57 protein-coding genes and 1 pseudogene (2 of these 58 only partly in view) are annotated in these 56010 nt (G+C 61.9%); 34 read left to right on the top strand and 24 right to left on the bottom strand.

What is annotated here, in order from left to right:
* Positions 1 to 428, bottom strand: partial view of a sulfite exporter TauE/SafE family protein gene (locus PSH78_RS10155; protein ID WP_305500200.1) — the 5' portion only. The gene continues 358 nt to the left of window position 1, outside the view; 428 of the gene's 786 nt are visible here — the first part of the coding sequence; it begins with the start codon at positions 426 to 428; its stop codon lies off the left edge, out of view.
* A 109-nt stretch (positions 429 to 537) separates the two neighbouring features.
* On the bottom strand, positions 538 to 1287 hold the full coding sequence (locus tag PSH78_RS10150) for a hypothetical protein (RefSeq protein WP_305500198.1): 750 nt from the start codon (positions 1285 to 1287) through the stop codon (positions 538 to 540).
* A gap of 299 nt (positions 1288 to 1586) precedes the next feature.
* On the opposite strand from PSH78_RS10150, the gene PSH78_RS10145 reads away from it, so the two are divergent.
* Positions 1587 to 2735 carry an aldose epimerase family protein gene (locus PSH78_RS10145; protein ID WP_305500196.1) on the top strand — a complete coding sequence of 383 codons (1149 nt, stop codon included), beginning with the start codon at positions 1587 to 1589 and terminating at the stop codon, positions 2733 to 2735.
* A gap of 111 nt (positions 2736 to 2846) precedes the next feature.
* Positions 2847 to 3668 carry an aldo/keto reductase gene (locus PSH78_RS10140; protein ID WP_305500194.1) on the top strand — a complete coding sequence of 274 codons (822 nt, stop codon included), beginning with the start codon at positions 2847 to 2849 and terminating at the stop codon, positions 3666 to 3668.
* A gap of 140 nt (positions 3669 to 3808) precedes the next feature.
* On the opposite strand, the gene PSH78_RS10135 is transcribed toward PSH78_RS10140, so the two are convergent.
* Positions 3809 to 6172 carry a DNA polymerase II gene (locus PSH78_RS10135; protein ID WP_305500193.1) on the bottom strand — a complete coding sequence of 788 codons (2364 nt, stop codon included), beginning with the start codon at positions 6170 to 6172 and terminating at the stop codon, positions 3809 to 3811.
* 204 nt (positions 6173 to 6376) lie between these two features.
* Between PSH78_RS10135 and PSH78_RS10130 the strand changes: the two genes are divergently transcribed.
* From PSH78_RS10130 to PSH78_RS10110, 5 genes are all read left to right on the top strand, one after another.
* Positions 6377 to 6817, top strand: coding sequence for a CBS domain-containing protein (locus PSH78_RS10130; protein ID WP_305500192.1), 441 nt, complete (start codon positions 6377 to 6379; stop codon positions 6815 to 6817).
* Positions 6818 to 6887: 70 nt separating this feature from the next.
* Entirely contained in the window at positions 6888 to 7484 is a 597-nt protein-coding gene (locus PSH78_RS10125) for a paraquat-inducible protein A (protein WP_305500191.1), read from the top strand.
* Positions 7481 to 8140, top strand: coding sequence for a paraquat-inducible protein A (locus tag PSH78_RS10120; RefSeq protein ID WP_305500190.1), 660 nt, complete (start codon positions 7481 to 7483; stop codon positions 8138 to 8140). The genes PSH78_RS10125 and PSH78_RS10120 overlap by 4 nt, the downstream gene beginning before the upstream one ends.
* Entirely contained in the window at positions 8121 to 9776 is a 1656-nt protein-coding gene (locus PSH78_RS10115; RefSeq protein WP_305500189.1) for an intermembrane transport protein PqiB, read from the top strand. Before PSH78_RS10120 ends, PSH78_RS10115 begins: the two co-directional genes overlap by 20 nt.
* Positions 9777 to 9793: 17 nt before the next feature.
* Positions 9794 to 10330, top strand: a complete 537-nt coding sequence (locus PSH78_RS10110; protein WP_305500187.1) for a membrane integrity-associated transporter subunit PqiC — start codon at positions 9794 to 9796, stop codon at positions 10328 to 10330.
* 1 nt (position 10331) lies between these two features.
* On the opposite strand, the gene PSH78_RS10105 is transcribed toward PSH78_RS10110, so the two are convergent.
* The gene (locus PSH78_RS10105; protein ID WP_305500185.1) at positions 10332 to 10961 is read right to left on the bottom strand and encodes a glutathione S-transferase family protein; all 630 of its coding nucleotides are present in this window, start codon (positions 10959 to 10961) and stop codon (positions 10332 to 10334) included.
* A 196-nt stretch (positions 10962 to 11157) separates the two neighbouring features.
* Between PSH78_RS10105 and PSH78_RS10100 the strand changes: the two genes are divergently transcribed.
* Complete coding sequence (locus PSH78_RS10100; RefSeq protein WP_305500184.1) at positions 11158 to 11592, top strand: phage infection protein; 435 nt, start codon at positions 11158 to 11160, stop codon at positions 11590 to 11592.
* An 85-nt stretch (positions 11593 to 11677) separates the two neighbouring features.
* Here the strand turns inward: PSH78_RS10100 and PSH78_RS10095 are convergent, their stop codons facing one another.
* From PSH78_RS10095 to PSH78_RS10085, 3 genes are all read right to left on the bottom strand, one after another.
* Entirely contained in the window at positions 11678 to 12772 is a 1095-nt protein-coding gene (locus PSH78_RS10095; RefSeq protein WP_305500182.1) for a DUF1615 domain-containing protein, read from the bottom strand.
* Positions 12773 to 12960: 188 nt separating this feature from the next.
* The gene (gene hemB, locus PSH78_RS10090; RefSeq protein ID WP_305500180.1) at positions 12961 to 13935 is read right to left on the bottom strand and encodes a porphobilinogen synthase; all 975 of its coding nucleotides are present in this window, start codon (positions 13933 to 13935) and stop codon (positions 12961 to 12963) included.
* A gap of 157 nt (positions 13936 to 14092) precedes the next feature.
* Positions 14093 to 14791, bottom strand: a complete 699-nt coding sequence (locus PSH78_RS10085; protein WP_305500178.1) for a glutathione binding-like protein — start codon at positions 14789 to 14791, stop codon at positions 14093 to 14095.
* A 327-nt stretch (positions 14792 to 15118) separates the two neighbouring features.
* Between PSH78_RS10085 and PSH78_RS10080 the strand changes: the two genes are divergently transcribed.
* Positions 15119 to 15790 (top strand): histidine phosphatase family protein, encoded by a 672-nt coding sequence (locus PSH78_RS10080; protein ID WP_305500176.1) that lies wholly within the window; start codon positions 15119 to 15121, stop codon positions 15788 to 15790.
* Between the two features lie 180 nt (positions 15791 to 15970).
* Here the strand turns inward: PSH78_RS10080 and mnmH are convergent, their stop codons facing one another.
* Positions 15971 to 17074, bottom strand: coding sequence for a tRNA 2-selenouridine(34) synthase MnmH (gene mnmH, locus PSH78_RS10075; protein WP_305500175.1), 1104 nt, complete (start codon positions 17072 to 17074; stop codon positions 15971 to 15973).
* Positions 17074 to 18108: a selenide, water dikinase SelD gene (selD, locus tag PSH78_RS10070; RefSeq protein WP_305500173.1), complete on the bottom strand. Its 1035-nt coding sequence runs from the start codon at positions 18106 to 18108 to the stop codon at positions 17074 to 17076. The genes mnmH and selD overlap by 1 nt, the downstream gene beginning before the upstream one ends.
* A 154-nt stretch (positions 18109 to 18262) precedes the next feature.
* On the opposite strand from selD, the gene PSH78_RS10065 reads away from it, so the two are divergent.
* Positions 18263 to 18541, top strand: coding sequence for a hypothetical protein (locus PSH78_RS10065; protein ID WP_305500172.1), 279 nt, complete (start codon positions 18263 to 18265; stop codon positions 18539 to 18541).
* 5 nt (positions 18542 to 18546) lie between these two features.
* On the opposite strand, the gene PSH78_RS10060 is transcribed toward PSH78_RS10065, so the two are convergent.
* Positions 18547 to 18999, bottom strand: coding sequence for a DMT family transporter (locus tag PSH78_RS10060; protein WP_305500170.1), 453 nt, complete (start codon positions 18997 to 18999; stop codon positions 18547 to 18549).
* Between the two features lies 1 nt (position 19000).
* Positions 19001 to 19498, bottom strand: coding sequence for a DMT family transporter (locus tag PSH78_RS10055; RefSeq protein ID WP_305500169.1), 498 nt, complete (start codon positions 19496 to 19498; stop codon positions 19001 to 19003).
* Between the two features lie 111 nt (positions 19499 to 19609).
* Here PSH78_RS10055 and PSH78_RS10050 point away from each other — a divergent pair, with 111 nt between their 5' ends.
* Entirely contained in the window at positions 19610 to 20545 is a 936-nt protein-coding gene (locus tag PSH78_RS10050; RefSeq protein ID WP_305500167.1) for a LysR family transcriptional regulator, read from the top strand.
* An 11-nt stretch (positions 20546 to 20556) separates the two neighbouring features.
* Here PSH78_RS10050 and PSH78_RS10045 read toward each other — a convergent pair whose 3' ends face one another.
* Positions 20557 to 21159 carry an NADPH-dependent F420 reductase gene (locus tag PSH78_RS10045; RefSeq protein WP_305500165.1) on the bottom strand — a complete coding sequence of 201 codons (603 nt, stop codon included), beginning with the start codon at positions 21157 to 21159 and terminating at the stop codon, positions 20557 to 20559.
* A 133-nt stretch (positions 21160 to 21292) separates the two neighbouring features.
* Here PSH78_RS10045 and PSH78_RS10040 point away from each other — a divergent pair, with 133 nt between their 5' ends.
* Both PSH78_RS10040 and PSH78_RS10035 read left to right on the top strand, forming a co-directional pair.
* Positions 21293 to 22237 carry a LysR family transcriptional regulator gene (locus PSH78_RS10040; RefSeq protein WP_305500163.1) on the top strand — a complete coding sequence of 315 codons (945 nt, stop codon included), beginning with the start codon at positions 21293 to 21295 and terminating at the stop codon, positions 22235 to 22237.
* A 55-nt stretch (positions 22238 to 22292) separates the two neighbouring features.
* Complete coding sequence (locus PSH78_RS10035) at positions 22293 to 22883, top strand: hypothetical protein (RefSeq protein WP_305500162.1); 591 nt, start codon at positions 22293 to 22295, stop codon at positions 22881 to 22883.
* Positions 22884 to 23029: 146 nt separating this feature from the next.
* Here the strand turns inward: PSH78_RS10035 and PSH78_RS10030 are convergent, their stop codons facing one another.
* The 4 genes from PSH78_RS10030 to PSH78_RS10015 all read right to left on the bottom strand — a co-directional run bounded on the left by PSH78_RS10030 (position 23030) and on the right by PSH78_RS10015 (position 26467).
* Positions 23030 to 23746, bottom strand: coding sequence for an alpha/beta hydrolase (locus tag PSH78_RS10030; RefSeq protein ID WP_305500160.1), 717 nt, complete (start codon positions 23744 to 23746; stop codon positions 23030 to 23032).
* Positions 23747 to 23810: 64 nt separating this feature from the next.
* Positions 23811 to 24923 (bottom strand): succinylglutamate desuccinylase/aspartoacylase family protein, encoded by a 1113-nt coding sequence (locus PSH78_RS10025; protein ID WP_305500158.1) that lies wholly within the window; start codon positions 24921 to 24923, stop codon positions 23811 to 23813.
* Positions 24924 to 25026: 103 nt separating this feature from the next.
* Positions 25027 to 25806: an ABC transporter substrate-binding protein gene (locus tag PSH78_RS10020; protein WP_305500156.1), complete on the bottom strand. Its 780-nt coding sequence runs from the start codon at positions 25804 to 25806 to the stop codon at positions 25027 to 25029.
* A 226-nt stretch (positions 25807 to 26032) separates the two neighbouring features.
* Positions 26033 to 26467, bottom strand: a complete 435-nt coding sequence (locus PSH78_RS10015; RefSeq protein ID WP_305500154.1) for a rhodanese-like domain-containing protein — start codon at positions 26465 to 26467, stop codon at positions 26033 to 26035.
* Positions 26468 to 26569: 102 nt separating this feature from the next.
* On the opposite strand from PSH78_RS10015, the gene ftrA reads away from it, so the two are divergent.
* A complete protein-coding gene (ftrA, locus tag PSH78_RS10010; RefSeq protein ID WP_305500153.1) occupies positions 26570 to 27529 on the top strand; it encodes a transcriptional regulator FtrA in 960 nt (319 codons plus the stop codon).
* Between the two features lie 142 nt (positions 27530 to 27671).
* Here ftrA and cobF read toward each other — a convergent pair whose 3' ends face one another.
* Positions 27672 to 28427, bottom strand: a complete 756-nt coding sequence (cobF, locus tag PSH78_RS10005) for a precorrin-6A synthase (deacetylating) (protein WP_305500151.1) — start codon at positions 28425 to 28427, stop codon at positions 27672 to 27674.
* Positions 28424 to 29002: a histidine phosphatase family protein gene (locus tag PSH78_RS10000; RefSeq protein WP_305500149.1), complete on the bottom strand. Its 579-nt coding sequence runs from the start codon at positions 29000 to 29002 to the stop codon at positions 28424 to 28426. The genes cobF and PSH78_RS10000 overlap by 4 nt, the downstream gene beginning before the upstream one ends.
* A gap of 435 nt (positions 29003 to 29437) precedes the next feature.
* On the opposite strand from PSH78_RS10000, the gene PSH78_RS09995 reads away from it, so the two are divergent.
* The 4 genes and pseudogenes from PSH78_RS09995 to PSH78_RS09980 all read left to right on the top strand — a co-directional run bounded on the left by PSH78_RS09995 (position 29438) and on the right by PSH78_RS09980 (position 33431).
* Positions 29438 to 30190 (top strand): N-formylglutamate amidohydrolase, encoded by a 753-nt coding sequence (locus PSH78_RS09995; protein WP_305500147.1) that lies wholly within the window; start codon positions 29438 to 29440, stop codon positions 30188 to 30190.
* A 105-nt stretch (positions 30191 to 30295) separates the two neighbouring features.
* Entirely contained in the window at positions 30296 to 31312 is a 1017-nt protein-coding gene (locus PSH78_RS09990; protein ID WP_305500145.1) for an arginine N-succinyltransferase, read from the top strand.
* Between the two features lie 61 nt (positions 31313 to 31373).
* A complete protein-coding gene (gene astA, locus PSH78_RS09985; protein ID WP_305500143.1) occupies positions 31374 to 32408 on the top strand; it encodes an arginine N-succinyltransferase in 1035 nt (344 codons plus the stop codon).
* 152 nt (positions 32409 to 32560) lie between these two features.
* Positions 32561 to 33431, top strand: a pseudogene (locus PSH78_RS09980) (oxaloacetate decarboxylase).
* 108 nt (positions 33432 to 33539) lie between these two features.
* On the opposite strand, the gene PSH78_RS09975 reads toward PSH78_RS09980, so the two are convergent.
* Entirely contained in the window at positions 33540 to 34769 is a 1230-nt protein-coding gene (locus PSH78_RS09975) for an acyl-CoA dehydrogenase (protein WP_305500141.1), read from the bottom strand.
* Between the two features lie 178 nt (positions 34770 to 34947).
* Here PSH78_RS09975 and PSH78_RS09970 point away from each other — a divergent pair, with 178 nt between their 5' ends.
* The 3 genes from PSH78_RS09970 (at position 34948) to PSH78_RS09960 (ending at position 37518) form a co-directional block, all read left to right on the top strand.
* Positions 34948 to 35877 (top strand): LysR family transcriptional regulator, encoded by a 930-nt coding sequence (locus tag PSH78_RS09970; protein ID WP_305500140.1) that lies wholly within the window; start codon positions 34948 to 34950, stop codon positions 35875 to 35877.
* A 182-nt stretch (positions 35878 to 36059) separates the two neighbouring features.
* Positions 36060 to 36461 (top strand): MerR family DNA-binding transcriptional regulator, encoded by a 402-nt coding sequence (locus PSH78_RS09965; protein WP_305500139.1) that lies wholly within the window; start codon positions 36060 to 36062, stop codon positions 36459 to 36461.
* 157 nt (positions 36462 to 36618) lie between these two features.
* Complete coding sequence (locus tag PSH78_RS09960; protein WP_305500138.1) at positions 36619 to 37518, top strand: hydroxymethylglutaryl-CoA lyase; 900 nt, start codon at positions 36619 to 36621, stop codon at positions 37516 to 37518.
* A gap of 631 nt (positions 37519 to 38149) precedes the next feature.
* On the opposite strand, the gene PSH78_RS09955 is transcribed toward PSH78_RS09960, so the two are convergent.
* Positions 38150 to 39859, bottom strand: a complete 1710-nt coding sequence (locus tag PSH78_RS09955; protein ID WP_305500137.1) for an AMP-binding protein — start codon at positions 39857 to 39859, stop codon at positions 38150 to 38152.
* A 201-nt stretch (positions 39860 to 40060) separates the two neighbouring features.
* On the opposite strand from PSH78_RS09955, the gene PSH78_RS09950 reads away from it, so the two are divergent.
* Genes PSH78_RS09950 through PSH78_RS09935 form a run of 4 tightly spaced genes read left to right on the top strand, consistent with a single transcriptional unit; the run spans position 40061 to position 45621 of the window.
* Positions 40061 to 41224, top strand: a complete 1164-nt coding sequence (locus PSH78_RS09950; protein ID WP_305500136.1) for an isovaleryl-CoA dehydrogenase — start codon at positions 40061 to 40063, stop codon at positions 41222 to 41224.
* An 11-nt stretch (positions 41225 to 41235) separates the two neighbouring features.
* Positions 41236 to 42843, top strand: a complete 1608-nt coding sequence (locus tag PSH78_RS09945) for a carboxyl transferase domain-containing protein (RefSeq protein ID WP_305500134.1) — start codon at positions 41236 to 41238, stop codon at positions 42841 to 42843.
* Between the two features lie 13 nt (positions 42844 to 42856).
* Positions 42857 to 43675 (top strand): gamma-carboxygeranoyl-CoA hydratase, encoded by an 819-nt coding sequence (locus PSH78_RS09940; protein WP_305500132.1) that lies wholly within the window; start codon positions 42857 to 42859, stop codon positions 43673 to 43675.
* Positions 43672 to 45621, top strand: coding sequence for an acetyl/propionyl/methylcrotonyl-CoA carboxylase subunit alpha (locus PSH78_RS09935; protein WP_305500131.1), 1950 nt, complete (start codon positions 43672 to 43674; stop codon positions 45619 to 45621). Before PSH78_RS09940 ends, PSH78_RS09935 begins: the two co-directional genes overlap by 4 nt.
* A gap of 30 nt (positions 45622 to 45651) precedes the next feature.
* Here PSH78_RS09935 and PSH78_RS09930 read toward each other — a convergent pair whose 3' ends face one another.
* Positions 45652 to 46299 carry a LexA family transcriptional regulator gene (locus PSH78_RS09930; RefSeq protein WP_305500129.1) on the bottom strand — a complete coding sequence of 216 codons (648 nt, stop codon included), beginning with the start codon at positions 46297 to 46299 and terminating at the stop codon, positions 45652 to 45654.
* 129 nt (positions 46300 to 46428) lie between these two features.
* Between PSH78_RS09930 and PSH78_RS09925 the strand changes: the two genes are divergently transcribed.
* Complete coding sequence (locus tag PSH78_RS09925) at positions 46429 to 46770, top strand: DUF3077 domain-containing protein (protein WP_305500127.1); 342 nt, start codon at positions 46429 to 46431, stop codon at positions 46768 to 46770.
* Positions 46771 to 47258: 488 nt separating this feature from the next.
* On the top strand, positions 47259 to 48410 hold the full coding sequence (locus PSH78_RS09920; RefSeq protein ID WP_305500125.1) for a M14-type cytosolic carboxypeptidase: 1152 nt from the start codon (positions 47259 to 47261) through the stop codon (positions 48408 to 48410).
* Between the two features lie 42 nt (positions 48411 to 48452).
* Here PSH78_RS09920 and PSH78_RS09915 read toward each other — a convergent pair whose 3' ends face one another.
* Both PSH78_RS09915 and PSH78_RS09910 read right to left on the bottom strand, forming a co-directional pair.
* Entirely contained in the window at positions 48453 to 48989 is a 537-nt protein-coding gene (locus PSH78_RS09915; RefSeq protein ID WP_305500123.1) for a cytochrome b, read from the bottom strand.
* Entirely contained in the window at positions 48986 to 50068 is a 1083-nt protein-coding gene (locus PSH78_RS09910) for a catalase family peroxidase (RefSeq protein WP_305500121.1), read from the bottom strand. The genes PSH78_RS09915 and PSH78_RS09910 overlap by 4 nt, the downstream gene beginning before the upstream one ends.
* A gap of 167 nt (positions 50069 to 50235) precedes the next feature.
* Between PSH78_RS09910 and PSH78_RS09905 the strand changes: the two genes are divergently transcribed.
* Positions 50236 to 50742 (top strand): sigma-70 family RNA polymerase sigma factor, encoded by a 507-nt coding sequence (locus PSH78_RS09905; protein ID WP_305500119.1) that lies wholly within the window; start codon positions 50236 to 50238, stop codon positions 50740 to 50742.
* Positions 50739 to 51491 carry an anti-sigma factor gene (locus PSH78_RS09900; RefSeq protein ID WP_305500118.1) on the top strand — a complete coding sequence of 251 codons (753 nt, stop codon included), beginning with the start codon at positions 50739 to 50741 and terminating at the stop codon, positions 51489 to 51491. Before PSH78_RS09905 ends, PSH78_RS09900 begins: the two co-directional genes overlap by 4 nt.
* 152 nt (positions 51492 to 51643) lie before the next feature.
* Here the strand turns inward: PSH78_RS09900 and PSH78_RS09895 are convergent, their stop codons facing one another.
* Positions 51644 to 52480 (bottom strand): IclR family transcriptional regulator, encoded by an 837-nt coding sequence (locus PSH78_RS09895; RefSeq protein WP_305500116.1) that lies wholly within the window; start codon positions 52478 to 52480, stop codon positions 51644 to 51646.
* 245 nt (positions 52481 to 52725) lie between these two features.
* On the opposite strand from PSH78_RS09895, the gene PSH78_RS09890 reads away from it, so the two are divergent.
* The 5 genes from PSH78_RS09890 to PSH78_RS09870 form a co-directional block, all read left to right on the top strand.
* Positions 52726 to 53751: an ABC transporter ATP-binding protein gene (locus tag PSH78_RS09890; protein WP_305500114.1), complete on the top strand. Its 1026-nt coding sequence runs from the start codon at positions 52726 to 52728 to the stop codon at positions 53749 to 53751.
* Positions 53748 to 54617, top strand: coding sequence for an ABC transporter permease (locus PSH78_RS09885; RefSeq protein WP_305500112.1), 870 nt, complete (start codon positions 53748 to 53750; stop codon positions 54615 to 54617). The genes PSH78_RS09890 and PSH78_RS09885 overlap by 4 nt, the downstream gene beginning before the upstream one ends.
* A 6-nt stretch (positions 54618 to 54623) precedes the next feature.
* A complete protein-coding gene (locus PSH78_RS09880) occupies positions 54624 to 55418 on the top strand; it encodes an ABC transporter permease (protein WP_305500110.1) in 795 nt (264 codons plus the stop codon).
* A gap of 7 nt (positions 55419 to 55425) precedes the next feature.
* Entirely contained in the window at positions 55426 to 55716 is a 291-nt protein-coding gene (locus tag PSH78_RS09875; RefSeq protein WP_305500108.1) for a (2Fe-2S)-binding protein, read from the top strand.
* A gap of 148 nt (positions 55717 to 55864) precedes the next feature.
* On the top strand, positions 55865 to 56010 hold the beginning of the coding sequence (locus PSH78_RS09870) for an NAD(P)/FAD-dependent oxidoreductase (RefSeq protein ID WP_305500106.1). 1210 nt of this gene lie beyond the right edge of the window; the window shows 146 of its 1356 coding nt (coding positions 1–146); it begins with the start codon at positions 55865 to 55867; the stop codon falls past the right edge of the window.

The raw sequence follows: 56010 nt of genomic DNA, 5'->3' as shown, positions 1-56010 counted from the left end.
CCACTGGGGTTGTAGTGGCCGCCGGCGCGGTCATGGGCAAATTGCAGCAGGCGCTTCTTGAACAGGATTGCCAGGGCGGTGGCGAACAGCACGAAGCCCAGGGCTTGCTTGATGACCGCGTTCATCGCGTCGGGAGAACTGTTCAGGCTGCTGAGAAACCACAGGGTCAGCCCAACCGCCGGCACGCTGCCCAAAGTCAGCCAACCGGTGATGGCCCAGTCGATATTGCGGTTTTTCGCGTGGACCAGAACGCCGCCGGATTTGGTAATCGCCGCGTACAGCAGGTCAGTCCCCACCGCCGTCGCGGGGTTGATGCCGAACCACAATAAAATGGGCGTCATCAGCGATCCGCCGCCGACGCCGGTCATCCCGACGATGAAACCGACCACCAGTCCCGCTACGACTAAACCGACATTACCGAAATCCATCAAACCCGTCTCAGCGCGACCGCATGAAAAATCTGGCCGCGAGCATAGCGATTTTTCTTATAACTCCCTATATCGATGTGATCTATGTTTATTCCATTTGCACACGCAGCTACTGAACAGGCAAGAAATTGAGAAACAGCAGGCTCTGCGCATAATTCAAGCCGATTCGCCGATAGCGCTCGTCCAGCATCTGGGTCAGCAGGTCGAGGCGCGCGACGATCTTCCCGAACTCCACGGCAAAGCTCAGGTTGCTGCCCTCCTCTGAGATTTCATTGGAGAACAGCATCGGCGTGCCGTCCTTGTTCTGTCGCTGGCCCAACAGCCACGTGGCTTTCTCGATATTGCGCGCCGCGTTGCTGACGAAGCGCGGATCGATGGTGTCGGTCATGTAGAACTCGAGACGGTTGCCGTGAGCCGTCACCAGCATGCTGCCAATGGCATAGATGAACGCTCCGACCCGGTCACCGAGAAACTCGGGACTCATCGCATAGCTCAGCGCTGCCAGGTCCTTCCTGTTGCCCAGGGCCGGCAAGGGTTGCTGCTGTTCAATCGCCTCGCGCACTTGCTTGACGGCGATACGGGCGTCGAGAAAGCCGGATTTGCGCAGTTCTTCCGGGTTGCGCAGGTAGAGCTTGTGCATCAGCAGGTAAAGGCTCTGCAGGTTGTCATGCATCGACAGCGTGGCCATGCGGTCGACGCTGGTCTGCAAGAACTCCTGAGGCCTGGTATTGCTGAACTGGGTAACCATGTCCTGGCCTTGCTGATGGCTGCATCCGCCGCTGAGCATCAGCAACAGGCACGCCAGCAGCAAGCCGCAGCGACGTGGCAAGACCCTCACGGAATGTAAGACAGCGGCCATCGAATCTCGGTCTGGGCATGGGGGAAGCGGTGGGGAATCGCCGTTTCCTGGCCATGGATAGAGCGGCAAAAACCGTAAAAGTGCGGTAGCGGCCGTGAAAGTGCACGTTTGGCCAAGGCTCGCCTCGCTCAATTAGTCTTACTTTTTAATTGATAAATCTCGATTTATAGCTATAAATCCCTTCTCCACCCTCAAATAGAAAGACTACTGAACAGCAAAACCTTCATCGCTGTCCGACAGGTAACGGACTCGACCACGTTAAAAACAACAACAAAACAACAGGAAAGGAAGGTCACACCATGCTTGAATCCAGACATCTGCTCACGGCCCTCGGAGTCTCTCTGATGATTGCCACCTCTGCCCAGGCCGCCGGCCTGACCAATGAACGCGTTGCCTTCGGCAAGACCAACGACGGCACGCCGGTTGAAAAATACGTGCTGCGCAACAGCCACGGCGTCGAGGCGACCGTCATCACCTACGGTGGGATCCTCCAGTCGCTGATCGTGCCGGACAAAAACGGCATGACCGCGGACATCGTGCTCGGCTTCGACGATGTGCAGGGCTACCAGAAGAACGGCAACGTGTATTTCGGCGCGACCATCGGCCGCTTCGGCAACCGTCTGGCCGGTGGTGCGTTCGAGCTGGATGGCAAGCGTTACCAGGTGCCGCAGAACGACAAGGACAATTCCCTGCACGGCGGACCGCAAGGCTTCGACAAGCGTGTCTGGAAGGCCGAGCCGAGCAACGGCAAGGACTCGGTAGGCGTGACCCTGACGTATCTGTCGGCGGACGGCGAAATGGGCTTTCCCGGCAACCTGAAGACCGACGTCACCTACAGCCTCAACGACCAGAACGAATTGCGCATCGACTACAAGGCCAGCACCGACAAGCCGACCGTGCTGAACCTGACCAACCACAGCTATTTCAACCTGGCCGGCGCCGGTAATGGCGACATCCTCAAGCAAGTCGCGACGCTGCACGCGTCCCGCTACACCCCAGTGACCGCCAAGCTGATCCCCACCGGCGAGCTGGCGCCAGTAGCCGGCACCCCGATGGATTTCACCAAGCCCACGCCCATTGGCACGCATATCAAGGCTGATCATCCGCAGCTGAAATTTGCCGAACCGAAACAAGGCGGCTTCGATTTCAACTGGGTACTCGACGCCAAGGGCGACGTGAGCAAACTCGCCGCCGAGGTCCAGGATCTGCAGTCCGGACGGCGCCTGCAGCTCTATACCAGCGAGCCGGGCGTGCAGTTCTACACCAGCAACTTCCTCGACGGCACGATCAAGGGCAAGCAAGGCAAGGTCTACCCGCACTGGAGCGCGTTTACCCTGGAAACCCAGCATTATCCCGATTCGCCAAACCAGCCGTCCTTCCCTACCACGCGACTTGATCCTGGCCAGACCTACACCCAGACCATGGTGCTGAAGTTCTCGGCCGAGTAATCCTGCCACCAACCGATCGTTCCCGGCTTTAGCGCGGGAACGATCAAGGTTGGAACGCCTGGTCTATCCTGCTGCCACACGCTGTATCGACCAGCACGACAGGAGATGTGCATGAGAACTGTGGAATTGGCCGGCGTATCCGTACCGGTAATCGGCCAGGGCACCTGGCGGATGGGTGAGGAACCGTCCCATCACAAGAAAGAAGTAGCCGCCCTGCGCCTGGGCATCGAACTGGGCATGAGCCTGATCGACACCGCCGAAATGTACGCCGAGGGCGGCGCCGAGCAGGTCGTTGGCGAGGCGATCACCGGGCTCCGCGACCAAGTGTTCCTGGTGAGCAAGGTCTACCCGCACAATGCCAGCCGCAAAGGCATTCCGTTGGCCTGCGAGCGCAGCTTGCGGCGCCTCGACACCGATTATATCGACCTCTATTTGCTGCACTGGCGCGGCCAGTACCCACTGGAGGAAACCGTCGAAGCGTTTGAGCGCCTGCGCGAAGAAGGCAAAATCGGCCGCTGGGGCGTGTCGAACTTTGACGTCGACGATCTGGAGGAGCTGGCCTCGCCGGTCTGCGCGACCAATCAAGTGTTGTACAACCTGCAAGAACGCGGCATCGAATTCGACCTGCTGCCTTGGAGCCAGCAACAGCGCATGCCGATCATGGCCTATTGTCCGGTCGGCCAGGGCGGGCATTTGCTCAAGGACCACACCCTGCAACAGATCGCCGAACGCCACCGCGCGACGCCGGCACAGATCGCCCTCGCCTGGCTGCTGCGCCAGGACAACGTCATCGCCATCCCCAAGGCTGTGCAAGCTGAACACGTGCGCCTGAATGCCGAAGCGGCGAACTTGCAGCTTGAGCCTCAGGATCTGGCGGCGTTGGACCTGGTGTTCCCGCAGCCACAGGGCAAGCAGCGGTTGGCGATGGTTTAGTCCTCAGCGGCGCGCTCTTGTGGCGAGGGAGCTTGCTCCCGCTCGGTTGCGCAGCAACCGCCAGAAACTCAGGGCCGCTACGCAGCCCAGCGGGAGCAAGCTCCCTCGCCACAAGAGTATTCCTCCAGCCGACAATCCGATCAGAACAACCCCATCTGCCCGCCAATCAACGTTGAAAAATCATCATCCACAAACGGCAGGATCGCATCCGCCACCGGCTGCAGCTGCTTGGTCACGTAGTGGTCGTAGTCGATCGGCGCGCTGCGGGTTTCCAGCGGCTCGGGCCCGGCGACGGTGATGACGTAGCTGATCCAGCCGCCATTCTGGTATTGCCGTGGCCGGCCCTGGCGCTCGTTGAACTCGTCGGCCAGCCGCGCGGCGCGCACATGTGGCGGCACGTTGCGCTCGTAGTCGTCCAGCGGACGGCGCAGGCGCTTGCGGTAGACCAGGCGTTCGTCGAACGCGCCGGCCAGGGTCTGCTGGACATAATCGCGGACGTAATCCTGATAGGGCTGGCGGTGGAAGATCCGTCCATACAGTTCCTGCTGGAACTGCCGGGCCAGGGGTGACCAGTCGGTGCGCACGGTCTCCAGGCCCTTGTAGATGATTTCATCGCTGCCGTCGGCACGGGTCACCAAACCGGCGTAGCGCTTCTTGCTGCCCTCCTCCGCGCCGCGGATGGTCGGCATCAGGAAACGCTTGAAGTGGGTTTCGAATTGCAGCTCCAGCGCGCTTTCCAGCCCGAACTCTTCTCGTACGTGATCACGCCACCATTGGTTGACGTGAGCGACCAGCTCCCGGCCGATCGTCGCGGCCTCTTCCTGGCCGTGGGGGCGGCGTAACCAGACGAAGGTCGAATCGGTATCGCCATAGATCACCACATGGCCCCGCGCTTCGATCAGTTGCCGGGTACGCTGCATGATCTGGTGGCCGCGCAAGGTGATGGACGAGGCCAGGCGCGAATCGAAGAAACGACAGCCACTGGAACCCAGCACGCCGTAGAACGCGTTCATGATGATTTTCAGCGCCTGGGACAGCGGCGCGTTGTGTTCGCGCTTGGCGGTTTCCCGACCGTCGGCAACCCGCGCCACGATGGCCGGCAGGCAATGCCGGGTGCGCGAGAACCGCGCCCCGCGAAAACCTGGCACCGACTCGGTGTCGTCCGGGTGGCGCAGGCCTTCGATCAAGCCCACCGGGTCGATGAGAAAGGTGCGGATGATCGACGGATACAGGCTCTTGTAGTCCAGCACCAACACCGATTCGTAGAGCCCCGGCTGGGAATCCATGACAAACCCGCCTGGGCTGGCCTCCGGCGGGCGCTGGCCGAGGTTCGGCGCGACGAAACCCTGGCGATGCATCAGCGGCATGTACAGATGCGTGAACGCCGCCACCGAGCCGCCGCTGCGATCCGCCGGCAGGCCGGTGACGCTGGCCCGTTCCAGCAGGAACTTGAGCAGCTCGGTCTTGGCGAAGATGCGCGTGACCAACTCGCAATCCTTGAGGTTGTAGCGAGCCAGGGCCGGTTTGTCCTCGGCGAACATGCGGTTGATTTCGTCCATGCGCTGGTACGGGTTGTCGATGGACTTGCCCTCGCCCAACAGGGTCTGGGCGACGTTTTCCAGGCTGAACGAAGGAAAACTCCAGGTCGCCGAGCGCAAGGACTCGATCCCATCGATGATCAACCGGCCAGCCGCCGAGGCAAAAAAATGGTTGTTACGCGCGCCGTGCTCGCGCCATTGCATTTCTTCCCCGCCACGGCCAAGACGCAGCGGTACGGCCAGGCGGCGGGCGTGTTCATGCAGCACGCGCAGATCGAACTGCACCAGGTTCCAGCCGATGATCGCGTCGGGATCGAAGCGGGCGAACCACTCGTTGAGTTTCTTCAACAGCGCCGTCCGGGACTCGCAGTATTGCAGCTGGAAATCCACCTCACGATCATCGCCATTGGGCGGCCCGAGCATATAGACCTGGCGCTCGCCGCAGCCCTCCAGGGCAATCGAATACAAATCGCCCTGGGCGGTGGTTTCGATGTCCAGGGACACCAACCGCAGCGGTGGCCGGTACTCGGGCGCGGGTTTCAGCTGGGCATCCAGGAGCAAGCCATCGGTTGAGGGCGTGCCGCCGAACCAGACCGGTGCGGTGATGAAACGCTCCATCAGGTAACGTTCCGGCGGCCGGATGTCGGCCTCGAATACATCCACGCCAGCCCGCCGCAATGTCGTGTCCAGGCGCATCAGTTGCGCATGTTGCCGGCAATACAGGCCGAGCACCGGGCGGTGCTCGAAATCCAGCAGCTCCAGGGGCCGCAATTCGACGTCCTTCTCGCCCCGCAACAGCGCCTCGACCTGGCCACGCTGGACCTGCGGCACGAACGCCACCGACGTCTGCACCGGCAGGCGCAGGCGCCGGGGACCGGCATCCGTCGCCAGCCAGAACTCGACTTCGGTGCCCGCCGGGGTATCGCGCCAATGCCGGGTCAGGACGAAGCCCTGCTGTAGATCCACCGCTGAAACCTCGAATTTTGCGTGTTACGCATTCTACCTGACCTGGGGACTTCACCTGCCCTTGGATCTGCTGTCGCAATAAATCAGTGGATTTTCACCATCCATGACGGTTTTGGACGGCTGACTGCCGCTTTACCGCTTGCTCTGCGCCGTTGGGTCTACGATTCTTGAACCACCCGCAAAAACAACACCCGAGGCTTCCCCATGAAAACCGTCGCGCAGTTGCTCCGGATAAAAGACGAGAAAAACCAGCAAGTGCACACCATCTCCCCGGATGACATGGTCTTGCAGGCCCTGATGCGCATGGCCGAGAAAAATGTCGGTGCCCTGCTGGTGGTCAAGAACGATGAAGTGCTGGGCATCATCAGCGAGCGCGACTATGCGCGCAAAATGGTCCTGCACGGGCGCTCTTCGGTGGGCACGAAAGTCAGCGACATCATGGTTTCGCCCGTGATCACGATCGATCCGCACCAGAACGTCGAGACCTGCCTGAGCATCATGACCGAGAAACACCTGCGGCATTTACCCGTGGTGGAAAACGGCAAGCTGGTCGGCCTGTTGTCCATCGGTGACCTGGTCAAGGAAGCCATTGCCGAGCAGGCGGACCTGATCAGACAACTGGAGCAATACATTCGCGGCGAATGATTGGCTAGGGCGGGTTGCTCATTCTCGACTCACTTCTATATTGAAGGAGTTGCCCCCGCCGAGCATCCTCATGGCCGTTACCGACCGACTGATCATTTGTGAACATTGCGATGCAGTGTACGAGCCGGTTGTGCTCGCCCCGCATCAAAAAGCCTCTTGCGTGCAATGCCATGCAGTGATCCAGCGCTACAACGGCCTGACCATCGAACAGCGCCTGGCCCTGACCATCACGGCAGCGGTGCTGTGGGCCTTCGCCAATGTCTATCCGGTGATGAGCATCCGCCTCCAGGGCCTGAGCAACAGCGCGACCCTGTGGGATTCGGTCGTGGCCCTGAGCCAGGGGCCCATCACCTTCATCGCCCTGGTGGCCGCGGTCGCGATCATCATCGCTCCGGCGTTCCAGTTGGCGCTGCTGCTCTGGGTGCTGGGCTACGCCCATTCCAACCGGCGCGCCCCGGCCTTCAACCTGTGCATGCGCAGCCTGGAAACCCTGCGGCCATGGAGCATGCTGGAGGTGTGCTTGCTCGGAGCCCTGGTGGCTGTCATCAAGCTTGCCGGGTTGCTGGATGTGCTTCCCGGTATCGGTCTGTTCGCCCTGGCAGCCTTGAGCCTGTTGATGATCCGCATTGCCGGTCGCGATGTGCGCGACCTGTGGAACACCCTGTGAACGCCGCAACGCCGGGCAATCCGCCCCGCGCCAGCGATCTGAACCTGTGCCTGTGCCACAGCTGCGGCCTGGCTTGCGACATGACCGACGAACCCGACACCTGCCCACGCTGCGATGCCGCCCTGCACCGGCGCAAACCCGATACCCTGACTCGCACCTGGGCCTACATGCTGGCGGCACTGGTGTTCTACATCCCGGCCAACCTGCTCCCGGTCATGAATACCCAGATGCTCGGTGACGGCGCGGACAGCACCATCATCAGCGGCGTCCTCGAGTTCTGGCAGAGTGGTGCCTGGGACATCGCGCTGATCATCTTCATCGCCAGCATCGCGGTGCCGGGCATCAAGTTCGTCGTGCTGACGTTGCTGCTGGTGACCGTGCAACGGCGCAGTACCTGGGCCCAGGTGCAGCGTGCCAAGCTGTATCGGCTGGTCGAAGTCATCGGCTACTGGTCGATGCTTGACGTGCTGGTCGTGGCCCTGGTGGCGGCACTGGTCAAGTTCCAGGCCCTGAGCGACATCGAACCGCGACCGGGGATCCTGTTCTTCGGCCTCGTGGTGCTGTTTACCATGCTGTCGGCCATGAGTTTCGACCCGCGGCTGATCTGGGACACCCAACCATCCGAGGAGGTCATGGATGAAGTCACAAGCCACTGACGGACAACCCGCACCGGGCCGCGCTCATGTCTCCACCCGCCGCTGGACCGTGTCGCTGGTGTGGATCGTGCCGATCATCGCGGTGCTGGTGGGCGTGTCCCTGGTGGTCAACAACTGGCTGCAGGAAGGCCCGACCATCACCATCACCTTCAAGACAGGCGAAGGCCTGACCGCCAACAAGACCCCGGTCAAATACCGCAATGTGGTCATTGGCCAGGTCACCGACGTGCAACTGAGCGACGATCAGAAAAACGTCACCGCCACGGTCAAGCTCGCCAAGACCGCCGACACCTTCACTCATGAAGACTCGGTGTTCTGGGTGGTCCGGCCGCGGATTGGCGCAGGCGGGATCTCCGGGATCGACACCTTGCTGTCGGGGGACTTCATCGGCGCCGACGCCGGTCATTCGAAAGTGCGCGCCAAGTCGTTCACCGGCCTGGAGGCTCCGCCACCGATTACCTACGGCGAACCGGGCAAGCGCTTCACCCTGCATTCCCAGGACCTCGGTTCGCTGGACATCGGCTCGCCGGTGTATTTGCGCAAGATTCCGGTGGGCCAGGTGGTGTCCTACGCATTGGACGCCGATGGCAAAGGCGTCAATATCGAGGTGTTCATCAACGCGCCAAATGACGCCTACGTCACCGAGAACACCCGGTTCTGGAACGTCAGTGGCGTCGACGTGAACGTCGGCGCCAACGGTTTTGCGGTCAAGACCGAATCGCTGTCCGCCCTGCTCGTCGGCGGCATTGCATTCCGGGCCCCGGAATACAGCCCCAACGACACGCCCGCCGCCGAGGACAAGGATTTCGAGCTGTTCGCCGACCAGCAAAGCGCCCTGGCCCCGCCCAGCGGCAAGGCGCAGTACCTGGCCTTGCGCTTCGACCAGGCCTTGCGCGGATTGCGCGTCGGCGCCCCGGTGGAATTCCTCGGGATCGAGATCGGCCGCGTGGTCTCCATGAACCTGGACTTCGACGAAAAGCAGCGCACGTTCCCGGTCAACGTAGGAATCGTGATCTACCCGCAACTGCTCGGCAAGGCCCACGAGAAACTGCTCAAGTCATTGAACTACGACCCGGAAGACGAAGCCGCCGCCGCACGCCTGGTCGGCAGCTTCGTCGAACGCGGCCTGCGCGCCCAGGCCCGCAGCGGCAACCTGCTGACCGGGCAGTTGTACATTTCCCTGGATTTCTACCCCAAGGCCGAGAAAGTCGCGTTCGACCTCGCCGCGCGCCCCCTGCGGATCCCGACTATCCCGGGCAGCCTCCAGCAGTTGCAGGAACAATTGCAGACGGTGGTCGAGCGCATCAACAAGCTGCCGCTGGAAAGCATCGCCAGCAACCTGGACGGTAACCTCGTGGAGCTGCGCAAGGGCCTGTCGCAATTCAACAGCAAGACCCTCCCGGGCGTGCAAAGCACCTTGCAGGACGTGAGCAAGACCTTGCAGTCGGCGAACTCGACCCTGGCGGAAGATTCGCCGCAGCGCGAACAATTGACCCAGACCCTGGATGACCTGGGCCGCATGTCGCGTTCGCTGCGCGAGCTGTCCGATTACCTGAGCCGACACCCTGAGTCGCTGCTTCGTGGCCGTCCGAAAGATGCTCCGGCGCAGAACCTTACCTTTCCGGTGAAAGAATGATCACAGGAGCACGCCCGATGCCGCTGATGCTGAAATGTTCGTTGATCGCCCTGGCGCTGCTGCTCGGTGCCTGCCGCAGCGATCCCATTCACTACCACACGCTGAGCCCGGTCCAGCCGGCTGGTCAGGCGCGTGCAGGGGTGGATATCCAGATCGAACAGCTCAGCGTCCCGCCGCAAGTGGATCGCACCCAGATGGTGATTCGTCAGGGCGACAGCGGTCTGGCGATCCTGGAAACCGAATGGTGGGGCTCAAGCCTGGCGGATGAACTACGCAGCAGCCTGGATGAGCAATTGAGCAACCCCGGGGCTCCCAGGCGGCTGTTGCGGGTGGAGGTGCAACGCTTCGACTCGATCCCCGGCCGCTATGCGCGCATGGACGTGCAATGGCGCTTGCGCAGCCATGGCAACGAAGCTCAGGCCCTTACCTGCCGCAGCAGCCTGCAAACGCCGGCCGGCGGTAGTATCGGCGACCTGGTCGAAGGCCATCAGCAGAACGTTCGACAGCTTGCAGAACTCGTCCGCCAGGCCGCCTCGCGCAATGCGTGTCCCTGACTCATTCGGGCCAGTGCAATGAAAGCACTGGCGCGACTCGCGGATGGCGGTCGATGCGCTCCAGCAGGGCGTAGAACTCGGGACGGGCACTGAGCATCGCCTCCCGGGTTTCGACCCACTTGGTAATCACCGCCGCCAGGATATCCAACGCACCGGGCTCGGCACCGCCGAGGAAAGGGCTCGCAGGAAACTGGTCGGCAAACAACGCCCAGTTGCGATACAGACGTTGCTTGGTGCCCGCCACCAATCGCTCCCGGGCAGCGTCGTCGGCGTCGGGCAGCCAGCGCTGCGGAAAATCGATGATGCCGATCGGTGTGTAGCAATTGGCGGCGATATACACCAGGCCGCGTATGACTTGCGCACGTTGGGCCGGATCATCCGGCAGCAGTTTCGATTCCGGAAAAGACAGCCCCAGGTGAATCAGGATCGCCGCCGCCTCGGTGAGCACCGAGCCGTCCGGCAATTGCAGGGTCGGGACCTGCTTCTGCGGATTCAGGGCTTCGAGCTCCTTCGCCGCCTCGCTGTCCTCGGTCGAATAGGTATCTACCCGGCGATAAGGCACGCCGCAAAGATCCAAGGCGACCTCCACGGCAGAGGAACCGGATTGGCTGTGGCCGAATAACTGATACATGGACTGGCCTCCTTCAAAAAGGGATTCAGGTCGGTAGAGCGCACCAGTGCCCCAGTGTTCCATCAACCTGGCTGACACCAACCCGACCAGCTATCACCGCCGTCGATGGTCACCATCAACTCAATGAAGTTCTCATGACCAGGCTCCGGGGCAACAATGGCCCCACACAAACCAACGCACCCCGGAGCACACCATCATGAAACGCCAAATCATCCTCAGCCTCGCTTTCTCCGTTCTGGCAGCCAACATATTCGCCGCCACTTCCCAACCCGTCGTTGCCGAAGGCGGCTCTGACCGACTGATCGAAAACCGTGTTGCCGAAGGCGGTGCCGACCGTCTGCTGGAACGTCGCGTCGCTGAAGGTGGCTCCGACAAGCTGATCGAAAACCGTGTTGCCGAAGGCGGTGCCGACCGTCTGCTGGAACGCCGCGTCGCTGAAGGTGGCTCCGACAAGCTGATCGAAAACCGTGTTGCCGAAGGCGGTGCCGACCGTCTGCTGGAACGCCGCGTTGCTGAAGGTGGCTCCGACAAGCTGATCGAAAACCGCGTTGCCGAAGGTGGCTCCGACAAGCTGATCGAAAACCGTGTTGCCGAAGGTGGCTCCGATAACCTGGCCAAGAACCGCGCATGAATTGTTACCACCGTGCTGCAAGATCCTTCAAGCCATCACAGTAGAAGCCCGGCCTCATCCGCCGGGCTTTTTCATGGCCGAAGATTCAGCGCCCCGAAGCCCGCGTCATGCACCGCTGATACCGCTCGTCCACGCGCTTGGCAAACCATGCAGTGGTCAGCTTGCGAGTGATTTTCGGGCTCTTGAGCACGATGCCCGGCAACACCGCCCGAGGCAGCGGCTTGCCCTCGGCCTTCTCGGCCAATTCGAACACCCGCTTGTAGAGCTTGCTGTCCTCGAACGCCAGGCTGTCGCCCAGTTCCAGCTGATCGCGGATGGTCGGGTTGCGCAGGCCCAATGACTTGCCCAACGTGCGCACCGCCAGTTCCGTGCTGCCGGGCATGATCGAATCAGGCAGGATCAAATCACCGTCCAGGGCCAGCGTAATGCCCGAAGCGCGACTCACCGCATGCTGGAAGGCCGCGTTGCGACTGGCATACCAGCCAGCATTAAAATCGGCGAAGCGGTACAGCGGCTCGGTATAACTGACGGGATACCCCAACAAATGCGCGATGCCGAAATACATCCCTCCGCGACGACTGAACACTTCCCGACGAATCGAGCCATCCACCGTGTAGGGATAATCGCGCGCATTGGCCTGGGCAAAGGCGATGCTGACCTGCATCGGCCCGCCCGTGTGCACCGGGTTGAAGCCATCGAACAGGGTCTTGCCGAGCGGCACCATGCCGATGAAATCATCAAAAATTGCGCTGAGTTCCTTCTCGCTGCGCGCCGCGTTGAGGCGGTCGCTGTAGCTTTTGCCATTGGAGGAGCGCATCTGGAGCGCGCCGCTCACCAGAAACCCGGGGATGCGTAGCTTCGCCGCCCGGCGATCGATTTCCTGGCGGGCGATCTTGCCCAGCCCCGGCACGGCGGGATCGGCCTGGAAGGTCGACTCCTGCTCGGTCACCGCCAGCACTGAACAGATGTTCTGGGTCGTTGACGGGATCTGTTGCGCCGCAAAGGCCACGTAGATGTCCGTGGCCCAGCCCTCCCGATCGGCGGTCTTGGCCGGCAATAAGCGCACGATCTGCGCCTTGACCTCGGCAGGCTGACGCTCAGGCTCCTGGGCCTGACGGCTGCCGCAGCCGGCCAGGGCCAGCAACGCGACAAGAGTGGTCATCAGTCGAGTGAAATGCATGGTGTTCCATCAGTTCCCTTGTTCGGGAGCAACCATACGATCAAAAGCCTGTGGAGGCTACTGATGCAAAGCGAGCACAAACCTTGTGGGAGCGAGCTTGCTCGCGATGGCGGTGTGTCAATCACCCCAAATGCTTGATGATGGACCGCTATCGCGAGCAGGCTCGCTCCCACAGAAGTAGTGCTGGCTCAGATCCCGCCCAGCGCCAGATCCATCGCGAAGTAAGTGAAGATCAGGTCCGCCCCTGCCCGCTTGATCGCGCCCAGGCTTTCTCGCACGACTCGGGCTTCGTCGATGGCGCCGGCCTGTGCGGCGAACTTGATCATCGCGTACTCGCCGCTGACCTGGTAGGCCGACAATGGCAGGTTCGAGGCCTCGCGGATGTCGCGGATGATGTCGAGATAGGCCCCGGCCGGCTTGACCATCAGTGCATCGGCGCCCTCCTGCTCGTCGAGCAGCGACTCGCGCAGGGCTTCGCGGCGATTCATCGGGTTCATCTGGTAGCTCTTGCGGTCGCCTTTCAACGCGCTGCCGCCGGCCTCGCGGAACGGCCCGTACAGCGCGGAGGCGAACTTGGTGGAATAGGCCATGATGGCCGTCTGGCTGAAGCCCGCGTCATCGAGTGCCTTGCGAATGGCCTGGACTTGCCCGTCCATGGCCGCCGACGGCGCGATGACATCGGCCCCGGCGCGTGCCGCCGCCACCGCTTGTTTGCCCAGGTTGATCAGGGTTCGGTCGTTATCGACTTCGTGACCGTGCAGCACGCCGCAGTGGCCATGATCGGTGTACTCACAAAAACAGGTATCGGACATCACGATCATTTCCGGCACGGCGTCCTTGCAGATTCCGGCCATGCGCGAAACCAGCCCACGCTCGCTCCACGTGTCGCTGCCATCGCTGTCCAGATGATGGGACACACCAAAGGTCATCACCGCCTTGATACCGGCACGAGCATACCGCTCGATCTCCCCGGCCAGCTTCGATTCCGGGATACGCACCACGCCGGGCATGCTCTTGATCGGCACGAAATCGTCGATTTCCTCTTCGACGAAAATCGGCAGCACCAGATCATTCAAGGTCAACTCGGTTTCCTGGAACAGGTTGCGCAGGCTTGCATTGCGACGCAGACGGCGTGGACGGGCTGCGGGGAACTGACTGGACATGGGACTCCGGGGGCGAAATGGAACACGAGACAAAGCTTATGCCCTGGCCAGGCAGGGCACAAACGCCGACACAGGAACAGAGTGTTACCGGCCAGGCAATAATCCACTCACGACGTCAGCGAGCCGCCGATGCAAGTCATCCAATCGAATCGTCCCGTCATTCCGGAATCTTCAAGCCACGAACCACCGCCGGCCGCGCCAGGAAACGTTCCAGCACCCGCGTCACGTTCGGGAAGTTCTGGATACCCACCAGATCGCCAGCCTCATAAAAGCCAAGCAGGTTGCGTACCCATGGGAACGTGGCGATATCGGCGATGGTGTAGCGCTCGCCCATGATCCAGTCGCGTCCTTCCAGGCGTCCGTCGAGCACCTTGAGCAGGCGCTTGCTTTCTTCGACGTATCGGTCGCGCGGCCGCTTGTCCTCGTAATCCTTGCCCGCGAATTTGTTGAAGAACCCCAGCTGACCGAACATCGGCCCGATGCCGCCCATCTGGAACATCAGCCACTGGATCGTCTCGTAGCGCGCCGCCGACTCCTGGGCGAGCAGCTGGCCGCTCTTGTCGGCCAGATAAATCAGGATTGCTCCCGATTCGAACAACGCCAACGGCCGATCTCCCGGCCCGTGGGGGTCAAGGATCGCCGGGATCTTGTTGTTGGGATTGAGCGAGAGGAACTCGGGGGACAGTTGGTCATTGTTGCCAAAATCCACCTTGTGCGGCTCGTAGGGCAGACCGATCTCCTCCAGCATGATCGACACCTTCACACCGTTGGGAGTCGGCAGGGAATAGAGCTGGAGCCATTCAGGGAACTGGGCGGGCCATTTCTGGATGATGGGAAAAGGGGTCAGGTCGGGCATGGCATGGGCTCCATGGATCAGTCAGAAAGCCCAAGCATAAATCAGCTGAGCAGGCTTTGGGGCCTTTGAACAAGAGCCTCGGCTCTTGTGGACAGCGCCGCTTTCTTAATTCCGCAACATCCTGTCGCTAACATTCGCTGCGTCCCTTGGCGGGACGCCGCTACAGTGCCCGGATTGGTCAGGATCGAACCAAAGAAGCGGCGGGGACTCTGAAAGAGGCCCCGAGCAATCGAAGCGGCCATAACGACAGGGAAAACACCCTAAGCCCATGGACTTTGCGGTGCCGGGGTTTGTCAGCCTGAATCGAGAAGACAAAGACGTATATCGATGATCAACCCACTGAAGTTCGCCCAGTTGAAACGCCGTTCGTGGCTGCTGCTACCGACGCTGCTCGTGACCTGTGGGCTGGTGCTGTCGCTGGAATCCAGCGTCAGCAGTGCCCAGCCCGTCGACGGCGTGCAGACGCTGGTGTTCCTGCGCCACGCGGAAAAACCGGCCGGCGGCCTCGGCCAACTCAATTGCCAGGGGCTGAACCGCGCCATCGACCTGGCCACCCTGCTGCCGGAAAGATTCGGCGAAGCCGACTACGTGTTCGCGGCCAATCCGACCCGTAACGTCGAAGAGGGTGAACTGGACAACTCCTACAGCTACATTCGTCCATTGATGACGATCAGCCCCAGCGCCATCAAGCTCGGCCTGCCGGTAAACATCGAGTATTCAGCCAACGACACCAGTGACCTGGCTGATGAATTGATGCAGGACAAATACCACAACTCCACGATCTACACGGCCTGGTCCCACGGCTACCTGCCGGAACTGATCAACAAGGTCGCGGGTGAAGCGGTGGGCAAGCGGCAGACCATCACCGACGACTGGGCATCGAGCGATTTCGACTCCCTGTACGTACTGACCCTGACCTGGCACAACGGCAAGGCCAGCCTAACCAGCCAAAGCTACAAGCAAGGCCTGGATAACGGGCAGAAGACTTGCCCGACGTAACCTGCCAAGGATTACTGTGGGAGCGAGCCTGCTCGCGAAGCGGTGTCACTGCTGAAGAAGATGTTGGATGTGCTGGCCTCTTCGCGAGCAAGCTCGCTCCCACAGGAAATCGGTGGTGCGCGCAGGATCTGTGGGCAGCCAAGGACTCGCTCCCACAGGTTGCGTGCCAAGACTTGAGTTTTATCCTTCCCTGGCGGCGCGTTCACGCAAATAGTCCAATACCGCCGCCTGCTCCCCGACAAACTCGATGCGCCCGCCCTTCTTTTCCCGCTGGAACACATACATCGGGTCGTAGTACTCGCGCAGCAAGCCTTCGATCCAAGCGCGATGCAGATCGACGGCGCCGCTGGCGGCCTGTTCGGCCAGGGCGGCTTCCATGATGCCCAGCAATCGCCGATGGCGATCGCCACCCAGGCGTTTGTGGATATTGTCCAGGCTTGCCAGCAACCGTTCGCCAAACAGCGAAAACCCTTCGTCGCCATGGACCTCGACAAACTCGGCGCAGAGGTTGATCACGTAGTCGCGCAGGATCCGCTCGACCCGTTGCTCCAGGCGGTCTTCCAGCCAGACCATCGGCACCTGTTGCATGCGCTGGTACAACGGCAACGGCAAGGCGCAACTGCCGACCATGCGGCTTTCATCCTCCAGCACGAATTGCTCGATGCCGGCGGCACGCTTTTTCAGCACATCCACCGCCAGCAGGTTTTCGAAATCGATATTGGAAGGCTGCCCGGTCGCACGCTTGCCGAAGCTCGAACCGCGATGATTGGCATAGCCTTCCAGGTCCAGGCCGTTATCGAGTTGCGTCAACACCTCGGTCTTGCCGGTGCCGGTCATGCCGCCCAGCAGGACCAGGTCGCACTGAGCGACCGCCTGGTCGATAGTGCCCAAGAGGAACGTACGCATCGCCTTGTAGCCCCCGCCGACTCGGGGATACTCGATGCCCGCCTCGTCCTTGAGCCATTGCTGGACGATCTGTGAGCGCAAGCCACCGCGAAAGCAGTACAGCAGGCCATCAGGATGGGCCTGGGCAAATTCGCTCCAGGCCTGGATGCGTTGGGCCTTGGTCTCGCCGCTGACCAGTTGATGCCCCAGGACAATGGCGGCCTGTTGCCCCTGCTGCTTGTAGCAGGTCCCGACGCGTTGCCGCTCGATGTCGGTCATCAACGGCAGGTTGACCACGCCAGGAAACGCGCCCTTGAGAAATTCCACCGGCGCGCGAGTGTCCATCATCGGGCGATCATTGAGGAAAATATCGCGGTAATCGGTGATGTCGTTGGGCATCAAGACACCTCGACCGCGTGGCTCTGTCGCTCGACCAATTCACCAATCGGTTCCAGCGCCAGACCCAGTTCAACGGCGACCCGCAGGAACTCGCTCTCCCCTTCGGGTGTGACGGCAATCAGCAGGCCGCCACTGGTCTGCGGGTCGCACAGCACTCGCTTGTGCAGTTCCTGGACGCGACCGACCTTGCTGGCGTAGCTGTCATAGTTGCGTAATGTGCCGCCCGGTACGCAGCCTTGATCGAGGTAGTACTCGACGCCTGGCAGGCGTGGCACCGCGTCGTAGCGGATACGCGCGGTCAGTTGGCTGCCATCGGCCATCTCCACCAGGTGCCCGAGCAAGCCGAAACCGGTGACATCGGTCATCGCCGTCACGCCATCGAGCTTGCCGAAACGGCTGCCGGGCTTGTTCAGCGTGCACATCCAGTCTCGGGCCAGGCCCACGTCGGCGGCGCGCAGCTTGCCTTTCTTTTCCGCCGTCGTGAGGATGCCGATTCCCAGGGGTTTGGTCAGGTACAGCCGGCAGCCCGCGGTGGCGGTGTCGTTGCGTTTCATGTGGCGCTTTTGCACAAGGCCCGTCACCGCCAGACCGAAGATCGGCTCGGGCGCATCGATCGAGTGCCCGCCCGCCAAGGGAATGCCTGCCTCGTCGCACACCGAGCGGCCACCGCGAATCACCTCGCGCGCGATTTCCGGGGCCAGCACGTTGACTGGCCAGCCGAGGATCGCAATCGCCATCAGCGGATCACCGCCCATGGCATAGATATCACTGATGGCATTGGTCGCGGCGATGCGACCGAAGTCGAACGGATCGTCGACGATCGGCATGAAGAAATCGGTGGTCGAGACCACGCCGCGCTCCTCGTCGATGGCGTAGACCGCCGCATCGTCCCGGGAAGCGTTCCCGACCCACAGGTTGGGATCAAGGTTTTGCGCACCGCTGCCGGCCAGGATCACTTCCAGCACCTGGGGCGAAATCTTGCAGCCGCAACCGGCACCGTGGCTGTACTGGGTCAGGCGAATCGGCTCGCTCATGGGCATACCTCTCGTAAGTCAAGGTGGCCGATTCTAGCAGCAACGCCAGCCGTTCACTGCCGGTCACGACCAGTCGGCACTCATCCGACGGAATTTTTCCGTTGCCAACAGACTCACTTGAACATTAGCCGAGCCTTCATCCGGGAGATTGCCGATGGACTTGAACCCACGCGTGGACACCCACCTCGATTACGGCCTCGACACGCTGTTCGGACGCGAAACCAAAAGCGTCGACTGCCAGTTCGATGTAAAGCGCCTCGACGACGGCGAGCCGCCATGGTTTGCCCTGCATGTACGCCCACCGCTGCCCGAAGACCTGGCAAAAGCCCAGATAGTGGTGTTCAGTGTCGAAGGCCGGCGCATCAGCGGCATAGTCCGACGTACCGAGCGCCTGGCCGATGACAGCCTGCAACTGGACGTCGAACCGGACTGAGCCGTTCAGGTCTGCCGCGTACTGCTGCGATACATGAACACCAGCGCCAGCGCCAGGCAGGCCATGGCCAACAGGCGGCTGGCGGATAGTTCGACAGGTGGATTGCCCAGCCAGCCGAAGTTGTCGATCAGCATGCCCATGGCAAGTTGCCCGACGATGACCGCGACGGTTGCCACGGCCGTGCCGACTCTCGGCACCGCGCCGACCATCACGATCATGTACACCACGCCAAACAATGCGCCGCTGAGCTGCCATTTCGGCACGTCCAACAGGCTTACCGCATGGGCCGGCTCGAAAAACACGATCAACAGCCCGGTCACCACCGTGCCTACCGCGAAGGTCAGCAGACTGCTGCGCAGTACGCCCACCGTCTCGCCCAGACGCCCGTTGATGGCCGCCTGCACGCTTAATACCGCGCCGGCGGCGACAACCACCAGCAATAACAGGATCACGCTCATATCAACCTCGGGCAATCAGGACAAGGGCCACGACAATCAACGCCAACGCCAGCCAGCGTTCGCGGTTGACAGGCTTGCGGCTCGCGCCGAACCAGCCGAAATGGTCGATCAGAACGCTTTTGCCGACCTGTCCGGAGAGAATCGCGATCATGGTCATGGCAATGCCGATGTGCGGCGTGGCGAGGGTCAGTACCACCAAGTAGATCGGCCCCAGGAAGCCACCGATCAACTGCCAGCGCGGCAACTCATTCAGGGCCGGGCCTTGTTGCGGACCGCTGAGCAACAACAGCAGGAACAACAGCGCCGAGCCGACGCCAAAGATGCTCAACGTTGCCCACAGATGACCGACCTGGACACCGAGCGGCCCGAGCAGGCCGGCCTCCACCGATAGCCCCATGCCCGCCAGGATCACCAGGGGTAGCAGGAGCCAGCGCAGGAAAGTCCGGGGTGGCGCGGCATCCGCGTCCGCAGCGGCCGTATTGGTTGATATCGATTGCATGGGATAGACCTGCCTGAAAAGAAACGACGGGCATTATCGACTGGTGCTGCCGTGCGATAAATGCGAGCATTCCGACAACACTTTTGCGCAATACGCACAGCGGATGTTCCCATGCACGGTCTTGATGAACTGGGTTTCAAGGCACTCCGATTGTTCGTCGCGGTGCTCGACCTCGGCAGCTTTTCGGAAGTCGCGCGGCGCGAGGGGCTGGCGCCCTCATCGATTTCCCGCCAGATCCAACTGATGGAGCAAGCGCTGAACCAGCAGTTGCTGTATCGCCATACCCGCGCCGTTTCGCCCACCGAAGCCGGCCGCCTGCTCGGGCACCATGCACGCTTGCTGCTGGTGCAACTGGAGGAAGCCGAACAAGCCCTGCAGGAACAGCGTAGCGAACCGGCCGGACTCGTGCGGATCAACGCCCCGGTCGTCTTCGGACAGCGCCACCTGACGCCCTGGCTGGGACAACTGTGCGAGCGCTACCCAAAGCTGCAGCTGGATCTCCAGCAGACCGACAGTTACGTCGACCCTTTGCAGGAAGGTGCCGATCTGCTCTTTCGCATCGGCCCGTTGCACGATTCCAGCATGCAGGCGCGGATCATCGCGCCGCACCGTTTCCAGATCGCGGCCAGCCCCGCCTACCTGGCCCGCCACGGCGCTCCACAAAAACCCGAAGAGCTGGCGGCCCACCAGTGCCTGGCCTACAAAGGCGTAGCCGGGCAACAGCGTTGGTTTTTCCGCAAGCCGGGTCAAGCCTGGAAACCCTATAGCGTCAGAGGGCCGATCACCGGCAACCACGCCGACACCCTGACCCAGGCCGCCGAACAAGGCCTGGGCCTGGTGATGTTTCCGTCATGGCTGATCGGCGAAGCCGTGCGCAACGGCACGCTGGTACCGGTCCTGGCCGATTACGAAGCGTCCAACAGCCTCGAACCCCAGCAAATCGCCATCCTCTGGCCCGGCAGCCGACGCCTGTCGGTGAAGGTGCGCACGGTGATCGATTTTTTCCTCGAGTGTTTCGGCGAAGTGCCCTATTGGGATCGTCCTTGATCCGTAGGGGCTCAGTCGAACTTGACCAGATTCAGCGCGGGCAGCGGACCGCCGGGGAACTGCGTCAGGTGCGCCCCGGCGCTCAGCGGGCCCAGGTCCACGGCGAAGAATCCGAGCCGACCGATCAACCCGGCCACTTCCCCGCGCGCCTGTTGATCATCGCCGGTCAGGAACAGTACACGCTTGCCGCCTTCGGCCGCCGGATCGGCTTCAAGCAATTTCGCCAGCATGTGGTTGAACGCCTTGACCACCCGCGCACCGGGCACCCACTCGCTGAACACCTCGGTGGAGGCCCGTCCTTGCAGATCGATCGCCTGGAATTCCGGCACCTTGATAGCGTTGTTGGCGTCGATCACGATCCGCCCGGCGAAGTCCGGCAAACCCGCCAGGGCCTGCGGCAATTTCTGCCAGTTGACGGCCACCAGTACCATCGGTTGCGCGGCCGCTTCCTGCACAGTGCCGGCACGTACGGTCGGGCCCAGTTCGGCGACCAGTTCGGTCAGGCTTTGCGGCCCACGGCTGTTGGAAATGACCACGTTGATGTCGTGGCGGGCCAGGGCCCGGGCGAATGCACTGCCGATGGCGCCAGCGCCGATAATGCCGATGGTGTTCATGTGATGTCCTCAATGGTTGGAAAAACCGTGCGGTGATGTCCGCCGTTGAGGTGCATATTGCGCTTGCCATTGCGCCCTGATTAGTCGGTAATGGCTTGAATTATCTTCAAGCATCAGTATCAGGTCCGATCAAATGGAAACCCTCGCCAACCTCGAATGTTTCGTGCGCAGTGCCGAGACCGGCAGTTTTTCCGCTGCCGCCAGACTGCTGGCGCTGACGCCCGCCGCCGTCAGCCGCAATGTGGCAATGCTGGAGCGAAACCTGGGTGTACGCCTGTTCCAGCGTTCGACCCGCAAGCTATCCCTGACCGAAACCGGCGAACATTTCCTCGCCAGCATCGGCGGCAACCTTCAAGCCCTGCAAGTTGCGATTGGCGCGGTGAGCGCCGAACGTGGCGATCCGGCCGGCGTGTTGCGGGTCAGCCTCTCGCCCAGCTTCGGCATGGCTCACGTCTTGCCGTTAATGCCTGCTTTCCTCGATCGATATCCCCTGATCCGGCCGGAATGGCATTTCGAAAATCGTCGGGTCGACTTGATTGCCGAGGGTTTCGACGCGGCGATTGGAGGCGGTTTCGAATTGACACCCGGCGTGGTGTCCCGGACCTTGGCGCCAGCCCACCTGATTGCCGTCGCCAGCTCGCGGTACCTGGCCGGTCGTGCCCAGCCCCAGCATCCGGAGCAATTGGCCGATCACGCTAACATCGTCCTGCGCTCCAGCCTGACCGGCCGTGTGCGCCAGCCGATGATGCGCAACAGCGCCGGACTCGAGTGCGCGGTGTCGTTGCCGGAGTCGATCACCCTCAACGACCCGGTCGCCATGCGTGAATCTGCCTTGCTGGGGCTGGGCGTTACGCTGTTGACGGTGCCGGATGTCCTGCCCTGGCTGGAGCGCGGCGAGCTGGTGCGGCTGTTGCCGCAATGGTATGTCGACCTTGGCGCGATTTCGCTCTATTACCCGAGTCGTACGCTGATGCCCGCCAAGACCCGGGTCTTTGTCGACTTCATCACCGAACACTTCGAACATCAGGCGTTGGCGCGGCGCTTCAGTGCCGTCGGTGTTAACGTATCGAACCCATGACCGACAAGGACACCGCGTGTTCAGGTTTCAAGCCAACCAGCCCATGGAGCGTTTTATGTCTTTGCTGAGTAAACCAGCCGCCGCCCTGCTACTGGCGACTATCACCAGCCTGGCCGCATTCCCCGCCCTTGCCGCCCAGCCCAAGAAACCCGTGGCGCAAGCGCCAGCCCAGAAGGTTTCGCTGCTGGGCGGCAAGTTCAGCTTCACCCTCCCCCCGGGCTTCACGGCGACGCCCTTGTCCGCAGGGGACGTGGCGCAGGGAACCGCCGGGGCGAGCGGTACGATGTACAGCAATGCCACCCGCAAAACGGTGGTGATCACGGCGGAGAACACCCTGGTTGACGGGGCAAATGTAAAAGATAACGACGCAGCCTTCCTGGATACGACCTTTGCCGATTTCGCCGTCCAGAAGACCAAGGCCCTGCCGGATGCCAAGATCCTCGGGGAAAAGAGCCTGACCCTGAAAGCCACCGGCCTCGGCCTGCGCCAGCTCGACACCCGGGCCATCCAGGGTGGCGGGCCCACGTTGGACACTACCCTGATAGGGGCTTCCGGCACGCGCATGGCAGTGGTGCAGATCATCTCCAGGGCGAGCGACCAGGCCGGTCACGAAGCATTGGTCAAGCAGATCGCCAGCGGGAAGTGATGAGCCTGTGCGGTGTGCCTGATGGGCGCCATTGCTGTATTCGCGAGCAGGCTCGCTCCCACAGAGAAATTTGGCATGCTCGAAAACAGAGGCTCACCGCCGTCGAACTGCAGGAGCAAGCCCGACCCCACAGGGATCCGGCTGGATCAAGGGTTGAGCCGCTCCAGCCAGGCCCGCAGGTCCTTCACCTCCTGCGCGCTGATATTGTGACCAAGCCCCGGATACGCGTGGAATTCCGGTTCCAGGGCCAGGGTCTTGAGGAACGTGTCAGCGTCGGTGCCGTCGTGGTAGGGAATGATCGGGTCCACCGTGCCGTGGCCGATGAACACCGCCAGATCCCGGCGCGATTCATCGGGCGTCAGTTCGGCGCGCAACACCGAAAGAACGCGCCCGCCCATCGCGGCAATGCCGCCGACGGCTTCGGGGTGTCTCAGGGCTACCTCGTAGCTCATCATCGCGCCCTGACTGAACCCTACCAGATAGACGTTGCTCGCATCGGTCGGGTATTTGGCCCGAGCCTTCTCGATGAATTCCAGGAGCATCTGGCCGCTGGCCTTCAGGTCTGACGTGTCACCTTCATAGGCGCCCTCGCCTTTCCTGGCAAACCATTGGTAGCGCCCCGGCTCCATCGACTTGGGTGCCCGCACCGAAAGGTAGTTGTAGTGCTTGGGCAGTTCGTCGGCGAGCGTCAGCAGGTCTTCTTCGTTGCTGCCCGAACCGTGCAGGAAAATCACCAGCGGCCGGTTCCTGGCCTGTTCATCGGCGCGGGTCAGGTAGTTGAGTGGCAAGTCGGTGTGCAGCGACGGTTGGGCCTGCGCTCCGGCAGACACCAGCAGCATAAACAGGGCGAACGCTTTGAACATCGGTCTTCCTCCAGCATTGGATAACCGCACGGTGACCACCGTGCGGTGAGGTAGACAGCAGTTATCAGTCGTTGATCAATTTCCCCGCCCGAATCGGCTCACGCCCGGCGACTTTCGCCTGCCAGATGCCCGGCTGGGTATAACGTCCGCGATCCAGGGCGAACAGGACGCCGCTGGTGCCGGCGCGGACCGTGGTCACTCGGTCGTTCAACGGATCGACCACTTCGAACAAAGCATCGCCCCGCTCCACCCACTCGCCAGCGTCGCGCAGGAAGCTGACCACGCCATGGTGCGGGGCAAACAGGTATTCGGTGCCTTCGAACGGAAAACCCTCGCAGCATTCCGCCGGCGCGGCCGGCCAGTCACCGCCGATGAGTCCCTGTTCGGCGAGAAATCCGAGGATAGCCTCGCAATTGGCCCGGGCCTGCTCCACCCGGGTGTCGCCCATGCTACCCAGTTCCAGCGTCGTCGCCAGGTTGGCCGCCGGGATGGCCGCTTGCGGAAAGATCCTCGCCAGGCGCAACCAGGGCGTGGAACAGGACTCATCGAACGAGCTGCCGCCGGAATCCTCGCACAACAACGCCACACCGGCCCTCAGCCGCGCGGCCAGCGAGCGCCACTGCGGCCATTGTTGCGGCAACGCGTACAAGTGGATCGCGGCCTCGAAATCGCAGTGCAGGTCGAGAGTAATGTCGGCGTCGCAGGCATGGCGAAGCAACAGCCGATGCATGGCTTCGAGTTGCGAAGGTGGCGCGGGTAGTTCGTCGAGCACCTCGGCCATGGTTTGCCGGATCAAGGTGACGTTGGCAGCCGGATCGTCGCCCAGGCGAGCCCCGATGCGCTGCGCCACCGGGGCACTGAGTTCGACGAAGGAACGGTTGAAATTCTTCCCGCTGCCCAGTTCGAAGCGCCCCATGTGGGCACTCTGCAGATGCTGGTCCAGGCCGATGGGATTGGCCACCGGCACCAGCTCGATCACGCCTTTGAGCAGGCCGCGGGACTCAAGGTCGCTGAGCCGCTGTTTCAGTTCCCATGCCGTGCGCATGCCCGGCAGTTCATCGGCGTGCAGGCTGGCCTGGATGTAGGCCTTGCGCGGGCCATGGCCGAAACGAAACACGCTGAGCCGGCGCTCCGTGCCCAAGTGGCTCCACGGCAGGGTATGGTCGATGCGTTGCATTGGCACTCCAGATTTCGGTTCTCGACAGGCTCAGGGTAAAACAATCGCCCATGAAAAAGGTGGCCGGCCGGGTCAGCGGCGGGCCACCTGTTTTCTTCAGCGATTAATGCCCATAGACGTCAAAAGCGAAGTATTTGTCCTGCACTTTCTTGTAGGTGCCATTGGCGCGGATTTCGCTGATGGCGGCGTTGAATTTGTCCGCCAGGGCCTTGTCACCCTTGCGCACCGCGATGCCGGCGCCGCCGCCGAAATACTTGGCGTCTTCATAGGTCGGCCCGACGAAGGCAAAGCCTTTGCCGGCGTCGGTTTTCAGGAAACCTTCGTCGAGGTTGACCGAGTCGGCCAGCATTGCGTCGAGGCGACCGGCGACCATGTCCAGGTTGGCTTCCTGCTGGGAGCTGTAGCGCACCAGGTTGATTCCCGCCGGCACCAGCACTTCGGTCGCGAAGCGGTCATGGGTACTGGCGCGCAGCACGCCGACTTTCTTGCCCTTGAGTTCGGTCAGCGGGTCCTTGACGTCGGTACCTTCCTTCATCACGAAACGCGCCGGGGTGTGGTAGTACTTGATGGTGAAGTCGACGTTTTTCTTGCGGTCGTCAGTGATGGTCATCGACGACAGGATCGCATCGATCTTCTTCACCTTCAGCGCTGGAATAAGCCCGTCGAACTCTTGCTCGACCCAGGTGCACTTGACCTTCATCTGCGCGCACAGCGCGTCGCCGATATCCACATCGAAGCCGGTCAGCTTGCCGTCAGGCGTCTTCATCGAAAAAGGCGGATAACCGGCCTCGATCCCGAGGCGGATCGGCTTGGCGTCTTCGGCCACAGCCGACAGGGAGAGTACGGACAGTGCCAGGGCACCGAACATGACAAGCTTCTTCATTTTTGCTCCTGAGTGCGCAGGTTTTTTTGATCGTTATGGGCAGATTCGGAAACAGCGTTCGGTCAGCGAAAACCGAAGTGGGCAGGAGTCTAGAGGGGCACTCGGCAGCGGAATTGCGTATAGGCGACAAATAGTTATAAAGATGCAGAGCATTTGCGAAACTACTAAAGCAATAGCCCTTGTGGCGAGGGAGCCTGTTTTCCTCACCACAAGGAGGACGCACCGTTCAACAATCGCAGCTGACCGCCTGCTCCGTCACGCGCTCCACGGAACCGGTCAGGCGAAAACCTTCGTCGAGCCAGCCCATGACGCCACCGATCATTTCCTTGACCGGGTACCCCAGGGTCGCCAGGCGCACCGCGGCCTTGTTGGCGCCGTTGCAATGCGGCCCCGCACAATAGACCACGAACAGGGTGGTCTGGGGATAGGCCGCAAGCGCCTCGGCGGTCAGCGTGCGGGTCGGCAGGTTGATCGCCCCGGGCACGTGCCCCCGTGCGTAGGCCTGCGGCCCGCGCACATCGACGAGGACAAAATCGATCTCACCGGCGTCCTGGCTGGCACGTACGTCGGAACAATCGGTTTCGAACATCAGACGTCGGCTGAAATGCTGCAGGGCAATGTCGGACGGGGCGGCAGGCACTTCGCGAACAAGGCTGGTCATCGGGTTTACTCCAGGGACGAATAAGGGCTTGGAGAGACTTTATCCACCCGCCGCCAACCGCTACAGTGGCGTACAAGACACTCTGTGGGAATTTTCCGCCAAATGCAGCCTAGCCCTGGCCTCGTCGCGATTCTCGCCTACGACGGGCTGTGCACGTTCGAATTCGGCGTTGCCGTCGAGATATTCGGGCTGGCACGGCCCGAGTTTGATTTTCCCTGGTATGAACACCGCATCGTCGCGGTCGACGACGGCCCGATGCGCGCCATGGGCGGCTTCCGGGTATTGGCCGATGGCGGCATGGAGCTGCTCGACAGCGCGCGAACCATTATCGTGCCGGGCTGGCGCAGTCGCAGCGAACCGCCCTCCGATGCCCTGCTCCAGGCCTTGCGACGAGCCCATGCCCGTGGCGCCCGCCTGTTGTCGATCTGCTCGGGGGCTTTTGTCCTGGCGGCCACCGGGCTGCTCGACGGCTTGGGCGCCACCACGCATTGGCGCTACACCGACGAACTTGCCGACAGCTACCCGACCATCGAAGTCGATCCCGATGTACTTTATGTCGACTCAGGCCAGATCATCACGTCGGCTGGCAGCGCGGCCGGCATCGATGCCTGCCTGCATCTGGTGGCGCGGGATTTCGGCGCCCAGGTTGCCAATGCCGTGGCGCGCCGGCTGGTCATGCCGACCCAACGCACCGGTGGCCAGGCGCAGTTCATTCCCTCGCCGGTCAGCCGCACGCCGCGCAGCGATTTGTCCGGCGTCATGCAATGGGCTCGGGAACGTCTCCACGAGCCACTGGGAGTGCGCGACCTGGCCAGTCACGCGGCCATGAGCGAACGGACCTTCCTGCGCCGCTTCACCCAGGCTTGCGGCCTGTCGCCCAAGGCCTGGCTGCAACATGAGCGCCTGGCACGGGCGCGGGAATTGCTGGAAAGCACGCAAGACAACACCGACAACATTGCCCAACTGTGTGGCTATCGTTCGGTGGAAAGTTTCCGGGTAGCGTTTCGCAACGTGGTGGGGCTGGCGCCGTCGGTGTACCGGGAGCGGTTTGGGCGAGGGTGACGACGCCTTCGAGGTTCCGTGGCGAGGGCGCTTGCTCCCGCTGGGTTGCGCAGCAACCCCGATACGCAAGGTGGCTGAAGTCTTGCGCCTGCTTCGCAGTCGAGCGGGAGCAAGCTCCCTCGCCACAGGTTCATTCGCAGCATCAAGGTTTACGCAACAAATACGTATCCATGATCCACCCATTGGCCTGTCGCGCCGCCTTGCGGGTGCGTTCGATGTCGTCGGCCACGTCCCCCAGCCGTCCGGCAATGAGCAATTCATCTGCCATTCCCACGTAGGCGCCCCAATAGATCTGCGTATCAGGATCGCTGACCTGGCGATACGCATCCTCGGCATCAAGCATCACCACCATGCTCCCTGCATCGCCAACCTGCCCCGCCGCCAGCCTGCGGCCCGTGGTGATCTCCAGTGAGCCGCCGATACTGTTCAACGGCACCTTGTGTCGCGCCGCGAGGGCCTGGACGCTGGTGATGCCCGGAACGACATCGAACTCGAAGACGCAGCGCCCCGAATCAACAATCGCCTGCAGGATGCGCAGGGTGCTGTCGTACAGCGAAGGGTCGCCCCACACCAGGAAACCGCCCCGCTGCCCGTCAGACAACTCCTCGTTGATCAATCTTTCGAACGTCGCCTGCTTCGCCCGGTTAAGTGCCTCGACACTGGCGGTGTAGTCCAGATCCTCGCGCTGGCGCTCGGGACTGCCGGCTTCGACGAAACGGTAGGTGCGATCAGTGATGTAGCGGCGACAGATGTCGCGACGCAGGTCCAACAGCGCGTCCTTGCCGGGCCCTTTGTCCATCAGGAAAAACACATCGACCTGATTCAGGGCCTTCACTGCTTGCATCGTCAGGTGATCGGGATCACCGGCACCGATGCCTATCACCGACAATTTCTTCATGCTTGCGGCTCCCGGCCAGGCCCCTGGGTGCGAAATCGCCACACCCCGTTGAAACGCAACTCAGTGACGGAAAGCGATTCGATGTCGATCCGGTGGAACATGCCCATCGGGCAACCCAATACGTTCAGCAGGGCAGCGCGAATCACGAACGGATGGGTGACGGCCAGCCAGTGGCCCGGAGTGTGTTGCAGCGTCGTCAGCCAGTCGCCGACCCGCCGACATACCCCGCTGACGGACTCGCCGCCGTGGGGCGCGGCGTCCGGGTCGTCACGCCAGGCTTGAAGGCATTCCGGCTCGGTCTTGAGCAGTTCATCGACGGACATCCCGCGCCAACGGCCGAAATCACAATCGGCCAACGCCTGGACCACCCGCGGATCGTCGCCCAACAGCGCCGCGGTCTGGCGGGTGCGCAGCTCTGGCCCGCAGAGCAGGCGGCGCACGTTCCGGTATTCACGGCCGATCTCGGCACGCGTCGCCAGCCAGCCGGCGTCCAGCGGTTCGTCCAAGCCGAAACGCGCCTCTTTCTGGGCGGCGGTGCGGGCATGGCAGATCAGGGTCAGGCGAGTGGCTTGCACATTGGATACTCAGGCTGTCGGACGGCTCATCACAGCAACCCTCCCGTTTTTCTTGTACAACACCTTATATGGAATCAAATAATCCGGACAAAAAGGCGGTATGTCTGACACAGACGGAAGCGATAGCTGACATACATTGGCGTTCCAACCAAACCCTTGCCCTACAAGGCCTCTACATGACTTGAGGCTTTTCAAACGGAAAGTAAAAACCTCTGGACACGCGGCACCTGCTGCCCAAATACTATTTTCGGCGCTAGAAAAGAAACCAGCACTCATCCCGGCAAGGAGCACGGATGCCTCTCTTCAGAGACCCGATCACTGATCCGTGCCTGGCTATGATGCTATCGGTACACAAGGTCATATGTGCCCTGTATGGCCGGGCGCCGCCCGACGCCTTGCCCCAGGCGCTGTCACCAGCCGAACTTTGTGAGCACTATGCGTGAATCCATTGAATGTGCCGAATCGGGCCTCTATACCAAGCCTGCTTTCCGGTTGCTGCGTGAAGACTCCGAGCATCCATTGTTGCTGGTTTGCGAACATGCCAGCCGCTACATTCCTGATGCACTGAACGACCTGGGCCTGGATGAAACCGCCGCTCAGGAACATATTGCCTGGGACATCGGTGCGCTGGCCCTGGCCGAGCGGCTGTCCGAAACCCTCGGCGCCACCTTGCTGTCGGCCAACTATTCAAGGCTGTTGATCGACCTGAACCGTCCGCTGCACGTCGCCGACAGCATTCCGGCGCAAAGCGAGATCTACCAGATTCCTGGCAACCAGGCCTTGGATGACGCTACGCGCACGTATCGCCAACGGTGCCTCTTCCATCCATTCCATGATCAATTGCGCGCCTTGATCGACCGACGCCTGGCCGACAAGCGGACCGTGCGAGTGGTCGGCATCCACAGCTTCGCCCCGGTGTTCTACGGCCAACCGCGGGCCCTTGAGGCCGGAGTATTGTTTGGCGAAGCCCGGGAATATGCCCAGCGCATCGTCGACGGGTTGGCGCGCCATTCGCTGCGGGCCGCCGGCAATCAGCCCTATAAGGTCAGCCCGTTGAGTGACATGACGGTTCCAGTCCACGGCGACGGCCGCGGCCTGGACTCGGTGCTGATCGAAGTACGCAATGACCTGTTGCGCAGTCCCGAATCGGTGCGGACCTGGAGCGCCTATCTCGCGCCGCTGCTGTAACGCGACAGTGTCAAATCTCTGCTACAAGCTTCAACGCGTGGACATCGACAGTGATCGTCAGGCCCGGCACCTCTCGGCGGGCTCTTTGAAACAGGAGTGTTATCCATGCTGGCTTTACGCCCAGTTCAGTTAACCGATTTGCCGCAGTTGCAGCAGCTGGCCCGCGACAGCCTGGTGGGCGTCACCTCGCTTCCCGACGACACCGAGCGCCTGCGGGACAGAATCCTCAGCTCATGCGCCTCGTTCGAAACCGACGTGCAAGGCCCCGGGGCGCAGAATTACTTTTTTGTCCTGCAGGACCTGGTGTCGGGCCGCCTGCTGGGCTGCTCGGAAATCGTTGCGGCCACCGGTTGCGACGAGCCGTTCTACAGCCTGCGCAACCGACCGTTTTCCAGCGAGTCCCGGGAGTTGAACATCCAGCATGGCGTACCGGCACTGTCGTTGTGCCAGGACCTGAATGGCCAGACGCTGCTGCGCGGCTTTCATATCGACGCCGCACACGTGCACACGGCGCAAGCGCAATTGTTGTCCCGCGCCCGGCTGATGTTTATCGGCGCTCATCCCCAACGCTTTGCCGACTCGGTGATCACCGAGATCGTCGGGTACAGCAGCGAGGAAGGCCATTCGCCCTTCTGGGATGCCATCGGCCAGCACTTTTTCGACCTGTCCTACACCGAAGCCGAACGATTGTGCGGCCTGCAGAGTCGGACCTTTCTCGCCGACCTGATGCCGCAATACCCGATCTATGTCCCTATGTTGCCGCCACAGGCCCAGGCTTGTATCGGCCGGATCCACCCCGACGGCCAGGAAGCCTTCGACATTCTCGAGCGCGAGGGTTTCGAAACCAATAACTACGTGGACATCTTTGACGGCGGGCCGACGATGCATGCCCGGGTCGCGAACATCCGCTCGATCATCCACAGCCGCTCGGCCATCGTGCGTCCGAGCCAGCAGGTTGACGCCACGGGGCGCTACCTGGTGAGTAATGATGGCCTGGGTAATTACCGGGCCATCATCGCCGACCTGGACCTTGACGCCGAAGGCTTCGTGCGCCTGTCCCCTGACATGCTGGCAGCGCTTGACGTTGCCGACGGTGACCGGGTCCGGGTGGTCAGCCTATGAACTGCAATCGATTGCGCATCGTGCGGCAGCGTCGCGCCAGGCCTGTTGAAGGAGGCGCTTCGTGGTAGTCCGCCCGGTTGCCCTGACCGACTTGCCCGCATTGATGGACCTCGCCCGTTGCGCCGGCCCTGGGTTCACCAGCCTGCCGGCCAACGAGGAGCGCCTGGCGCACCGGGTACGCTGGGCCCAGCGCACCTTCGCCGGACAGGTCGAACGGGCGGACGCCGACTATCTGTTCGTGCTCGAAGACGATGACCGTCAGGTACTGGGTATCAGCGCGCTCACTGGCGCCATCGGACTGCGCGAGCCTTGGTACAACTATAGGCTCGGGGTCACGGTCAGCTCGGCGCCCGAGCTGGGTATCCAGCGGCATATTCCGACGCTGTTCCTGAGTAACGAGATGACCGGGCAGTCGGAAATCTGCTCGTTGTTTCTTCATCCCCAGCACCGTCGCGGCCATAACGGACGCCTGCTGTCCCTGGCGCGCCTGCTGTTCGTCGCGGAGTTTTCCGGGCTGTTTGGCGACAAGCTGATCGCCGAGTTACGCGGCCACGCCGATGAACAAGGTTGCTCGCCGTTCTGGGACAGCCTGGGACGACACTTTTTCCAGAAGGACTTCAGCCACGCCGACCAGTTGTCCAGCATGGGCAACAAATCCTTCATCGCCGAGCTGATGCCCCGCCAACCGCTGTACACCTGCCTGCTCACCGAACAGGCCCAGGCCGTGATCGGCAAGGCTCACCCCAACACCGAGCCGGCCTTGAAGATCCTTGGCGATGAAGGTTTTGCCCATAAAGGGTACGTGGATATCTTTGACGCCGGCCCGGTGATCGAAGCACCGGTATCGAAGATCCGCAGCGTCCGCGACAGCCAGTCGCTGACGCTGACCATAGGCACCCCGGACGAACGGGCACCCGTCTGGCTGATTCATAACCGGCGCCTGGAAAACTGCCGCGTCACCAGCGCCCGGGGGCACCTGCACGGCCAGGGCCTGGTCGTCGATCGCCTGACCGCCAAACGCCTGCAAGTACAGCCGGGCGACACGGTGCGCGCGGTGCCGCTGTTCAAACAGGATCGCCAGGCGGTGGCGGCATAGCGGCGCGGCACCGGCCATATCTCACGGGATCGACTTCGGCCAGCCTGTCCCTGTAAATTCGTCATCATCCTTGGCCGTCCCGCGTGATAGCTTTCCATCCTTAGGCGTTGACACTTTTGCTCAAGCCCTTCCATTCCATTGGTGGAACTCATATGTCCAGGCTTTCCCATCAAGATTTGCGTCGAAATTTCCGCCAATTGCTGGCTTCCACCAAATTGCTACCACACCGCTTCAGTGTTCGATCCGATGTCGGCGCGCATTGCCGCCGACCTGGGTTTCGAGGTGGGCATCCTTGGAGGCTCGGTAGCGTCACTGCAAGTATTGGGCGCGCCGGATTTCGCCCTGATCACCCTCAGCGAATTTGCCGAGCAGGCCACCCGCATCGGACGTGTCGCGCAACTGCCGGTGATCGCCGATGCCGACCACGGCTACGGCAACGCACTGAACGTGATGCGTACCATCATCGAGCTCGAACGCGCCGGCGTGGCGGCGTTGACGATTGAAGACACCTTGCTGCCGGCGCAATTTGGCCGCAAATCCACCGACCTGATCAGCGTAGCCGAAGGCGTCGGCAAGATTCGCGCGGCGCTGGAGGCGCGAGTCGACTCGGAAATGGCCATCGTCGCCCGCACGAACGCGGGGATTCTGCCGGTCCAGGAGATCATCAGTCGCACCCGGCAATACGAGCGCGCCGGCGCGGACGGCATTTGCATGGTAGGCGTGCAGGATTTCGAGCATCTGGAGCAGATCAGCGAGAACCTGAACGTTCCGCTGATGCTGGTGACTTATGGCAACCCGCTGCTGCGCGACGATAAACGCCTGGCTGAACTGGGCGTGCGGATCACGATTGACGGTCACGGCGCGTATTTCGCCGCGATCAAGGCTACCTATGACAGCCTGCGGGAACAGCGTCAGATCTTCACCCAGGCATCAGACCTCAGCGCCACGGAACTGACCCACACCTACACCCAGCCCGAGGAATATATCCGTTGGGCCGAGGAGTATATGAGCGTCAAGGAGTGAACTGATTCGTTGACCTGGAGGTCGCCATCGCGAGCAAGCTCGCTCCCACAGGGGCTTGCGGTGAACGCTAATAACGCGTCCACCGATGAACCTCTGTGTGAACGAGCTTCAGCGCCCGCTACGCAACATCTCCTTCGGCACATACTTGCCGATCTCGAACTTGCCGATAGCCGCCCGGTGGACCTCATCCGGACCATCGGCCAGGCGCAGCGTGCGCTGCATGGCATACATGTAGGCCAGCGGGAAATCGTTGGAAACCCCGGCCCCGCCGTGAATCTGGATCGCCCGATCAATGACTTTCAAGGCCACGTTTGGCGCGACGACCTTGATCTGGGCGATTTCGCTCTTGGCGACTTTATTGCCGACCGTGTCCATCATGTATGCCGCCTTCAAGGTCAGCAGGCGCGCCATGTCGATTTCCATCCGCGAGTCGGCGATCTTGTCGATGTTGCCACCCAGGCGCGCCAACGGCTGGCCAAACGCGGTGCGACTGATGGCGCGCTGGCACATCAATTCCAATGCACGCTCGGCCATGCCGATGGAGCGCATGCAGTGGTGAATCCGGCCCGGGCCGAGGCGACCCTGGGCAATTTCAAAGCCGCGTCCTTCGCCCAGCAAGACGTTTTCGTACGGCACCCGCACGTTATCGAACAGCACTTCGGCGTGGCCGTGAGGTGCATCGTCATAGCCAAACACCGGTAGCGGGCGGACGATCTTTACTCCGGGGGTGTCCACCGGCACCAGAATCATCGAGTGCTGGGCGTGGCGAGGTGCGTCGGGATTGCTCAGGCCCATGAAGATCAGGATCTTGCAGCGTGGATCGCAGGCGCCTGAGGTCCACCATTTCTTGCCGTTGATGACCCACTGATTGCCGTCACGCTCGGCACGGGCAGCCATGTTGGTGGCGTCCGACGAAGCAACGTCCGGTTCGGTCATGGCAAAGGCCGAACGAATCTCGCCCCGCAGCAGCGGTTCGAGCCAGCGCTGCTTTTGTTCCTCGTTGGCGTAACGCACCAGCACTTCCATGTTGCCGGTGTCCGGCGCCGAACAGTTGAACGGCTCCGGGCCCAGCAGCGAACGCCCCATGATCTCCGCCAGCGGTGCATATTCCAGGTTGGTCAGGCCGGCCCCCAACTCGGACTCGGGCAGGAACAGATTCCACAACCCTTCGGCTTTGGCCTTAGCCTTGAGCTCCTCCATGATCGCGGTCGGCTGCCAACGGTCGCCTTCAGCCACTTGCCGTTCGAACACGGCCTCGGCCGGGTAGACATAGGCATCCATGAACGCCGTGACGCGCTCACGCAGTTCCTGAACCTTGGGGGAGTAGGCAAAATCCATGGGCAGCACCTTCTTGGCAGAGGTTGTTTTTAGGTCATGAAATCGATGCTAGTTCAGCTACGAAAATTTACCTAACCTATTCTCGGCGTGTATTAACATTCATCACCGATATATGGTTCACTGATTCGCATCGCCTTCCGGCACCTCACAACAAGCCCAAGAACAAGAGTGCAGCGCCATGAATCTGAGCAAGGTCGACCTCAACCTTTTCATTGTCTTTGATGCGATCTACACCGAAGCCAACCTGACCCGGGCCGGGCAGATCGTCGGCATCACTCAACCGGCGGTGTCCAATGCCCTGGCGCGTTTGCGCGAGACGTTCAACGACCCGCTGTTCGTGCGTACTGCCCAAGGCATGGTGCCCACGCCGATGGCGCAGAATATTATCGGGCCGGTGCGCAACGCCCTGTCGCTGCTACGGGTGTCGGTGCAGGAAAGCCGGATCTTTAACCCGCTGCAAGCCGCCAAGACCTATCGCATCAGCATGACCGACCTCACCGAGGGCGTGATCCTGCCGCCGCTGTTCCAGCGCCTGCGCCGCCTGGCGCCGACCGTGGCCATCGAGAGTTTCCTGTCCAAGCGCCGGGAAACCACCAAGGAGCTGGCCGCCGGGCGCCTGGATTTCGCGGTTGACGCCCCACTCAATACCGATCCGCAGGTGCGCCACGTCAAGTTGATGGAAGATCGCTACGTGTGTGCCATGCGCAAGGGCCACCCGTTGGCGGGCAAGGAAAAACTCAGCCTGGATGATTACCTGGCCCAGACCCACGTGCATATCTCCAGCCGCCGCAACGGCCTCGGTTATGTCGACCTGGCATTGGGCAAGATGGGCATCCAGCGCAAGATCGCCCTGCGCTCGCAGCATTACCTGATGGCTTCCCAGGTGCTCCAGCAGACCGACATGGTCATGACCGTTCCCGAACGTTTCGCCCGTCGCCACGATCTGCATGCTTTCCTGCTGCCGGTCAACGACGTGCCGCCGGTGGAAACCCATCTCTACTGGCACGAAAGCACCGACCAGGACCCGGCCAACCGCTGGATGCGCGAGCAGATGATCGAGCTGTGCCAGCAGGTGACGGCGCATGAGAAGAAGCTCGATAAGGTTTAGCCTGTCCAATGTGGGAGCGAGCCTGCTCGCGATAGCGTCGGATCAGTCACTATTCCTATTGGCTGGACTACCGCTTTCGCGAGCAGGCTCGCTCCCACAGGTTTCGTCGACAGCTCATTGCTTGACGTGAACGTCAACCTGCCATTAGCTTAGCGCCAACCCCTTTCGTTTCGAGCGCTTCCATGAGCAGCCAGACCTACAGCATCTCCGACCTCGCCCGCGAACTGGATATCACCACCCGTGCCATCCGCTTCTATGAAGAACAGGGGCTGTTGCGCCCGGAGCGCCGTGGTCAGGAACGTATCTACTCGCCGCGGGACAAGGTCAGCCTGAAACTGATCCTGCGGGGCAAGCGCATCGGTTTCTCTCTTGCCGAGTGCCGTGAGTTGATCGAACTCTACGATCCCAGCAGCGGCAATCAGAAACAGCTGCACAGCATGCTGGCGAAAATCGCCGAACGACGCGAACAGCTCGAACAGCAATTGCTGGACATCGAACAGATGAAGCTGGAACTCGACACCGCCGAAGAGCGCTGTATCCAGGCGCTGGAGCAGACGATCAAGGGCGAGGAAGTCGTCCAGTAACGCAACACGTCCCCTGTGGGAGCGAGCCTGCTCGCGATGGCGGTGTGTCAGTCATATCAATTTTGCCAGTTGTTCCGTCATCGCGAGCAAGCTCGCTCCCACAGGGGTACCCATCATCGTTCTCGATGTTCTGGCAACTCACTACAGGTCAATCCCCATGTCCCTCCCCTCCTTTGTACGTTTGATCGAAGTCGGCCCCCGCGACGGCCTGCAGAATGAGTCCCAACCCATCAGCGTGGCGGACAAGGTACGCCTGGTGGACGCCTTGAGCGATGCGGGCCTGGGTTACATCGAAGTCGGCAGTTTTGTCTCGCCCAAGTGGGTGCCGCAGATGGCCGGTTCGGCCGAGGTATTTGCGCAGATCCAGCGCAAGCCCGGCGTGACCTATGGCGCCCTGGCACCGAACCTGCGGGGTTTCGAGGACGCACTGGCGGCGGGGGTCAAGGAGGTCGCTGTATTCGCCGCGGCGTCTGAAGCGTTTTCCCAGCGCAACATCAATTGCTCGATCAAGGAAAGCCTGGAACGCTTCGCACCGATCATGGAGGCAGCGAAGCACAGCGGCGTCAGCGTGCGCGGCTACGTGTCCTGCGTGCTGGGCTGCCCCTATGAGGGCGAGGTCAAGCCCGAGCAGGTCGCGTGGGTCGCCCGGGAGCTGTATGCCATGGGCTGCTACGAGGTGTCCCTCGGCGACACCATCGGCACCGGCACCGCCGGTGCAACGCGCAGGATGTTCGAGATGGTAAGCTCGGACGTGCCCCGGGACAAACTGGCGGGACATTTCCATGACACCTATGGCCAGGCCATGGCCAACGTCTACGCCAGCTTGCTGGAAGGTATCGCCGTGTTCGACAGCTCCATCGCCGGCCTGGGCGGCTGCCCTTATGCCAAGGGCGCCAGCGGTAACGTCGCCACGGAAGACGTGCTGTATCTGCTCAACGGCCTCGGCATCGAGACCGGCGTGAACCTGGACGCGCTCATCGCCGCGGGCCGGCAGATCTGCGACGTGCTGGGTCGCCCGACTGGTTCGCGCGTGGCCAAGGCGCGCCTGGCGCGGTGAGGTGTTACCGCACCGCTTGTAACGGGGGCGAAACGAGTAACACGGAAACAATTTGTCTGGAATCGTCGTACCGGGTTTTCAGCAAAAAAACCTAATCTATTGATTTAAAAGGATTTTAAAAAGTTGGCACGGCACCTGCTATATCTCCAGTACAACAAAAATAAAAAAAAGCGACAAACCCAATAAAAACAAGACGAAACGACTCTGACATAACAAAAACAACACGGCAGAGACGCAGCTAACAGATTTTTTTGGAGAAGATGTGCTTTTCAGGGTGCTTCCAGGAGCAACCCGCAACCGGGCAGAGAACAATAAAACTACCTCCAGGTAGCTCCCGAATCGGTTGGATCGCAAGGCGAAAAAGCAGATCAGCGCTCAAAAAAATACGTTTGCTCTTGATCCCGGATGGGGATCGCCAAAAACAGCGGTAAAGGGTCACGGCTGCCAAAAACAACAACAGGCCGCCCCTCAATAATAAAAAAAGAGCACGCGACGACAAAATTAAAGGGGAGCTTCGGCTCCCCTTTGTGCTGTCTGGGGTTTGGCTTTCTTCCATGGGCTCAGAAGGCGATGTGTCACACCATGGCAGCTTGAATGACACACCGCTTTCGCGAGCAGGCTCGCTCCCACGCTAGGATTGTGGTTGGCCCTGGTGATTACGCAGCTCTTCGATGCTGATTTCGCGCATGCGGAATTTCTGGATCTTGCCGGTAACCGTCATCGGGAACTGCTCGACAAATTTGAAATGACGCGGTGTCTTGAAGTGAGCGATGCGTTCCTTGCACCACGCTTGCAACTGCTCCTCGGTAACGCTGTGGCCGGGATGAAACTTGATCCAGGCCACGATCTCTTCACCGTAGCGTGGGCACGGAATGCCGATCACCTGCACATCCGCCACGGCGGGATGGGTAAAGAAAAATTCTTCCAGCTCACGGGGATAAACGTTCTCGCCGCCACGGATGATCATGTCCTTGTTCCGTCCGACGATGCAGACGTAGCCCTGCTCATCCATGCTCGCCAGGTCGCCGGTGTGCATCCAGCCTTGCGCATCGATCGCCTCGGCAGTGCCCTTGGGGTTGTTCCAGTAGCCGAGCATCACGCTGTAACCGCGCGTGCACAATTCGCCGATGGTGCCGCGAGGGACAACCTCGCCGTTCCCGTCGATGATCTTGCTCTCCAGTTGCGGCTGGGTACGCCCAACGGTGGTGACGCGTAATTCCAGTTCATCCGTGGGACCGGTCTGCAACGACACCGGACTGGTTTCCGTCATGCCGTAGGCAATCTGCACTTGGGCCATGTGCATCTCATTGATGACCCGCCGCATCACCTCGATCGGACAGGTGGCTCCGGCCATGATCCCGGTGCGCAGGCTGGACAAGTCGAAATCCCCGCGCTGCGGCTGGTCCAGCATGGCGATGAACATGGTGGGGACGCCGTACAGCGCGGTGGCTCTTTCTTCGGCCACGGTACGCAGTGTCAGCAACGGATCAAAGGCATCGTTGGGGTAGATCATGGTACTGCCGTGGGTCATGCAACCCAGGTTACCCATGACCATGCCGAAGCAGTGGTACAACGGCACCGGGATCACCAGCCGATCGCTGGCGGTCAGGCCGAGGCTTTCACCGACCATGTAACCGTTGTTGAGAATGTTCTGGTGACTGAGGGTCGCACCCTTGGGAAATCCGGTGGTGCCGGAGGTGTACTGGATATTCACCGGCTGATCGAAATGCAGGCTGTCCTGGCGCTCGGCCAATTGCCCAGGCGAGATCGCTGCACCGAGGTCGGCCAGCTGCGACCAGGGCAGGAAGCCTGAAGGCGGCTGGGAATCGAGGCTGATCACGCCGCGCAGATCCGGCAAGCGTTCGCTTCGCAGTTGGCCGATCGATTGCTCTGCCAGTTCCGGCGCCAATGCCTGCAACATGGCGTGGTAATCCGAAGTCTTGAAAGCCCCGGCACACACCAGCCAGCGGCATCCGGATTGCTTGAGCACGTATTCCAGTTCCGAGGCCCGATAGGCCGGGTTGATGTTGACGAGGATCACGCCGATCTTTGCGCTGGCAAACTGGGTAATGCACCACTGCGCGCAATTGGGTGCCCATATGCCCAGCCGATCGCCGGTCTCCAGGCCCAGCGCGAGCATGGCCCGGGCGTGCAGGTCGACCGCCGCGGCCAATTCTCGCCAGCTGTAGCGCAATGATTGGTGGCGAACCACCAGCGCTTCGCCGTCAGGACAGTCGGCCACCGTCTGGTCAAACGCCTCGCCGATGGTTTGGGCCAGCAAGGCCTTGGCCTGGGAACCGCGGGTATAGCTGGGTTGTGAATGCGAACCGGGTTGATCCATGACGCCCCCTGTTGTCTTTATTAGTGGGTGTATCGGTGGAATCTCACGACTTCGAAAGCTGTTCAAGCGGCCTTACTCTGGCCCAAGTTGACGTTAACGTAAAGAGCGATTGACAGCCATGGGTCACGCGCTTACGTTAACGTAAAGGTGAGCGCGCTCCCGCCGCTCCCCGCACCCGACAAAAAATCCAAAAGGTGTCCCATGAGCTACCCATCCCTGAATTTTGCCCTCGGCGAAACTATCGATATGTTGCGCGACCAGGTGCAATCCTTCGTCAAGGCAGAGTTGGCGCCTCGGGCGGCGCAGATCGACATCGACAATCTGTTCCCCGCCGATATGTGGCGCAAGTTCGGCGACATGGGCCTGCTGGGCATCACCGTCCCGGAAGAATATGGCGGCGCTGGCCTGGGCTATCTGGCCCATGTGGTGGCGATGGAAGAAATCAGCCGCGGCTCGGCCTCGGTCGCCCTCTCCTACGGCGCCCACTCCAACCTGTGCGTCAACCAGATCAATCGCAACGGCAACCATGAGCAGAAAACCAAGTACCTGCCCAAGCTGATCAGCGGCGAACACATCGGCGCCCTGGCCATGAGCGAACCGAACGCCGGCTCCGATGTGGTCTCGATGAAATTGCGCGCCGACAAACGCGGCGACCGCTACGTTCTCAATGGCAGCAAGACCTGGATCACCAACGGGCCTGATGCCAACACCTATGTGATCTACGCCAAGACCGACCTGGAAAAAGGCGCCCACGGCATTACCGCGTTCATCGTCGAACGCGACTGGAAAGGCTTCAGCCGCAGCAACAAGTTCGACAAGCTCGGCATGCGCGGCTCCAACACCTGCGAGCTGTTTTTCGACGACGTCGAGGTGCCGGAAGAAAACATCCTCGGCGCACTCAACGGCGGCGTGAAAGTCCTCATGAGCGGCCTCGACTACGAGCGCGTGGTCTTGTCCGGCGGCCCCACCGGGATCATGCAGGCCTGCATGGACCTGATCGTGCCCTATATCCATGATCGCAAGCAGTTCGGCCAGAGCATCGGCGAATTCCAGCTGATCCAGGGCAAGGTTGCGGATATGTACACCCAGCTCAACGCCAGCCGCGCCTACCTGTATGCGGTGGCCCAGGCTTGCGAGCGCGGCGAAACCACGCGCAAGGACGCTGCCGGGGTGATCCTCTACAGCGCCGAACGCGCCACGCAAATGGCCCTCGATGCCATCCAGATCCTGGGCGGCAATGGCTATATCAATGAATTCCCGGCCGGGCGTCTGCTGCGTGACGCCAAGCTGTATGAAATCGGCGCCGGCACCAGTGAGATCCGACGGATGCTGATCGGTCGCGAACTGTTCAACGAAACCCGCTAACGGAGCTGACCATGGCCACGCTGCACACTCAGCTCAACCCACGCTCGCCGGAATTCAGCGCCAACCGCGATGCGATGCTCGGCCAGGTCGAGGCCCTGCGTACTTTGCTCGCCCACGTCCAGCAAGGCGGCGGAGCCAAGGCCCAGGAACGGCATACCTCACGGGGCAAATTGCTGCCCAGGGAGCGCATCAATCGCTTGCTCGACCCGGGTTCGCCGTTCCTGGAGATCAGTCCGCTGGCGGCTTACGAGGTGTACGGCGAAGACGTTCCCGCTGCCGGCGTGATCGCCGGGATCGGTCGCGTGGAAGGCGTCGAATGCATGATTGTCGCCAACGACGCGACCGTCAAAGGCGGTTCCTATTACCCGCTGACGGTGAAAAAACACCTGCGTGCCCAGACCATCGCCCAACAGAACCGCCTGCCCTGCATCTACCTGGTGGATTCCGGCGGTGCCAACCTGCCGCGCCAGGACGAAGTGTTCCCCGACCGTGAGCACTTTGGCCGGATCTTCTTCAACCAGGCCAACATGAGTGCCCAGGGCATTCCGCAGATTGCCGTAGTCATGGGTTCCTGCACCGCTGGCGGCGCGTACGTGCCAGCGATGGCGGACGAGGCGATCATGGTCCGCCAGCAGGCAACGATTTTCCTCGCCGGCCCGCCGTTGGTAAAAGCGGCGACTGGAGAGGTGGTCAGTGCCGAGGACCTGGGCGGTGCCGACGTGCACTGCAAGATTTCCGGTGTCGCCGACCATTACGCCGACAGCGATGAACACGCCCTGGCGCTGGCCCGTCGCAGCGTGGCCAACCTCAACTGGCGCAAGCTCGGTGATGTGCAGCAACGTGCGCCCATCGCCCCGCTGTATTCGAGTGAGGAGCTGTACGGCGTGGTTTCGGCCGACGCGAAGCAGCCATTCGACGTGCGAGAAGTGATCGCACGTCTGGTGGACGGCTCGGTGTTCGACGAGTTCAAAGCCCTGTTCGGAACGACCCTGGTCTGCGGTTTCGCCTACTTGCACGGTTACCCGGTGGCCATCCTGGCCAACAACGGCATCCTGTTCGCCGAGGCCGCACAAAAAGGCGCGCACTTCATCGAACTGGCCTGCCAGCGCGGCATACCGCTGCTGTTCCTGCAGAACATCACCGGGTTCATGGTCGGTCAGAAATACGAAGCCGGCGGCATCGCCAAGCACGGCGCAAAACTGGTGACCGCGGTGGCCTGCGCCCGGGTGCCGAAATTCACCGTGATCATCGGCGGCAGTTTCGGCGCCGGTAACTACGGCATGTGCGGCCGCGCCTATGACCCGCGCTTTTTGTGGATGTGGCCGAATGCGCGGATCGGCGTGATGGGCGCCGAACAGGCGGCCGGCGTGCTGGTGCAGGTCAAGCGCGAACAGGCCGAACGCAGCGGCCAGCCGTTCAGCGCAGTTCAGGAGGCCGAGATCAAGCAACCGATCCTCGACGAGTACGAAGAACAAGGGCATCCCTACTATTCCAGCGCGCGGCTGTGGGATGACGGTGTCATTGACCCGGCACAGACGCGCGATGTGCTGGGCCTGGCCTTGTCCGCGTCGCTGAACGCGCCCATCGAACCGAGCCGCTTCGGCGTGTTCAGGATGTAACCGGGGAACGCCCATGACTCAATACAACACGCTCCAATTGCAAATGGACCCGCGCGGCTTCGCCACCTTGTGGCTCGATCGCGAGTCAAAAAACAACGCGTTCAACGCCGAGATGATCCGCGAGCTGATCCTCGCCCTGGACCAGGTCGGCAGCGATCCGACCCTGCGCTTCCTGCTGATCCGTGGTCGTGGCAAACATTTCAGCGCCGGCGCCGACCTGGCCTGGATGCAGCAATCCGCCGAACTCGATTACCACACCAACCTCGACGACGCCCGGGAACTGGCGGAGCTGATGTACAACCTGGCCAAGCTGAAGATCCCGACACTCGCCGTTGTCCAGGGCGCGGCGTTCGGCGGCGCGCTGGGTTTGATCAGCGCCTGTGACATGGCCATCGGTGCCGATGATGCGCAGTTCTGCCTGTCCGAAGTACGCATCGGCCTGGCGCCGGCCGTGATCAGCCCATTCGTGGTGCAGGCCATCGGCGAACGGGCGGCACGGCGTTACGCCCTGACCGCTGAACGTTTCGGTGGGCAACGGGCCAAGGAAATCGGTTTGCTGTCGGACAGTTACCCGGCCGAGAGCCTGGATGATCAGCTCGGCAAGTGGATCGACAACCTGCTGCTCAACAGCCCGGCGGCCATGCGCGCCAGCAAGGAACTGCTGCGCGAAGTCGGCAACGGTGCGCTGACCCCGGCGTTGCGACGCTACACCGAAAATGCCATCGCGCGGATACGGGTCAGCCCTGAAGGCCAGGAAGGCCTGCGGGCGTTCCTGCAAAAACGGCCACCGAGCTGGCAAACCGAGTCAGACAACAAGGAGCCGCGTCGATGAGCGCCCCTGCCCTCACTACCCTGTTGGTCGCCAACCGCGGCGAAATCGCCTGCCGCGTCATGCGCACAGCCAAGGCCATGGGCCTGACCACCGTTGCGGTGCACAGCGCCACCGACCGTGATGCGCGTCATAGCAGGGAAGCCGATGTGCGTGTCGATCTGGGCGGCAGCAAGGCCGCCGACAGCTATTTGCAAATCGACAAACTGATCGCTGCGGCGCAAGCCAGTGGCGCCCAGGCTATCCACCCAGGCTACGGTTTTCTTTCCGAGAATGCCGGGTTCGCCAGGGCCATCGAAAATGCCGGGTTGATCTTTCTCGGCCCACCCGCCTCGGCCATCGAAGCCATGGGCAGCAAGTCCGCCGCCAAGGCCTTGATGGAAACCGCCGGCGTGCCGCTGGTACCAGGCTATCACGGTGAAGCCCAGGATCTGGAGACGTTCCGCGCCGCCGCCGAGCGCATCGGTTATCCGGTGCTGCTCAAGGCCACGGCAGGCGGCGGCGGCAAGGGCATGAAGGTCGTCGAGGAGGTCAGCCAACTGGCCGAGGCATTGGCCTCCGCGCAGCGTGAGGCGCAGTCGTCGTTCGGCGATGCGCGAATGCTGGTGGAAAAATACCTGCTCAAGCCACGCCACGTGGAAATCCAGGTGTTCGCCGACCGGCACGGCAACTGCCTGTATCTCAACGAACGCGACTGCTCGATCCAGCGTCGCCATCAGAAGGTCGTCGAGGAGGCACCGGCGCCGGGCCTGAGCCAGGAACTGCGCCGGGCGATGGGCGAAGCCGCCGTACGGGCGGCCAAGGCGATCGGCTATGTCGGCGCGGGTACGGTGGAGTTTCTGCTGGATTCGCGAGGCGAATTCTTTTTCATGGAAATGAATACCCGGCTGCAGGTCGAGCATCCGGTGACCGAAGCGATTACCGGGCTCGACCTGGTGGCCTGGCAAATCCGCGTCGCCCAGGGCGAGCCGTTGCCGATCAACCAGGAGCAGGTGCCGCTGCTGGGTCACGCCATCGAAGTACGTCTGTACGCCGAAGATCCGGCCAATGATTTTCTTCCCGCCACGGGGAGCCTGTCGCTGTATCGCGAGTCGGCCGAAGGCCCAGGTCGCCGGGTAGACAGTGGTGTTGATGAAGATGATGAGATCTCGCCCTTCTACGACCCGATGCTCGGCAAGCTGATTGCCTGGGGAGAAAACCGTGAACAGGCACGTTTGCGGTTGTTGGCCATGCTCGACGAGTTCGCCATTGGCGGGCTGAAAACCAACATCGGTTTTCTCCGCCGTATCATCGCTCACCCCGCCTTCGCGGCGGCGGAACTGGACACCGGTTTCATCCCGCGCTACCAGGCGCAATTGTTGCCGGAGCCCGGCGAACTGGATGACGATTTCTGGCGCGCTGCGGCCCAGGGTTTCGCCTTGAGCCTGACGCCACGTGTCCGCGCCGATGACAGCAACTCGCCATGGGCCGCTACCGCCGGGCTGCGCCTGGGGCTGCCAGCGGAAATCACCCTGCACCTGAGTTGCGATGGCCAGGATCGCGCCGTGACCCTGGATGTTGCTGGTCGCGGCGCCGAGCTCAGGGGCGAGCACTTGATCATCGAGCACAACGGTGTGCGCCGCGAACATCGAGCCATTCGCCACGGCGACAGTCTCTATTTGCAATGGAAGGGCGATCTGTATCGAGTCGACTCCTACGACCCGCTGGCGGCGGCCGAGGCCAGCCATAGCCAGCAGGGCGGCCTGGTCGCCCCCATGAATGGCAGCATCGTTCGGGTGCTGGTGAGCGCTGGCCAGGCGGTGGAAGCCGGCGCGCAACTGGTAGTGCTGGAGGCGATGAAAATGGAGCACAGCATCCGCGCGCCCAAGGCTGGCGTGATCAAGGCGGTGTATTGCCAGGAGGGCGAGATGGTCAGCGAGGGCAGCGCGCTGGTGGAACTGGAAGAATAGACATTCGGCCCGGTTTCCGGGCCGATCCAGTCAGAACCTGATGGTTGCCTGTACGACCACGCCGATGATGCGGCATTGGTCGGTAAACAGGTTTTTCGGATAAGTCGGATTGAGCGGAACCAGGTAACGCTGCCCGCTCTCTTCCATCAGCTTGCGGAAAGTCGCTTCGCTGCTGCCTGGCAATCGGGCAATCACCAGTTTGCCGGGCACCGCCTCGATCGCCGGATCCACCAGGATCGACATGCCCTCGGGAATGCTCAAGCCGCTTGGCGCCGTCATCGCATCCCCCATCACCACCAGCCAGAACGCGTCGCCCCGTGCATGGTAGTCCGTCAGCTCATAGCGCGGCTGGCCGTAGTCCGCGACATTCTCTTCGCGGACGAGACCGATGTCGCGCCAGTCACTGACCGGGTAGCGAAAGTACGGGTTGTACTTCTGTGCCAGGGCCATCCCCTCGTCGGTGGAGGTGTCCGGCTCGCGGATCACCATTGCCACCTCGAGGAACTCCAGCCCCAGCTCCTGCAGCACCCGGTTCATGTCTCCGAGACTGGGTTGCCGGCGCTTGGTCAGCCAATGGCCGACCCCTCCCTGAGACATCCCCAGACGCTCTGCGAGCACCACTTGCGTGATGTGCTGCTCCTTCATCCTGGCCTTGACCAACTCTATCCATTTATCCATGAGCGGCACGATACGTGGCTGACGCCGTCCAGCAAAACACAAGTTGTAGTATTTAAATTATCGTCACAATTACGCTGAGTACTAAGCTGGGATCAGGATTTCCAAACCCGCACGGAGAAACTCGACATCATGGACAAGCCCAACAACGATGAGCCCGCAGGCCCCTCGAACACCCCATTTTCGTCGCTTCAGGATTGTCCGGCGGCCAAACGCGCCCTGGACCACTACCTGAAACCGGATATTGCCGACAACCCGGCGGAACATCGCTTCTTCGACGTCAACCGAAACATCAGTGGGGAGGAAGCCCTGGTTCATGCTTGCGACCTGCTACGTTGTGCAGCCGCCACCGCCCACGAATCCGCCAGCCGATTGAACGGCCCGAGCCGTGACCTGGCGTTTTCGGTGGTGCATATGATCGATCTGGTCAAGGTCATGCTCGACCGGACCCTGGATGGCTATCCGGCACGCTAGCCGCAACGCTTGAAATGACGCCGCGAACGCGGGCCACGAGAAATAATTTCCAATCGAGGCAATAAAAACATTTGACTTGCAAATGATAATGATTATTATTGAATCAGCTGGTCGCGAGATCAGTCGATAGCCCAGAGGACCTTAGGTCGGACCTCTGGAATATCTCCTCATCAGGCTAATCACGGTTTTTGACCCGGCTTTTTGCCGGGTCTTTTTTTGCCGATTTTTCGGCTTATGGCTTCAGGCTAATGAAGTCTTTGGATGCTGCTGATTCGATGACGGCGATGATAACAAACGCACTTCGCTCACCAAAGCTTCTGCGCTGCAACAGAGTGAATGAACGACAGGCAGCACTTGAGAATCATTCAGGGACTGTCTAATCTGCTACTGCGTCCAGGGAGGGCGCCCCCTTCTTTCCATGGCGCTAATCGTCCCGGTTCGCCCGTCCTGCGTGTAAAGTAACGGCCACAAGATCCTCTACCGGAACCGTGACCGTGGCTAAATCTTCCTTTGATATCAGCGCCAACTTCGACAGCGGCAATATTGCCGTCGTGGACATCAGCAACCCATTGCAGTCGCTGCTGAAAATCAGGCCAGACACCCGAAGCGCGCATTTCCAATGGTTTCATTTCAAGGCCAGTGGCCTGCACGTCGGCCAGGAATATTCTTTCCGCCTGCTCAATGCCAGCCAATCGTCCTACAACAAGGCGTGGACAGGCTACCAAGCCGTAGCGTCCTACGATCACGTCAACTGGTTCCGTATTCCTACGCAATTCGAGGGCGACGCCCTGCGCTTTCATCTGGAAGCCGAACAGCCCCACGCCTGGTTTGCCTATTTCGAACCCTACAGCCGCGGCCGTCACGACTGGCTGATCGAACAGGCGCAGCACAAGGCCGGTACCGAACTGCTGGCGACCGGCAAAAGCGTCGAGGGCCGTGATATTCAATTGCTGCGCAAAGGCAGCGGTGCCGAGGGCCGACGCAAGATCTGGATCATTGCGCAGCAGCATCCCGGCGAGCACATGGCCGAATGGTTCATGGAGGGAGTAATCGAACGCCTCCAGCATCAGGACGACGCCCAGCTGAACCGTTTGCTCGCCAAGGCCGACCTGTACCTGGTGCCGAACATGAACCCGGATGGCGCGTTCCACGGGCACCTGCGCACCAACTTGATGGGCCAGGACCTCAACCGGGCCTGGCAGAGCGCCAGTCCGGAAATCAGCCCCGAGGTCTATTTCGTACAGCAACAGATGGAAAAGTACGGCGTCGATCTGTTCCTCGATGTCCACGGTGACGAAGAGATACCCCATGTCTTCACCGCCGGTTGCGAAGGCAACCCTGGTTATACGCCGCGCATCGCCGGACTCGAAGAGCGCTTTCGCAGCCACCTCAAGCACCAGACCAAAGACTTCCAGACCGCCCACGGCTACACCCGCGACGAACCGGGCCAGGCCAACATGACCTTGGCCTGCAACGCGGTTGGGCAGAAATATGATTGCCTGTCCCTGACCCTGGAAATGCCGTTCAAGGACCACGACGACCACCCGAACCCACGCACGGGCTGGTCCGGCAAACGTTCAATGCAACTGGGCAAGGACGTGCTGAGCACGGTCGAGGACATGGTCGACCAATTGCGCTGAGATGTGGCGAGGGAGCAATCCTCCCTCGCCACGGGTTACGCGTCAGTCCTTGCCACGCAACATGCTGCCCAACACCTCATCCCGGCGCACCCACCCATGGAACAGCGCCGCCGCCAGATGCACCAGCACGGTCAGGAACAACAGATAGGCCAGATAGCCATGGGCCTTGCGCAGCCATGCGAAAGTCCGGGCATCCGCTGGCAGGATGGAGGGCAACCGCAGCGATTCGCTGAGCATCACCGGGTCGCCTGCTGCCGAAATCATGCTCCAGCCCAACAGTGGCAGGATCAGCATCAAGGCGTACAGCAAGACATGCGAGGCCTTGGCCGCCAATACCTGCCACCCCGGCAGATCGGCTGGCAGCGGCGGCGTACGGCGAGTGAAACGCACCACCAGGCGCACGATCACCAGCAACAGAATCGCGATGCCCAGAGGTTTGTGCAACTGGAGCAACCATTCGTGGCGCTCGGACACCGAGGCGACCATGCCTGCGCCGATAAACAGCATGGCGATGATCATCAGGGCCATCAGCCAATGCAGCAGCCGAGCCAACGGTGCGAAGTGTCGAGGGGCGTTCATTGACGGGACTCCTGGGTAGCGGGCAGTTGGCTGACTTCGCTGGTGCGCCGCAGATAGGAACTGGCATAGGCTGCCGAGCGGGCGGCCAGCAGCGGATCATCCGAGCCTTCGATGCCACTGGGCAGGATCAGCGGGTCATAGTTGATGTCGCGGCAATCCCCGTTGTCCTGCGCCTGGGCGCGCTCCAGTACCAGGGTGCCGGCGTTGAGCACCTTGCGGTCGCCGGGCCAGGCCTTGCTGGCGTCGTTGACCGGGTCGCCAGGATTGGCCAGGGTGATGTTCAGCTGCCAGCGCAGTGGCCCGGCGGCCAGGCGTTTCGTCAGGTCCTGCTCAAGGAAATCAGCGCCTTGGGGCGGCGTGGTCTGAGCCGCGTCCTGGCTTGTTGGTAGTACCGCCCAGCGCACCGCCTGGCGCTCCCCCGAGGGGTTGACCAGATAGAACGCGTTAATCCCGTTATAGGTTTCGGTGGCATAGCTGGCCGAGGGTTTTGCGGTCTTGATCCATTGCAGGAACGGCATCGCCTCGGGATGCGCGGCAAAAAACGCCGGCACCGCCGTCGGGTTCGGTTTACCCGTGGCCGGATCCGGCGACTGGGCCTGTTGCAGCTGGAAGAACGCCTCGGGCGTCCCCACCGGGAAAACCGGCATGCTGTTCATGCCCGTGCGCCATTGCTGGCCATCGGACTGGGTAAAACGCAACGCCAGGCTACGGATCGGCACGCTGCCATCGGGTGCGTAGGGGTTGCCGCTGGGCAGTGCAAAACGGCCGACCACCGGCGTCCGCGCATCGTTGAACACCTGCGCGCTGGAGTAGGCCCGCGCCTCGCCGCTGCTCTCAAAATAGCCGGCAACGCAAACGCCTTTGGAGTGATTGCGCCGAAAACCCGGATGAACCCCGTTATTGGTTTCCAGCACGTTGACCAAGGCCTTGGGCGTCAGTCGATGCGGATCCAGGGTACCGTTTACGTAAGCGAATGCCCCGGCCAGCGCGGCGACGACCGCGGCGATGCCGGTCAGGCGCAACGCCAGGCTGGCAGCGCTCAACCGCGGCCGACTCGATTCAGAAGAAGGGTCAACCATTTGCAGACTCCAGGGCACACGGCCATCTGTGGAAAGGACCTGTCAGACGAAAGCCCGACGGGTTTATTCCCACGTCGCGTATTTATTTTTCCTGCGCTGGAATAATCTCGTTCCCGGGTCGTCTTTCCAGTCCCAACTCAGCGATTGCCCAACGAAGCCCCCTGCCCATGAACGAACTCGACGACCAGTTGCGCCTGCTCATCCCACGGCTACGACGTTTTGCCGTGTCGCTGACCCGCAACCCCAGCAATGCCGATGACCTGGTGCAGGCATGCCTGGAACGAGCCTTGTCGAAATGGACCGACAAGCGCCCGGACGGCGACCTGCGGGCCTGGCTTTTTTCGATTCTCTACCGGCAGTTCCTCGACGCCCATCGCCGCTCCCGACGTTATGCGCGGATGCTGGAACTGTTCACCGGCCGCGACGATGCGCACCCTTCGGCCGAACGCAGTGTCATCGCCCAATCGTCACTCCAGGCCTTCGACCGACTGCCCACCGAGCAACGCGCGCCGCTGTTATGGGTCTCGGTGGAAGGCTTGAGCTACCAGCAAGTGGCCGACATCCTGGACGTGCCGACGGGCACCGTGATGTCGCGTCTGTCCCGCGCGCGCCAAGCGTTGCGTCAACTCAGCGAAGGCGAAATCGCCCGCCCTGCCCTGCGGATACTCAAATGATCAGCATGCCTCCCAGCGACAGCGACCTGCACGCCTATGTCGATCGCCAGCTCAGCGAAGACGACCAACGCCAGATGCAGATCTACCTCGACAGCCATCCCGATGTCGCCGCGCGGGTCCGCGGATGGCAGCAAGACACCCAGCAATTGCGCGCGGCCATGAGCGCGGCCCTGCAGCAATCACCCAACCCCGGCCTGGACCCGGCGATCATCCGGCAACGCCTCAGGCATCGGGCCCGACGCCAGCTGGCCAGTGTGGCAGTGCTCGTGCTGGCGGTCGGGATCGGCGGATTTGGCGGATGGCAGGCCCGGCAGATGACCCTGCTCAGCGCCGCAGCGCCCATGGCTGATGCGCTGCAGGCCTACCGTTTGATTGCCCAGCAGGGCGTCCTGCCCGCCGACTACCAGACGGGCGACGAGCAAAGCATGCAAGGCTGGCTCGACCGTTACTTCACCCAGGCCGACCGCCTGCCGGATCTCTCGGCGGCGGGCTTCAAGCCGGTCAGCGGACGATTGCTCAGTACTGACCAAGGCGCCGCGGCGATGGTGGTCTATCAGGACCCAAGCGGCCTGAAGATCAGTTTCTACGTGCGCCCACCTGGCCCGAAAAACTACCTGCTGCCCCGTGGCAGCCGGCGCGACGGTGAATTACAGGCTGAATACTGGTCCGGGCCGGGATACAACTATGCGATGGTCATCCCGAGTGATATGCCGGCGGCGCAGAAGCTCAAGCAAACCTTGAACTTCTGATCGTCATTGTCGCCTGCGGGCCCCCTGTGGCCCCCTTGTGGGAGCGAGCCTGCTCGCGAAGACGGCGTATCTGCCCGGTGATGTGTACTGGCGCAACGCTTTCGCGAGCAGGCTCGCTCCCACAGAGATCAGCGACGGCCAACAAGCGCTGCTCAGCCCTGCCTGAACACCTGCGAAGGCCTGCGCAGCAGCGGGTCGAACGGGTTGATGCGCGGGCCGATCGCCGCGGCTTCGCGCTTGAGCATCTCCACTACCGTCGGCAGGCGATCCGGCCCGAGCCGGTCGCTGATGGTCGCCACGCTCAGCGCTGCGACGGCCCGGCCTTCACGATTGAGAATGGGCACCGCGACCCCGGCCATGCCTTGCAACACACCGGTGTTGCGTCCGGCGTAGCCCAGCGTCCGTACGTTCTCGACCTCGGTGCGCAGGAAGACTTCATCGTACAAATGAAAATCCTTCAGCCGCGGCAGGTTGTAATGGATCACCGTTTCGCGCTCCTCCTCTGGCAGGAATGCCAGGATCGCCAGGCTGCCCTGCCCCACGCCCAGGGCCACGCGGCCGCCGATGTCGCCGGTGAAGGTGCGTATCGGAAACGGCCCCTCGCTGCGATCCAGGCAGATGGCATCGAAGCCGCATCGGGCCAGCAGGAACAACGAATCCCCCAGCGACGCCGACAGCCGCAACATGGCGGGCCTGGCCAGTTCACGCAGGTTACCGGTATTGCCGGCGCGGGCAGCCAGGGCAAAGAAGTCCAGGCTCAGTCGATAGCGTTTGCTGCGCGTATCCTGCTCGACCATGCCCTCGTCCATCAGGTTGCGCAGCAAGCGGTGCGTAGTCGGCTGGGACAGGCCGATGCGCTGGGCCAGTTGGGTCACGCGCTCACCGCCTTCAACGGTCTCGCCCAGGCTGCGCAGCACCGCAAACAGCCGTGAGACCGAGCCGACCCCAACTTCACCTTTTTCATTATTTCGCTCAGTGGAATCAGGCATGTCATTTCTCTTCAGATAATTTACTCACCGGATGAAACTGAAAATAGTCGTCGTCTCAGTGAAATAGTCCATTGAGCCCATCCTATTCTTCGTCCTACTCTGCGTCCATACAGGGGCGATTCGAACAACAGCGGCAGCCGACTTGATCTCGAGCGCCAACGCACCCCGCGACATCCTTTCGTATCTGCCCATACAAAAAAGCGCGCCTCGCGGCGACGCATAACAATCTCAGGTGGAGCGCAGTCATGGCTTTCGTGCAACTTGAAAACTTGAGCAAACGTTATGGCGACCTCGACGCCGTGGTCGCCACCAACCTCGCGGTGGAAAAAGGCGAGTTCGTCTCCCTGCTGGGGCCATCAGGTTGCGGCAAGACCACGACCCTGCAAATGATCGCCGGCTTCGTCGAAGCCAGCAGCGGGCGCATCCTCCTCGACGGTCGCGACATCACTCACGCCAAGCCGGCCAGCCGGGGCCTGGGCGTGGTGTTCCAGAGCTACGCGCTATTTCCACACATGACCGTCAAGGACAACGTTGCCTTCGGCTTGCGTATGCGCAAAGTGCCGAGCACCGAATTGCAGACACGGGTCGATCGGGTACTCAAGCTGGTGCGCCTCGACCAGCACGCCGAGCGCTACCCGCGTGAACTCTCCGGCGGCCAGCGCCAGCGCGTGGCTTTGGCCCGGGCGCTGGTGATCGAACCGCCGGTGCTGCTACTCGACGAACCGTTGTCCAACCTCGACGCGAACCTGCGCGAGGAAATGCAGTTCGAGATCCGCCGCATCCAGCGCGAGGTCGGCATCACCACGCTGATGGTGACGCATGACCAGTCCGAGGCGCTGTCGATCAGCGACCGGGTGGTGGTGATGCAGGCCGGTCGGATCACCCAGATCGACGCGCCCTACACGCTTTATGAACACCCGCGCACCGAGTTCATTTCCGGTTTTGTCGGCAAAGCCAACCTGCTCCCGGGCCAGCGGGACAGCGCCGGCGTCGTGCAAGCCTGTAGCGCCGGTCAAGGCGAGCTGACCCTGAGCCTGCGCCCGGAGAAAATCGATCTGTGCGCCGCCGGCGCGGGGCGGCTGCAAGGCACTGTCACCAGCCGTTTTTTCCTCGGCAGCCAGTGGCTGTACGGCGTCGACACCACCCTGGGCGAGCTCAGCGTGGTGCGCCGCAACGACGGCTCGGCGCCCCTGACCGAAGGCACCGCCGTCGGCCTGGACTGGGATCCGGCGCTGCTGCGGGTGCTGAGCGTGGACGAGGTGTCGGCATGAAGCTGATCGATGCCATCAAGCGCGGCCGCCAGGGTTACCTGATGTCGGCCCCGGCCCTGGCCTTGTACCTGAGCCTGCTGGTCATTCCCCTCGGGTTGACGCTGGTGTTGTCGTTCAACGTCTTCGACTACGGCTCGGGCATCAACAGCGAGGCCTACACGTTCGAGCATTACACCAGCCTGCTGGGCGATCCGTATTTTTATGAAATCTTCCTGCGCACGCTGTGGATCAGCGCCCTGACCACCCTGCTCTGCGTGCTGATCGGCGTGCCCGAGGCCTACATCCTCAGCCGCATGGGCGCGCCCTGGCGCTCGATTTTCCTGATTCTGATTCTCACGCCGCTGTTGATCTCGGTGGTGGTGCGAGCCTTCGGCTGGAGCCTGCTGCTCGGCGCCGACGGCCTGGTCAACCAGACGTTGCAGGCCCTTGGCGGCTCGCCGATGAAGCTGCTCTACACGCCGTTTGCCGTGGTCATCGCCCTGGTCCATGTGATGTTGCCGTTCATGATCATTCCGGTCTGGACCTCGCTGCAAAAACTCGACCCGGCCGCCGAACAGGCCGCGCTGTCCCTGGGCGCGAGCCAGTTCACGGTGATCCGCAAGGTCGTGTTGCCGCAGATCATGCCCGGCGTGCTGTCCGGCACCCTGATCGTGTTCGGTCTCGCCGCCAGTTCCTTCGCGATACCCGGCCTGCTCGGCGGGCGTCGCTTGAAGATGGTCGCCACGCTGATCTACGACCAGTACCTGTCGGAACTCAACTGGCCCATGGGCGCGGCCATTGCCGTCGCGCTGCTGCTGCTCAACCTGCTGATCATGCTCTCGTGGAACCGCATGATCGAAGGCCGCTACAAGAAATCATTGGGGTAATTCTTCATGTCCAGGAACGGTCCTTTCTCCCTGTTGTTTCACGCCCTGGTCGTGGTGTTCATGCTGGCGCCGCTGGTGGTGGTCTGCCTGGTGGCCTTCACCCCGGAAAACACCCTGAGCCTGCCCACCACGGAGTTTTCCCTGCGCTGGTTCCGTGCCGTGTTCGAGCGCGCGGATTTTATCGATGCGTTCTACAACAGCCTGGTCCTGGCGTTCTGCGCGGCGTCGCTGGCGACATTGATCGCGGTGCCGGCGGCGCTGGCAATCACCCGGCTGGAGTTTCCTGGCCGGGACTTTTTCAACGGTCTGTTCCTGTCGCCGATCATCATTCCGCACCTGGTGCTGGGCGTCGCGTTACTGCGCCTGTTTGCGCTGATGGGCGTGAACGGCAGTTTTACCTGGCTGATCTTCGCCCATGTGCTGGTGATCACGCCGTATGTGCTGCGCCTGGTGCTGGCATCGGCCATCGGCCTGGACCGCAGCGCCGAACAGGCTGCGCAATCGCTGGGCGCGGGGCGCTTCACCCTGTTCCGGCAGATCACCTTGCCGATGATTCTGCCGGGCGTGGCCGGAGGCTGGTTACTGGCGTTCATCAACAGCTTCGATGAAGTCACGCTGTCGATCTTCGTCACCTCGCCGGCCACGCAAACCCTGCCGGTGCGCATGTACGTGTACGCCACCGAATCCATCGATCCGATGATGGCGGCGGTGTCGGCGCTGGTTATCGGGCTGACTGCATTGACGATGATTCTGCTCGATCGGGTCTATGGCCTGGATCGGGTCCTGGTGGGCAAACAATGAGGGCGCCATGGCTCTGCTGAAACGACTGGCCGAGCGCGATCGCCCGGCCCTGGACTTCACGCTCGACGGCTTGCCTGCTAGCGGTTTGCTCGGCGATACCGTGCTGACCGCCGTGCTGACCTGCGCTGAGCAATTGCGCGGCAGCGACTTCAGCGCCGAGCCCCGGGCCGGTTTCTGCCTGATGGGCGCCTGCCAGGACTGCTGGGTCCGATTGGGCGACGGCCGCCGCGTGCGCGCCTGCTCGACGCTGCTCGAAGCCGGCCAGCAGATCAGCCGCGAACCGGGGCGCAAGGTATGAATGACTTTGGCAGACGCGGCCTCTTCGCGAGCAGGCTCGCTCCCACAGAAGCGCCGGCATCATCACAACCCCCTTGTGGGAGTGAGCCTGCTCGCGAAGGCGGCATCAGCCTGTCCACCGATCTCCAAGCATCGCCAGCGAGGTGGCCATGAACCCCATAGCCATCATCGGCGCCGGCCCCGCCGGCATTCGCGCTGCGCAAACCCTGGTTGCCCATGGTGTGTACCCGGTCCTGCTGGACGAGGCGGCACGCGGCGGCGGGCAGATCTACCGGCGCCAGCCGGCCAACTTCAC

This window comes from Pseudomonas sp. FP198, from assembly GCF_030687895.1.
In the GTDB taxonomy this organism is placed as follows: Bacteria; Pseudomonadota; Gammaproteobacteria; order Pseudomonadales; family Pseudomonadaceae; genus Aquipseudomonas.
The sequence above is the reverse complement of the archived record's forward strand: the minus strand, read 5'-3'. Positions and strand labels throughout refer to the sequence as shown.

Coding starts and splice junctions, on each gene's coding strand:
- PSH78_RS10045 (WP_305500165.1), bottom strand. CDS start 21,159: ATGAACACCATCGGCATTATCGGCGCTGGCGCCATCGGCAGTGCATTC.
- PSH78_RS09965 (WP_305500139.1), top strand. CDS start 36,060: ATGAGCAGCCAGACCTACAGCATCTCCGACCTCGCCCGCGAACTGGAT.
- PSH78_RS09990 (WP_305500145.1), top strand. CDS start 30,296: ATGCTGGCTTTACGCCCAGTTCAGTTAACCGATTTGCCGCAGTTGCAG.
- PSH78_RS10030 (WP_305500160.1), bottom strand. CDS start 23,746: ATGTTCAAAGCGTTCGCCCTGTTTATGCTGCTGGTGTCTGCCGGAGCG.
- PSH78_RS10085 (WP_305500178.1), bottom strand. CDS start 14,791: ATGCCCGACCTGACCCCTTTTCCCATCATCCAGAAATGGCCCGCCCAG.
- hemB (WP_305500180.1), bottom strand. CDS start 13,935: ATGTCCAGTCAGTTCCCCGCAGCCCGTCCACGCCGTCTGCGTCGCAAT.
- PSH78_RS09960 (WP_305500138.1), top strand. CDS start 36,619: ATGTCCCTCCCCTCCTTTGTACGTTTGATCGAAGTCGGCCCCCGCGAC.
- PSH78_RS10140 (WP_305500194.1), top strand. CDS start 2,847: ATGAGAACTGTGGAATTGGCCGGCGTATCCGTACCGGTAATCGGCCAG.
- PSH78_RS10065 (WP_305500172.1), top strand. CDS start 18,263: ATGGACTTGAACCCACGCGTGGACACCCACCTCGATTACGGCCTCGAC.
- PSH78_RS09955 (WP_305500137.1), bottom strand. CDS start 39,859: ATGGATCAACCCGGTTCGCATTCACAACCCAGCTATACCCGCGGTTCC.
- PSH78_RS10095 (WP_305500182.1), bottom strand. CDS start 12,772: ATGCATTTCACTCGACTGATGACCACTCTTGTCGCGTTGCTGGCCCTG.
- PSH78_RS10025 (WP_305500158.1), bottom strand. CDS start 24,923: ATGCAACGCATCGACCATACCCTGCCGTGGAGCCACTTGGGCACGGAG.
- PSH78_RS10040 (WP_305500163.1), top strand. CDS start 21,293: ATGGAAACCCTCGCCAACCTCGAATGTTTCGTGCGCAGTGCCGAGACC.
- PSH78_RS09895 (WP_305500116.1), bottom strand. CDS start 52,480: ATGCCTGATTCCACTGAGCGAAATAATGAAAAAGGTGAAGTTGGGGTC.
- PSH78_RS10080 (WP_305500176.1), top strand. CDS start 15,119: ATGATCAACCCACTGAAGTTCGCCCAGTTGAAACGCCGTTCGTGGCTG.
- PSH78_RS09950 (WP_305500136.1), top strand. CDS start 40,061: ATGAGCTACCCATCCCTGAATTTTGCCCTCGGCGAAACTATCGATATG.
- PSH78_RS09890 (WP_305500114.1), top strand. CDS start 52,726: ATGGCTTTCGTGCAACTTGAAAACTTGAGCAAACGTTATGGCGACCTC.
- PSH78_RS10050 (WP_305500167.1), top strand. CDS start 19,610: ATGCACGGTCTTGATGAACTGGGTTTCAAGGCACTCCGATTGTTCGTC.
- selD (WP_305500173.1), bottom strand. CDS start 18,108: ATGAGCGAGCCGATTCGCCTGACCCAGTACAGCCACGGTGCCGGTTGC.
- PSH78_RS10110 (WP_305500187.1), top strand. CDS start 9,794: ATGCCGCTGATGCTGAAATGTTCGTTGATCGCCCTGGCGCTGCTGCTC.
- PSH78_RS10100 (WP_305500184.1), top strand. CDS start 11,158: ATGAAACGCCAAATCATCCTCAGCCTCGCTTTCTCCGTTCTGGCAGCC.
- PSH78_RS09945 (WP_305500134.1), top strand. CDS start 41,236: ATGGCCACGCTGCACACTCAGCTCAACCCACGCTCGCCGGAATTCAGC.
- PSH78_RS09925 (WP_305500127.1), top strand. CDS start 46,429: ATGGACAAGCCCAACAACGATGAGCCCGCAGGCCCCTCGAACACCCCA.
- PSH78_RS10105 (WP_305500185.1), bottom strand. CDS start 10,961: ATGTATCAGTTATTCGGCCACAGCCAATCCGGTTCCTCTGCCGTGGAG.
- PSH78_RS09880 (WP_305500110.1), top strand. CDS start 54,624: ATGTCCAGGAACGGTCCTTTCTCCCTGTTGTTTCACGCCCTGGTCGTG.
- cobF (WP_305500151.1), bottom strand. CDS start 28,427: ATGAAGAAATTGTCGGTGATAGGCATCGGTGCCGGTGATCCCGATCAC.
- PSH78_RS10020 (WP_305500156.1), bottom strand. CDS start 25,806: ATGAAGAAGCTTGTCATGTTCGGTGCCCTGGCACTGTCCGTACTCTCC.
- PSH78_RS10125 (WP_305500191.1), top strand. CDS start 6,888: ATGGCCGTTACCGACCGACTGATCATTTGTGAACATTGCGATGCAGTG.
- PSH78_RS09995 (WP_305500147.1), top strand. CDS start 29,438: ATGCGTGAATCCATTGAATGTGCCGAATCGGGCCTCTATACCAAGCCT.
- PSH78_RS09905 (WP_305500119.1), top strand. CDS start 50,236: ATGAACGAACTCGACGACCAGTTGCGCCTGCTCATCCCACGGCTACGA.
- PSH78_RS09910 (WP_305500121.1), bottom strand. CDS start 50,068: ATGGTTGACCCTTCTTCTGAATCGAGTCGGCCGCGGTTGAGCGCTGCC.
- PSH78_RS10115 (WP_305500189.1), top strand. CDS start 8,121: ATGAAGTCACAAGCCACTGACGGACAACCCGCACCGGGCCGCGCTCAT.
- PSH78_RS09970 (WP_305500140.1), top strand. CDS start 34,948: ATGAATCTGAGCAAGGTCGACCTCAACCTTTTCATTGTCTTTGATGCG.
- PSH78_RS10145 (WP_305500196.1), top strand. CDS start 1,587: ATGCTTGAATCCAGACATCTGCTCACGGCCCTCGGAGTCTCTCTGATG.
- PSH78_RS10150 (WP_305500198.1), bottom strand. CDS start 1,287: ATGGCCGCTGTCTTACATTCCGTGAGGGTCTTGCCACGTCGCTGCGGC.
- PSH78_RS09885 (WP_305500112.1), top strand. CDS start 53,748: ATGAAGCTGATCGATGCCATCAAGCGCGGCCGCCAGGGTTACCTGATG.
- PSH78_RS09915 (WP_305500123.1), bottom strand. CDS start 48,989: ATGAACGCCCCTCGACACTTCGCACCGTTGGCTCGGCTGCTGCATTGG.
- PSH78_RS10055 (WP_305500169.1), bottom strand. CDS start 19,498: ATGCAATCGATATCAACCAATACGGCCGCTGCGGACGCGGATGCCGCG.
- PSH78_RS10130 (WP_305500192.1), top strand. CDS start 6,377: ATGAAAACCGTCGCGCAGTTGCTCCGGATAAAAGACGAGAAAAACCAG.
- PSH78_RS09975 (WP_305500141.1), bottom strand. CDS start 34,769: ATGGATTTTGCCTACTCCCCCAAGGTTCAGGAACTGCGTGAGCGCGTC.
- PSH78_RS10060 (WP_305500170.1), bottom strand. CDS start 18,999: ATGAGCGTGATCCTGTTATTGCTGGTGGTTGTCGCCGCCGGCGCGGTA.
- PSH78_RS10035 (WP_305500162.1), top strand. CDS start 22,293: ATGTCTTTGCTGAGTAAACCAGCCGCCGCCCTGCTACTGGCGACTATC.
- PSH78_RS09930 (WP_305500129.1), bottom strand. CDS start 46,299: ATGGATAAATGGATAGAGTTGGTCAAGGCCAGGATGAAGGAGCAGCAC.
- mnmH (WP_305500175.1), bottom strand. CDS start 17,074: ATGCCCAACGACATCACCGATTACCGCGATATTTTCCTCAATGATCGC.
- PSH78_RS09935 (WP_305500131.1), top strand. CDS start 43,672: ATGAGCGCCCCTGCCCTCACTACCCTGTTGGTCGCCAACCGCGGCGAA.
- PSH78_RS09900 (WP_305500118.1), top strand. CDS start 50,739: ATGATCAGCATGCCTCCCAGCGACAGCGACCTGCACGCCTATGTCGAT.
- PSH78_RS10015 (WP_305500154.1), bottom strand. CDS start 26,467: ATGACCAGCCTTGTTCGCGAAGTGCCTGCCGCCCCGTCCGACATTGCC.
- PSH78_RS09940 (WP_305500132.1), top strand. CDS start 42,857: ATGACTCAATACAACACGCTCCAATTGCAAATGGACCCGCGCGGCTTC.
- PSH78_RS09875 (WP_305500108.1), top strand. CDS start 55,426: ATGGCTCTGCTGAAACGACTGGCCGAGCGCGATCGCCCGGCCCTGGAC.
- ftrA (WP_305500153.1), top strand. CDS start 26,570: ATGCAGCCTAGCCCTGGCCTCGTCGCGATTCTCGCCTACGACGGGCTG.